This window comes from Vibrio sp. 10N.247.311.14, from assembly GCF_041467715.1.
In the GTDB taxonomy this organism is placed as follows: Bacteria; Pseudomonadota; Gammaproteobacteria; order Enterobacterales; family Vibrionaceae; genus Vibrio; species Vibrio crassostreae_C.
On record NZ_JBFSVE010000004.1, the window covers coordinates 1 to 57,671 of the forward strand.

54 protein-coding genes (1 of these 54 running past the window's edge) are annotated in these 57,671 nt (G+C 44.7%); 21 read left to right on the forward strand and 33 right to left on the reverse strand.

Going from position 1 to position 57,671, the window contains the following annotated elements; translation table 11 throughout:
- Positions 1 to 188: 188 nt before the first annotated feature.
- The 5 genes from nhaA to AB6F11_RS02390 all read right to left on the reverse strand — a co-directional run bounded on the left by nhaA (position 189) and on the right by AB6F11_RS02390 (position 7,370).
- On the reverse strand, positions 189 to 1,355 hold the full coding sequence (nhaA, locus tag AB6F11_RS02370) for a Na+/H+ antiporter NhaA (protein ID WP_010441484.1): 1,167 nt from the start codon (positions 1,353 to 1,355) through the stop codon (positions 189 to 191).
- Positions 1,356 to 1,630: 275 nt separating this feature from the next.
- On the reverse strand, positions 1,631 to 2,779 hold the full coding sequence (locus tag AB6F11_RS02375; protein WP_102393810.1) for a lipocalin-like domain-containing protein: 1,149 nt from the start codon (positions 2,777 to 2,779) through the stop codon (positions 1,631 to 1,633).
- On the reverse strand, positions 2,769 to 5,222 hold the full coding sequence (locus AB6F11_RS02380; protein ID WP_102393811.1) for an ABC transporter permease: 2,454 nt from the start codon (positions 5,220 to 5,222) through the stop codon (positions 2,769 to 2,771). Before AB6F11_RS02380 ends, AB6F11_RS02375 begins: the two co-directional genes overlap by 11 nt.
- Positions 5,203 to 5,874: an ABC transporter ATP-binding protein gene (locus AB6F11_RS02385; RefSeq protein WP_017060385.1), complete on the reverse strand. Its 672-nt coding sequence runs from the start codon at positions 5,872 to 5,874 to the stop codon at positions 5,203 to 5,205. Before AB6F11_RS02385 ends, AB6F11_RS02380 begins: the two co-directional genes overlap by 20 nt.
- A gap of 122 nt (positions 5,875 to 5,996) precedes the next feature.
- The gene (locus AB6F11_RS02390; protein WP_102393812.1) at positions 5,997 to 7,370 is read right to left on the reverse strand and encodes an MATE family efflux transporter; all 1,374 of its coding nucleotides are present in this window, start codon (positions 7,368 to 7,370) and stop codon (positions 5,997 to 5,999) included.
- Positions 7,371 to 7,468: 98 nt separating this feature from the next.
- On the opposite strand from AB6F11_RS02390, the gene AB6F11_RS02395 reads away from it, so the two are divergent.
- Complete coding sequence (locus AB6F11_RS02395) at positions 7,469 to 8,899, forward strand: DUF2867 domain-containing protein (RefSeq protein ID WP_102393813.1); 1,431 nt, start codon at positions 7,469 to 7,471, stop codon at positions 8,897 to 8,899.
- Between the two features lie 125 nt (positions 8,900 to 9,024).
- Here AB6F11_RS02395 and AB6F11_RS02400 read toward each other — a convergent pair whose 3' ends face one another.
- The 3 genes from AB6F11_RS02400 to rsuA all read right to left on the reverse strand — a co-directional run bounded on the left by AB6F11_RS02400 (position 9,025) and on the right by rsuA (position 11,797).
- On the reverse strand, positions 9,025 to 9,684 hold the full coding sequence (locus AB6F11_RS02400) for a DUF2913 family protein (RefSeq protein ID WP_017060382.1): 660 nt from the start codon (positions 9,682 to 9,684) through the stop codon (positions 9,025 to 9,027).
- Entirely contained in the window at positions 9,684 to 10,901 is a 1,218-nt protein-coding gene (locus AB6F11_RS02405; RefSeq protein WP_017060381.1) for a Bcr/CflA family multidrug efflux MFS transporter, read from the reverse strand. The genes AB6F11_RS02400 and AB6F11_RS02405 overlap by 1 nt, the downstream gene beginning before the upstream one ends.
- A 200-nt stretch (positions 10,902 to 11,101) precedes the next feature.
- Positions 11,102 to 11,797, reverse strand: coding sequence for a 16S rRNA pseudouridine(516) synthase RsuA (gene rsuA / locus AB6F11_RS02410; protein ID WP_102398597.1), 696 nt, complete (start codon positions 11,795 to 11,797; stop codon positions 11,102 to 11,104).
- A 97-nt stretch (positions 11,798 to 11,894) separates the two neighbouring features.
- On the opposite strand from rsuA, the gene AB6F11_RS02415 reads away from it, so the two are divergent.
- The 4 genes from AB6F11_RS02415 to AB6F11_RS02430 all read left to right on the forward strand — a co-directional run bounded on the left by AB6F11_RS02415 (position 11,895) and on the right by AB6F11_RS02430 (position 16,388).
- A complete protein-coding gene (locus tag AB6F11_RS02415; RefSeq protein ID WP_102320610.1) occupies positions 11,895 to 13,637 on the forward strand; it encodes a DEAD/DEAH box helicase in 1,743 nt (580 codons plus the stop codon).
- A gap of 180 nt (positions 13,638 to 13,817) precedes the next feature.
- A complete protein-coding gene (locus AB6F11_RS02420) occupies positions 13,818 to 14,216 on the forward strand; it encodes a PepSY domain-containing protein (protein ID WP_102393815.1) in 399 nt (132 codons plus the stop codon).
- 61 nt (positions 14,217 to 14,277) lie between these two features.
- A complete protein-coding gene (locus tag AB6F11_RS02425) occupies positions 14,278 to 14,937 on the forward strand; it encodes a response regulator transcription factor (RefSeq protein WP_017060377.1) in 660 nt (219 codons plus the stop codon).
- Between the two features lie 104 nt (positions 14,938 to 15,041).
- Entirely contained in the window at positions 15,042 to 16,388 is a 1,347-nt protein-coding gene (locus AB6F11_RS02430) for an ATP-binding protein (RefSeq protein ID WP_017060376.1), read from the forward strand.
- Between the two features lie 77 nt (positions 16,389 to 16,465).
- On the opposite strand, the gene AB6F11_RS02435 is transcribed toward AB6F11_RS02430, so the two are convergent.
- Together AB6F11_RS02435 and AB6F11_RS02440 are read right to left on the reverse strand one after the other, a co-directional pair.
- Positions 16,466 to 17,773 (reverse strand): LssY C-terminal domain-containing protein, encoded by a 1,308-nt coding sequence (locus AB6F11_RS02435; protein ID WP_102393816.1) that lies wholly within the window; start codon positions 17,771 to 17,773, stop codon positions 16,466 to 16,468.
- A 14-nt stretch (positions 17,774 to 17,787) separates the two neighbouring features.
- Entirely contained in the window at positions 17,788 to 18,516 is a 729-nt protein-coding gene (locus AB6F11_RS02440; protein ID WP_017067216.1) for a glycosyltransferase, read from the reverse strand.
- Positions 18,517 to 18,883: 367 nt separating this feature from the next.
- Between AB6F11_RS02440 and rplY the strand changes: the two genes are divergently transcribed.
- Positions 18,884 to 19,162, forward strand: coding sequence for a 50S ribosomal protein L25 (gene rplY / locus AB6F11_RS02445; protein WP_017060373.1), 279 nt, complete (start codon positions 18,884 to 18,886; stop codon positions 19,160 to 19,162).
- Positions 19,163 to 19,329: 167 nt separating this feature from the next.
- On the opposite strand, the gene AB6F11_RS02450 is transcribed toward rplY, so the two are convergent.
- The 5 genes from AB6F11_RS02450 to AB6F11_RS02470 form a co-directional block, all read right to left on the reverse strand.
- Entirely contained in the window at positions 19,330 to 19,722 is a 393-nt protein-coding gene (locus tag AB6F11_RS02450; RefSeq protein WP_017060354.1) for an NUDIX hydrolase, read from the reverse strand.
- Positions 19,723 to 19,783: 61 nt separating this feature from the next.
- A complete protein-coding gene (locus tag AB6F11_RS02455) occupies positions 19,784 to 20,542 on the reverse strand; it encodes a nucleotidyltransferase domain-containing protein (RefSeq protein ID WP_102393840.1) in 759 nt (252 codons plus the stop codon).
- Between the two features lie 14 nt (positions 20,543 to 20,556).
- Positions 20,557 to 21,093, reverse strand: a complete 537-nt coding sequence (locus tag AB6F11_RS02460) for a GNAT family N-acetyltransferase (protein ID WP_102393817.1) — start codon at positions 21,091 to 21,093, stop codon at positions 20,557 to 20,559.
- Positions 21,094 to 21,143: 50 nt separating this feature from the next.
- Positions 21,144 to 21,539, reverse strand: coding sequence for a DUF3465 domain-containing protein (locus AB6F11_RS02465; RefSeq protein WP_017060348.1), 396 nt, complete (start codon positions 21,537 to 21,539; stop codon positions 21,144 to 21,146).
- Between the two features lie 58 nt (positions 21,540 to 21,597).
- Entirely contained in the window at positions 21,598 to 21,849 is a 252-nt protein-coding gene (locus AB6F11_RS02470) for a TIGR03643 family protein (RefSeq protein ID WP_065583896.1), read from the reverse strand.
- 88 nt (positions 21,850 to 21,937) lie between these two features.
- On the opposite strand from AB6F11_RS02470, the gene AB6F11_RS02475 reads away from it, so the two are divergent.
- Positions 21,938 to 23,047 carry a DNA-binding transcriptional regulator gene (locus AB6F11_RS02475; RefSeq protein WP_240699227.1) on the forward strand — a complete coding sequence of 370 codons (1,110 nt, stop codon included), beginning with the start codon at positions 21,938 to 21,940 and terminating at the stop codon, positions 23,045 to 23,047.
- Positions 23,048 to 23,075: 28 nt separating this feature from the next.
- Here AB6F11_RS02475 and AB6F11_RS02480 read toward each other — a convergent pair whose 3' ends face one another.
- Complete coding sequence (locus AB6F11_RS02480; protein WP_102393818.1) at positions 23,076 to 23,942, reverse strand: LysR family transcriptional regulator; 867 nt, start codon at positions 23,940 to 23,942, stop codon at positions 23,076 to 23,078.
- A gap of 144 nt (positions 23,943 to 24,086) precedes the next feature.
- Here AB6F11_RS02480 and AB6F11_RS02485 point away from each other — a divergent pair, with 144 nt between their 5' ends.
- Positions 24,087 to 24,461, forward strand: a complete 375-nt coding sequence (locus tag AB6F11_RS02485; RefSeq protein WP_017060338.1) for a nuclear transport factor 2 family protein — start codon at positions 24,087 to 24,089, stop codon at positions 24,459 to 24,461.
- Between the two features lie 204 nt (positions 24,462 to 24,665).
- Here the strand turns inward: AB6F11_RS02485 and proX are convergent, their stop codons facing one another.
- From proX to proV, 3 genes are read right to left on the reverse strand one after another with little or no spacing between them, the layout of a single operon-like run.
- A complete protein-coding gene (gene proX, locus AB6F11_RS02490) occupies positions 24,666 to 25,673 on the reverse strand; it encodes a glycine betaine/L-proline ABC transporter substrate-binding protein ProX (RefSeq protein WP_017065372.1) in 1,008 nt (335 codons plus the stop codon).
- Positions 25,666 to 26,760: a glycine betaine/L-proline ABC transporter permease ProW gene (gene proW, locus AB6F11_RS02495; RefSeq protein ID WP_102393819.1), complete on the reverse strand. Its 1,095-nt coding sequence runs from the start codon at positions 26,758 to 26,760 to the stop codon at positions 25,666 to 25,668. The genes proX and proW overlap by 8 nt, the downstream gene beginning before the upstream one ends.
- 3 nt (positions 26,761 to 26,763) lie before the next feature.
- Positions 26,764 to 27,951, reverse strand: a complete 1,188-nt coding sequence (gene proV / locus AB6F11_RS02500) for a glycine betaine/L-proline ABC transporter ATP-binding protein ProV (RefSeq protein WP_017067805.1) — start codon at positions 27,949 to 27,951, stop codon at positions 26,764 to 26,766.
- Positions 27,952 to 28,591: 640 nt separating this feature from the next.
- On the opposite strand from proV, the gene AB6F11_RS02505 reads away from it, so the two are divergent.
- Complete coding sequence (locus AB6F11_RS02505) at positions 28,592 to 29,329, forward strand: HAD-IIB family hydrolase (protein WP_050053016.1); 738 nt, start codon at positions 28,592 to 28,594, stop codon at positions 29,327 to 29,329.
- A 29-nt stretch (positions 29,330 to 29,358) separates the two neighbouring features.
- Here AB6F11_RS02505 and AB6F11_RS02510 read toward each other — a convergent pair whose 3' ends face one another.
- From AB6F11_RS02510 to AB6F11_RS02520, 3 genes are all read right to left on the reverse strand, one after another.
- Complete coding sequence (locus AB6F11_RS02510) at positions 29,359 to 29,571, reverse strand: TIGR02450 family Trp-rich protein (protein WP_102393820.1); 213 nt, start codon at positions 29,569 to 29,571, stop codon at positions 29,359 to 29,361.
- A gap of 141 nt (positions 29,572 to 29,712) precedes the next feature.
- Positions 29,713 to 32,160 (reverse strand): molybdopterin guanine dinucleotide-containing S/N-oxide reductase, encoded by a 2,448-nt coding sequence (locus AB6F11_RS02515; protein WP_102393821.1) that lies wholly within the window; start codon positions 32,158 to 32,160, stop codon positions 29,713 to 29,715.
- 22 nt (positions 32,161 to 32,182) lie between these two features.
- Complete coding sequence (locus tag AB6F11_RS02520; RefSeq protein WP_017060332.1) at positions 32,183 to 33,277, reverse strand: NapC/NirT family cytochrome c; 1,095 nt, start codon at positions 33,275 to 33,277, stop codon at positions 32,183 to 32,185.
- A gap of 307 nt (positions 33,278 to 33,584) precedes the next feature.
- Here AB6F11_RS02520 and AB6F11_RS02525 point away from each other — a divergent pair, with 307 nt between their 5' ends.
- Complete coding sequence (locus AB6F11_RS02525) at positions 33,585 to 33,860, forward strand: nitrogenase-stabilizing/protective protein NifW (RefSeq protein WP_017060331.1); 276 nt, start codon at positions 33,585 to 33,587, stop codon at positions 33,858 to 33,860.
- Between the two features lie 135 nt (positions 33,861 to 33,995).
- Positions 33,996 to 35,120, forward strand: a complete 1,125-nt coding sequence (locus AB6F11_RS02530; RefSeq protein ID WP_102393822.1) for a M14-type cytosolic carboxypeptidase — start codon at positions 33,996 to 33,998, stop codon at positions 35,118 to 35,120.
- A gap of 143 nt (positions 35,121 to 35,263) precedes the next feature.
- Here AB6F11_RS02530 and AB6F11_RS02535 read toward each other — a convergent pair whose 3' ends face one another.
- Together AB6F11_RS02535 and AB6F11_RS02540 are read right to left on the reverse strand one after the other, a co-directional pair.
- Positions 35,264 to 35,620 (reverse strand): hypothetical protein, encoded by a 357-nt coding sequence (locus tag AB6F11_RS02535; protein WP_017060329.1) that lies wholly within the window; start codon positions 35,618 to 35,620, stop codon positions 35,264 to 35,266.
- A gap of 267 nt (positions 35,621 to 35,887) precedes the next feature.
- Positions 35,888 to 36,514: a LysE family translocator gene (locus AB6F11_RS02540; protein WP_017060328.1), complete on the reverse strand. Its 627-nt coding sequence runs from the start codon at positions 36,512 to 36,514 to the stop codon at positions 35,888 to 35,890.
- Between the two features lie 209 nt (positions 36,515 to 36,723).
- Here AB6F11_RS02540 and AB6F11_RS02545 point away from each other — a divergent pair, with 209 nt between their 5' ends.
- The 3 genes from AB6F11_RS02545 to AB6F11_RS02555 all read left to right on the forward strand — a co-directional run bounded on the left by AB6F11_RS02545 (position 36,724) and on the right by AB6F11_RS02555 (position 38,867).
- Positions 36,724 to 37,962 (forward strand): DEAD/DEAH box helicase, encoded by a 1,239-nt coding sequence (locus tag AB6F11_RS02545; RefSeq protein WP_102393823.1) that lies wholly within the window; start codon positions 36,724 to 36,726, stop codon positions 37,960 to 37,962.
- 253 nt (positions 37,963 to 38,215) lie between these two features.
- Complete coding sequence (locus AB6F11_RS02550) at positions 38,216 to 38,437, forward strand: hypothetical protein (protein WP_017057116.1); 222 nt, start codon at positions 38,216 to 38,218, stop codon at positions 38,435 to 38,437.
- A gap of 127 nt (positions 38,438 to 38,564) precedes the next feature.
- A complete protein-coding gene (locus tag AB6F11_RS02555) occupies positions 38,565 to 38,867 on the forward strand; it encodes a thiamine-binding protein (RefSeq protein WP_029222623.1) in 303 nt (100 codons plus the stop codon).
- 57 nt (positions 38,868 to 38,924) lie between these two features.
- On the opposite strand, the gene AB6F11_RS02560 is transcribed toward AB6F11_RS02555, so the two are convergent.
- Together AB6F11_RS02560 and AB6F11_RS02565 are read right to left on the reverse strand one after the other, a co-directional pair.
- Positions 38,925 to 39,092, reverse strand: coding sequence for a hypothetical protein (locus AB6F11_RS02560; RefSeq protein ID WP_017060325.1), 168 nt, complete (start codon positions 39,090 to 39,092; stop codon positions 38,925 to 38,927).
- A 109-nt stretch (positions 39,093 to 39,201) separates the two neighbouring features.
- Entirely contained in the window at positions 39,202 to 39,465 is a 264-nt protein-coding gene (locus AB6F11_RS02565) for a DUF1289 domain-containing protein (protein ID WP_017060324.1), read from the reverse strand.
- Positions 39,466 to 39,653: 188 nt separating this feature from the next.
- Here AB6F11_RS02565 and AB6F11_RS02570 point away from each other — a divergent pair, with 188 nt between their 5' ends.
- The 5 genes from AB6F11_RS02570 (at position 39,654) to AB6F11_RS02590 (ending at position 44,624) form a co-directional block, all read left to right on the forward strand.
- Complete coding sequence (locus AB6F11_RS02570) at positions 39,654 to 40,100, forward strand: META domain-containing protein (protein WP_004734625.1); 447 nt, start codon at positions 39,654 to 39,656, stop codon at positions 40,098 to 40,100.
- A gap of 428 nt (positions 40,101 to 40,528) precedes the next feature.
- Positions 40,529 to 41,695, forward strand: a complete 1,167-nt coding sequence (locus tag AB6F11_RS02575) for an ABC transporter substrate-binding protein (protein WP_017060323.1) — start codon at positions 40,529 to 40,531, stop codon at positions 41,693 to 41,695.
- A 5-nt stretch (positions 41,696 to 41,700) separates the two neighbouring features.
- A complete protein-coding gene (locus tag AB6F11_RS02580) occupies positions 41,701 to 43,401 on the forward strand; it encodes an ABC transporter permease (RefSeq protein ID WP_102393824.1) in 1,701 nt (566 codons plus the stop codon).
- Positions 43,367 to 44,017: an ATP-binding cassette domain-containing protein gene (locus AB6F11_RS02585; RefSeq protein WP_017068056.1), complete on the forward strand. Its 651-nt coding sequence runs from the start codon at positions 43,367 to 43,369 to the stop codon at positions 44,015 to 44,017. Before AB6F11_RS02580 ends, AB6F11_RS02585 begins: the two co-directional genes overlap by 35 nt.
- Positions 44,007 to 44,624 (forward strand): CDP-alcohol phosphatidyltransferase family protein, encoded by a 618-nt coding sequence (locus AB6F11_RS02590; protein WP_102321515.1) that lies wholly within the window; start codon positions 44,007 to 44,009, stop codon positions 44,622 to 44,624. Before AB6F11_RS02585 ends, AB6F11_RS02590 begins: the two co-directional genes overlap by 11 nt.
- A gap of 93 nt (positions 44,625 to 44,717) precedes the next feature.
- Here the strand turns inward: AB6F11_RS02590 and AB6F11_RS02595 are convergent, their stop codons facing one another.
- The 4 genes from AB6F11_RS02595 to AB6F11_RS02610 all read right to left on the reverse strand — a co-directional run bounded on the left by AB6F11_RS02595 (position 44,718) and on the right by AB6F11_RS02610 (position 49,772).
- Complete coding sequence (locus AB6F11_RS02595) at positions 44,718 to 45,671, reverse strand: class I SAM-dependent methyltransferase (RefSeq protein ID WP_017071833.1); 954 nt, start codon at positions 45,669 to 45,671, stop codon at positions 44,718 to 44,720.
- 8 nt (positions 45,672 to 45,679) lie between these two features.
- Complete coding sequence (locus AB6F11_RS02600; RefSeq protein WP_017060318.1) at positions 45,680 to 46,378, reverse strand: TIGR01621 family pseudouridine synthase; 699 nt, start codon at positions 46,376 to 46,378, stop codon at positions 45,680 to 45,682.
- Positions 46,379 to 46,555: 177 nt separating this feature from the next.
- Positions 46,556 to 48,172, reverse strand: a complete 1,617-nt coding sequence (locus AB6F11_RS02605; RefSeq protein ID WP_102393825.1) for a methyl-accepting chemotaxis protein — start codon at positions 48,170 to 48,172, stop codon at positions 46,556 to 46,558.
- Between the two features lie 166 nt (positions 48,173 to 48,338).
- Positions 48,339 to 49,772: a sodium-dependent transporter gene (locus AB6F11_RS02610; RefSeq protein WP_050543975.1), complete on the reverse strand. Its 1,434-nt coding sequence runs from the start codon at positions 49,770 to 49,772 to the stop codon at positions 48,339 to 48,341.
- Between the two features lie 366 nt (positions 49,773 to 50,138).
- Between AB6F11_RS02610 and cls the strand changes: the two genes are divergently transcribed.
- Together cls and AB6F11_RS02620 are read left to right on the forward strand one after the other, a co-directional pair.
- Complete coding sequence (gene cls, locus AB6F11_RS02615; protein ID WP_017065339.1) at positions 50,139 to 51,593, forward strand: cardiolipin synthase; 1,455 nt, start codon at positions 50,139 to 50,141, stop codon at positions 51,591 to 51,593.
- A gap of 188 nt (positions 51,594 to 51,781) precedes the next feature.
- Positions 51,782 to 52,966 (forward strand): cystathionine beta-lyase, encoded by a 1,185-nt coding sequence (locus AB6F11_RS02620; protein ID WP_017065338.1) that lies wholly within the window; start codon positions 51,782 to 51,784, stop codon positions 52,964 to 52,966.
- Positions 52,967 to 53,210: 244 nt separating this feature from the next.
- Here AB6F11_RS02620 and AB6F11_RS02625 read toward each other — a convergent pair whose 3' ends face one another.
- From AB6F11_RS02625 to AB6F11_RS02635, 3 genes are all read right to left on the reverse strand, one after another.
- Entirely contained in the window at positions 53,211 to 53,777 is a 567-nt protein-coding gene (locus AB6F11_RS02625) for a DNA-3-methyladenine glycosylase I (RefSeq protein ID WP_017065337.1), read from the reverse strand.
- Between the two features lie 76 nt (positions 53,778 to 53,853).
- On the reverse strand, positions 53,854 to 56,964 hold the full coding sequence (locus AB6F11_RS02630; RefSeq protein WP_102393826.1) for an efflux RND transporter permease subunit: 3,111 nt from the start codon (positions 56,962 to 56,964) through the stop codon (positions 53,854 to 53,856).
- On the reverse strand, positions 56,957 to 57,671 hold the 3' portion of the coding sequence (locus AB6F11_RS02635) for an efflux RND transporter periplasmic adaptor subunit (protein WP_102393827.1). 371 nt of this gene lie beyond the right edge of the window; the window shows 715 of its 1,086 coding nt (coding positions 372-1,086); its start codon lies beyond the right edge, outside the window; the stop codon is at positions 56,957 to 56,959. The genes AB6F11_RS02630 and AB6F11_RS02635 overlap by 8 nt, the downstream gene beginning before the upstream one ends.

Sequence of the window (57,671 nt, forward strand, 5' to 3'; positions counted from 1 at the left end):
ACTCAGGCCTTGAAAGCCGCTTAACAGAAATGTCCAACTTTACGGGGTCACTTCAGTTGCCCATCACGGCTTTTTTGTTCTTTGCTGTCACATGAATCGGGGAGGATGATTCTGTGACTCGTCTTGCTACTCAGAAGTTAGCTTGTTAATCAGTGAATAGGCTCGCCGTTAAACGAGCCTACCGCTGATTATAGTTTTACTTCTTGTTGCTTTGCTGTTTTCGGTAAAGAAACGCTTAGCAGGAAGTAACCTAGAATTGCAGCTGTTGTAGATCCCATCAGGATGCCTAGTCGAGCTAGTGTGTCAAACTCTACATTCGTTGGGCCAAATGCTAGTGATGAAATAAAGATAGACATTGTAAAACCAATACCACACAGGACAGATACTGCGAAGATGTTCATAAAGTTCACACCTTCAGGGAGCTTAGCAACACCCAATTTCACCGCACCCCAGCTGAATGCAAAGATACCAAGAGGCTTACCAATCAATAGACCCATAGCGATACCAAGCGGTAGCATACCTGTTAGGCTTGAGATTGAGATACCTTCCAATGAAATACCTGCGTTTGCAAAAGCAAAGACTGGCAAGATTGCAAAAGCGACGTATGGGTGCAGAGCATGTTCTAGATGCTTCAGCGGAGAATGTTCACCTTTATTGCCTTTCAGTGGGATAGCAAAACCAATCACTACACCAGCCAGCGTTGCATGAACACCAGACTTCAATACTGCAAACCACAGAATTGCACCAACAATGAGATACACACTCAGCTTAGTTACATGCTTGTTGTTTAGCATGAACAGCACACCAGTTGCGATGAAACCAACCGTTAACGCAAGCGTTGATAGGTCGCCTGAGTAGAACAGTGCAATGATAACAACAACGCCAAGGTCATCGATAATTGCTAAAGCCAATAGGAACACCTTCAAGCTAACCGGTACACGGTTACCAAGAAGAGCCATAATACCCAATGCGAATGCGATATCAGTCGCTGCTGGGATAGCCCAACCTTGAAGCGCTTCAGGGTTACTTGAATTAAATAGCACGTAAATAAGTGCAGGAGCTAGCATACCACCCACAGCTGCGATAGCTGGGAAGATTGCTGTCTCTTTAGACTTTAATGCGCCTTCTAAAAGTTCGCGCTTAACTTCTAAGCCGATTAGAAGGAAGAAGACAGCCATTAAGCCATCGTTAATCCAGTGAGACACAGACATACCAAGAACGTAACTATGTAGTACACCTTGGTACATTTCGTTCAGTGGTGAGTTTGCTACAAACATTGCGATCGCCGCAGCGATGACTAGTATGATGCCGCCAGCAGATTCCATTTTAAAGAAGTCACGGATGACGTCGGTCATGATTTCGCCCTTATATTTATTATTTAAATAAACGAATAACAAAGAATAACCACGAGTTTATATCCAAGTTTAATTGATAGATAATCACTTCTTCGGATGTTTAACTTCGGTTTTTCCTACAAATACTAAACAATACGTCGTATATTCCATAATGTTGTTATGCACCATGAATTAAGTATAGATGAGATCATCGAACCTGTATGCACAATTCATTGGGGGACGCTAAAAGGCGCAGGCATAAAAAAAGGCTATCAAATTATAGCCTTAGGTGTTTTTTAGTAGCCAGTTAACTGCATAAAGCCTGTCGCTTCATGGCTCCCGCTCGCCTTAATCGGCCCTTCCCAATATGGTATGACAAATGGAAGCCACATATCCCTGCGTATAATACGCGTTGTGAGGTTGATATCGTGCTTAGGGACGTTAATGATCCACTGCAAAGGCATCCGTCTTCCATTCATCAACGTTGTATTTTGCAATGGTTGAATGGAAATGTCGGATTCCGTTAATTGGTAAACTTTGCCTGAGCGCGTTGCTAATGTCCCGAATATGTAAGGCAACTGTTGGTTATGACGATAGCGGTTAATGCTCAGCGCTGTGCCGTCATCGAGGTTAAATACAAACCAATCCCAACCTTGTTGGCCCACTCCAAGTAAGCCACTGCCCCACTCTTTATGTACCCACGCAGTTCCTTCCACTTCCTTGGTAACGCCGTCTAGGTTCAACACACCGCTCAACGATAAAAATGGAGCGCTGAAGTTATAAGACGCGACAGGTAATAAGTCGTGCTTTTTCTGATAACCGTTATCGCCGTTGAGCACATAGGGCCCTTTTGCAATGGTGTCGAGTTCTAGTCCAAACGTATCAGTTTGCACTTGAAGGCGCCCGGGGAATGGGGTGTTGCCGAGTGCACGCCAGTTCCAGTTATCAATCCAAAGTCTGAATGGACGATTAGTCATTCCCGCTTGGCCAATACCGCCACGAGCCATGCGCTGTTCTTTCCATACTTTGGACTTAGAAGAGGCCACCACATTTGAGATATAGACTTGAGGGCTTTGCCACCCCGGTGTTTCACGTTCGTCCGTTGCGATACGAAAAAAACTCCACTGAACCGAATAGTCTTTACCATCATCACCTTTCAAAGATGCAAAGTAATGCCACCACTCGTGCTGAAACTCTGGGTGGAACTTAAAATCTTGTGGTAGCGAAACATTACGGTCTGGCAAAACAGGTTCGAACACATTGAAGTGTTCATTAACCAATATTGAGTTAACTTCATTCACGCCCTTTTCACCAGGATCGATGAAATAGGAGTAATAACCCCAAACACTTAAAAAGATGCCGAAGAAACTGATTAATAGCAGAGAAGACAGAATTCGTTGTCTTAACTTAGTTGAAGTATTCCGTAAAAACATACTAAAGCGCATCCCTCAGTGACTTCATCGGAGTGTTCCGAATCATTCTCATCACTGGTAAAGCACCAGCTAGCATCAATGCTGCCATGGCCCATGCAAATGTCTGCAAATAGTCCCAAGGAATCACTTGTAACTCAAGTGACCACCCAAAAGACTGCTTTATCACGATATCAACAATTAGGCTCGCTAGCGCTAATCCGAGCGGAATCGCAATTAAGGAGGAAATAAGCCCAAACACAAACAACTGCAAACTACCTGTCAGGATCAGTTCTTTCGCCGAGACACCCAAACAGCGCTGCAAGGAAATATGCCTTTGGCGAGACACTTCTCCCGCAACCGTCGCAAAGAAAATACCGAAGACGGCGATAACCAAGGTGATGTTACCTAATGTATCTGCAATCGCGAACGTCCTATCGAACACCCGCATCGCTTGACTGTGGATGTTGTTGTTATCGAAAACGCGCTCGGAGCCAAGCCTGAATACGCTTTCTAATCGGCTGCGAAGCCCTAATGAATTCACATCGTCTTTGAGTATTACCCCAAGGCCGACATTACCCCGCCCTGCAAAGCCATACAGCCAGTTTCGATGCGACATCATGACTTGATGGTAAGGATTACCGTAATCGTAATAAACACCGACAACCTGCCAACCAGAGCCGAGACTATCATAGAGGTCAATGTAGTCGCCAGGGCGAATCCCCAGCTTGAGAGACATCGATTCACTGATCAACACGCCTTTAGAGTGATGTAAGTGATACCAGTAATTCGGAATACCTAATTTGATCGTCAGCGCTTCTAGCTCACCTTCAGAAGGCCCCGTACTGACCACCTGAATACTACCGACTGGAGACGCCACATCTTTCTCCCAACGCCACCAAACCGAATCCACTTCAGGTTGGTCGGATAACCAATTACTCATACGAGCAGCGGCATTGTTGGTTGGGTAGATATACAGATCGGCAGCCAAACGCTGTGTTAGCCATTTATCAGTGGTATCTCTAAAGCTACCGACCATGGTTTCTACACCAATATTGGCTGTTAAGGCTAACATAAACGCCATCGTCGCCACGCCACGGTAGCTCATACTGGAAGCTGCATCAGCAAAGAACCAGCGAGCACGAACCCAGCGCAACGAATAAGAGAGGCTGTTAAATAACTTCCACATCAAAAACGGGGTAAATAGCGCCACACTGATCAGCATTAGCGCGATAATCGCAAAACCCGTTTCTTGAGTCTGAGGGGCTTGATACACAGCAACAGCAGCAACCAAGAAGCCACAGCCAATCAACGCTTGCCAAGTGAACTCGGTACCCGCAAAACGCATCAAAGACAAACGAGAAGACAGACGAATCGGTTGAGACTTAAGTAAACGAACCAGTGGCCACGCACACGCTAAGAAAGCACCAATCAATGCCATCAGTAAGCTGTAACCACTCCAACGCCAATTCCAGTCGATCGTTAAGCCGACGTTAGCGTCGTATAAATCGCCCAAGCTTGAAGATACGGCAGGTAACAATTGGTTTGCTAGCATCACGCCAAATACATTGCCGCAGATCCAGCTCAGTAAAACCAATAGCAGTAACTCTAAACAGAGCGCTTTAGTCAGTTGCCAACCAGACACACCCGTTTGTCTTAAAATCCCGACTAACGGTTGACGCTGAATAAAAGAAAGCGACATTGCTTGATAGAAAATGAACAAGCCAACCACAAACGACAGCATACCCATCGCTTTTAGGTTTAAGTGGAACGCACTGGTCAGCGACTCAAGCTCTGCCTTAGAGCTACGAGAGATCGTCAAACCATTAGGTAACATATTTTTAAGACGTTCAAACTTCTCAGTGGGCATGTCTGAACAAGCAATCACTGAAAGCCCAGCACTTCGTTTAAGCATTCGGAGCAAGGAGATATCCGCAATCAACCTTGTACCATTAATCATATTATTTTGATCAACAACCACAGGACCAAGTTCAGAACCATCCATCAAAGGGATGTAATCACCGTTGTGCCATTCCATGCGTTCAGCAAGATCATCACTGACAAGGATTGGATATGGTGGCTTCATGAGGTTCAAAGCGGTGAGATCTTTTAACGCTATACCAGGTTGTAGCTGAAGCATAGAAACAGGATCTATACCGACAACCATGAAGTTTGCGCCATTTTCATCAGTGATACGATGGTGATCAAGAGGAGAACACTGTTGAAAACCTTCACGGCGAAGTTGGATATAAAAGCCTTGCGGGATTTTATTGGCGTTGTGTTTTGGTCGAATACGGTAAGGAAGAGGATTCGAAAAGAGTTTTTCGCCATGCGCATAGCTTTGCTTGGCGTGTTGGTTGATAGCAGTAACACCAACCAAAAGTGATACGCCGAGGGTTAAACCAAGCCATACCAAAATAATCTGCAGTGGGTAACGTCGATAGTGACCGAGTAGTGCCTTAACTACGGGCCATAACATGCAGTTGCCCTCCTTGCAGACGGATCCTACCATCCATATGCAGAGCTACTTTTTCACTGTGTGTTACCAACAGCAACGTACATTCTAATTGACGAGCCAAAGAGGTCAGCAAACGCATTACCGCTTCTGCATTACGCTCATCTAAACTACCGGTCGGCTCATCGGCCAGCAATATTTTTGGTTCCATATACAGCGCACGCGCAATGGCCGCACGTTGTTGTTGGCCACCAGACGCTTCTTCAGGGTAACGGCCAAGTAAAGGCATAAGATCTAAAGCAGAGAGAATCTGTCTCCAGAGACCTTTGTCTTCAGGTAAGCCTTTTAACTGGCGGCAAAAACGGATGTTATCGGCAATATTTAACGTTGGCAGTAAGTTGAATTGCTGAAAAATATGGCCAATGTTGTTTCTGCGATAAGCGGTGCGGTCACGCTCGGTTGAGTCGTGCATATTGAAGTGAGGAAAAGCGATTTCACCTGAGTCCGCTAGGTCTAAGCCCGCGATAAGATTCAGTAAAGTACTTTTACCTGAACCGCTTTCTCCCATTAATGCCAGCTGGTCACCTTGGTTTAATGTTAATTCAGCACCTTGCAAAACAGGGTGAAACTCCCCCCCATCGACATAGCCTTTACATAGGTCTGACAGCTTTAACATTAAACAGCTCGCATTAGTTAGAATTTGGAAGGAGAATCTACACTAATTCCCTGTTAGGAGGAAGTATTTTGAAAGATAGATCACACGCCAACGATAAAGTGATGCGATTGGTGCGCCCTACTTCAACTTCCTATCAAGTTTTTAATCCATTTTCTTGTTTTCATGCGATAGAGCGACCCGCCCCACTTGAGGACTTCTTCCGTTAGGAAAAGCAGATATACCCACTCAGGTGGAAACTTAAAATAGATAGCCGCGATGGCTGCCAATGGGATACCGATCACCCACTGAGCAATCAAATCTTGATAGAGGCAGAACTTCACATCACCACCCGCTCTCAACACCCCAACGATCACAGTCAATGGCACCGAGCGAATGACAATACCCACACAGAGGATCAGAATGAACTTCTCTGAGAGGGCTCTGGTTTCTTCCGTCAGTGCGCTAAAGGCATTAAGTATTGGCGTTTGAACGAAATAGAGAAAAACGGCTACAACAATACTAGTTAAGAAACACAAAATTGTTAAGCCAAGCGCTTGATAGTAAACCGCTTCATTGTTTTTCGCACCAAGTTGATTACCCACCAAAACAGCTGCCGCATTCGAAAGGCCAATCAATAAACTCAATGAGATAGATTCAACCGGCGTCATGACCGATAGCGCAGCCAGACCTTGAACGCCCGATTGCCCCATGATCGCGTGGTAAGCAAACAAACCACCCGCCCATGCTAAGAAGTTAAACGTGGTCGGCAGAGACAGCTTCAAGAAGCGAACCACCTTATCAATCGAAGCTGCCGCTTTAATATCGCAAAACTTAAATGCTAATAAATGCTTAGAGAAATAGAGATAACCAAACAAAGTCGCGACTTCAATCGCGCCACTCAGTACCGTCGCAATCGCCGCACCTTTGATTCCAAGCGCAGGAAAGCCTAAGTTACCGAAGATCAGCACCCAGTTTAAGAACACGTTAGACAGGATGCCGATACCGCTGAAAAATGTACTTAGCCCGGGTTTGTGCATCGCTCTCAAACCCACAGCCATACTGCTGACACACGATACCGCTAGCATGCTAAATGACGTAATTACGATGTATTCAACGCCTAAGTTGATGACCTCTTGAGAGTCGGTCGTCACGCCCATGATTTGTGCAGGAAATGAAACGAAAAACGCGATAGTCAGTAAAGCAAACAGTGTCGACACCAGCCACGTCAGCGCAGTGCTTTCTCTCACACCTTGTCTATTACCCGCGCCCCAATATTGAGCAGTAAGAAGAGCACCGCCCGTGGTAACACCCACCAGCATAATGGTCGTCACGAACATCGCTCGGCTCGCCACACCCACAGCTGCGATGTCTGCTTCGCCAAGTTGGCCCAACATCAATACATCCACCAAGGCTCGGCTTGAAAACATAATGCTCTGCAAGGTGATAGGCAGTGCAATCGCAATAAGCCTGCGAACAAAATCACCTCGTGTGTGATGAATAATTGAAGAGAGCAACATAGAGAGATACCTAAACGGAACGTATTGATGAATAAAGATAAATATCGCGCTATTATATCAATGTTCGGTTTTTAACCACAGATATAAATGGAGTAACAATGAAGAAAGTACTGGTTTTAGGCGCTTCTGGATATGTTGGTTCGCAACTCCTCCCTCTCCTGCTTGAGCAAGGCTATCAAGTCACGGCAGCGGCAAGGCATATCGACTATTTAAAGGCACGGACCGAGCCTCACGAAAGCTTATCGCTTGAGTATCTTGATCTGGCCGATCAAGCTGCGACACAAGCCTTAGTCCCCGACTTTGATCTTATCTTCTTTCTCGTCCATGGCATGGCAGAAGGCCACGACTTTATCGATTATGAGCTGAACTTAGCCCGTAACTTTGTTTCTGCTCTTGGGCCAAAGAATCAACACGTCATCTACCTGAGTTCTTTACAGCCTCAGACTGGTGATTCAGAGCACCTTCAAGCGAGAAAGAAAACCGGCGAATTGCTTCGTAAAGGGCCTGTACCCGTTACCGAACTTCAAGCTGGCGTGATCATTGGCCCAGGATCTGCGGCATTCGAGATCATGCGAGATTTCGTGTACAACTTGCCGATTATGATTGCGCCAAAATGGGTTGACTCTAAAGCCAACCCGATTGCTTTGCAGAACCTGAACCACTATTTACTAAAACTCGCACAAGACACGCCTAGCGAAAGCCAAACCTTTGAGGTTGGCGGGCCGGATATTGTCTCTTACCGAAACCAATTTGCTCATATTGCTAAAACCGCCGATCGTCCACTCAAACTATGGGCGACATCGCTACTGACACCAAAGATTGCTTCATATTGGTTAGGTGTGGTGACTTCTGTACCGTCTAACATAGGCAGAGCGCTTCTCGCGGGCTTAAAACATGACTTTATTGCCAGTTCGACCATCATTAGAGAAAAGTACCCTCAGAAGCTTATCTCGTTCGAAAATATGGTTGAGCAAGCGATTCACGCTGAAGGAAATTTCGTGAAAAGTAATGTTTGGGGCTTTGATAAGACCGCCTTCAAACGCTGGCAAGCTGGGTACGGCTATTACCCTAAGAAAACAGGCGCAAGTATCACCTCAAGCGCATCTTTAGAATCCCTTTGGCAGGTCGCTCAGCAAATAGGAAGCCCGAAGCAAGGTTACTTCTTTGCTAATGCTCTATGGCGCACACGCGAATGGTTAGATCTTCTCTTTGGCGGTGGTGTACCGGTTCGACAAATGCCAGAAGGGCCCAACCTAAAAGTCGGTGACAAAATCGATTCATGGAAGGTCATTCGCTGTGAAGAGAATCAGTTTTTATCCCTGCTTTTCGGTATGAAAGGCCCCGGTTTAGGACGACTCGAGATTACCGTCTCTGACCACGGTGACTCTCGCGAGCTGAATATCTCGGCTTGGTGGCATCCAAAGGGGTTTCTAGGGTTACTGTATTGGTTTGCTATGATGCCAGCCCACCTGTTTATTTTTAAAGGCATGGTGAAGGCAATTGAGAAGCAGGCTAAAGAACAGGATTAAAAGCAGATGCGAGATTCGGGTAACGGGATGCGAAAAGACTTAACAGCAAATTAGCGACACGCGCTATGAGAGACAAAAAAGAGCGGATAATTCCGCTCTTCGTATCTCTCATCTCGAATCCGCTATTAGCCGATAACGCTAATTGGGATCTCAGCCAGTTGGTTGCCTTGGTTAGCAGGGTAAACGATGTATTCACCGTGATACTTCACCGCAGACTTATAGTCCGTTACTTTGTGAAGCATGAAGCCCGCTTCCATCGCCGCTTGGATGAACTCAGCATGGTTGCCACGAACAAACCAGTTCATTGGCTTAACCATCAACTCCCCGTCGAAAGAGTCGTCACACTGTTTACCGCATAAAGCAAAAGAGTGCTCGCCATCGGTGAAGAATTGAATCTTGCCGCCAGTCGTTAGCTCGTCTTCACTCGATACGCTCCAACCCATCTCGTACATTTTGTCCATGAACGCTTCAACATCACTGTCTTTTAGCGTTTTAGGCTCTTCGCCTTCAGGGAAAAAACGTCCGTAAAACGCAGAAATACGTTTAAAGGTAAAAGTTAAATCAGAGTTGTTGCCTTTTGAGCGACCCTGTTTCTGCCAGCGAACTAAGTCAGGCACAATCACGCGATCATAAGCTTGAGATTTAATCGCTTTTGTTACCCAACGAACAAGATAAAGGTTGTTCGCGATAGGTGCGTCGATCGCTTTACCAGACTTATGCAGAGCATACAGCTCGCCCAGCGCATCGTTCACTAACTTCTGAATTTCAATATAGTATTTTGACATTATGCCTTCTTTCCTAATGTCCAATATAGTAATGCTGACAGTATTGCACATGCTGCCATCATCATAGCCATTGGCCCTGCAGTGTCACTTGGTAGCATAGCAACAATTGCCCCCACTACAGAACCAGTACCAAATCTTAATGTGCCTGCAAGCGAAGAAGCTGTGCCGGCCATATTCGGGTATCCGCTTAAAAGCAGTGCCATTGAGTTACTACCAATGGTAGACAGTGTGCCGATAAACAGCATCACGAATGGCACAATACCCCACAAACCGATATCTAACATCCAACCGACTAACAGACCTAAGCCCGCAAACAGTTGAATGGTTAAACCGACTCTGAGCATAGCGTGAGAGCCCACTTTCTTAACGATTCGACCGTTGATGCTCGTCATCAAGATCATAGCAACAATATTCAAGCCGAACAGGTAGCCAAACAGATCAGGGCGAACGCCATAGATATCGATGTAAACGAATGAACCTGCCGTTAAGAACGCAAACATCCCTGAAAATGAGAATGCACCAGAGAAAATCAGGCCCATCGCCGTTGGGTTCTTACACAGTCGAGCATAGTTACGAATCGTTGTTTTAAAGCGCAATGGTTGTCGGTTTTCTGCAGGAAGCGTTTCTGGGATCTTCATCGATACCGCCAGAATCACGATCACCGCAAAAATAGCCAGAACCCAGAAAATTGAACGCCAACCGAACCACAACGCTAAGTAACCGCCAATCATCGGAGCAACCAATGGCGCAACTGTCATCACCAAAGTAACGAAAGACATGGTTCTTGCGAAATCTTCACGATCGAACATATCTCTTACCACCGCTTGGATGATAACGGCCGCCGCAGCACCAGCAAAACCTTGAGCGGTACGGATGTAAGTCAGCGCTTCAATGCCATGAGTTGTCGCACTCACCATAGAAGCGATAGCAAACAAGAACACACCAATAAGCAGTACAGGCTTGCGACCATAGCTATCCGCCAACGGGCCATGCAGCAACTGCCCCAGCGCGAAACCTGCGGTATAGGCTGTTAGCGTGATTTGTACCTCACCCGCCGTCACACCAAGATCTTTAGCAATGGTCGGCATCGCTGGCAGATACATATCAATGGCTAGCGGAGTAAGTGCACCAATCGCACCTAGAATCAAAAACAGCACTAAGCCTAATTGAGGTGTTTCTAGTTGGGAGCTTTGGCTCTGTGAGGTCGATGTTTGCATGGTTCTCCGAATGTTCAACTGATAGAGCTAGGGACTAGCGTGAGTACGCGAGTCAAAGATTGGCTGAGACTTTCCTAGTACCAGTCAACATCATCAGCCGACGCTATCCATGGTCGGCTTTACAACGAAAGGGCTATTTCCAGCAAAAGTGGTCTCTTGTTAAGAACAATTTCTTGTTAAGAGCAACTTCTAGCTAAGGACTACTTCCAGATTGAATCGACTTCTTCTTGCGTTAGGTAACGGTATTCACCTAACTCTAAAGATTCGTCCATCTCAATTTCGCCAATACGTTCACGGTGTAGTGCTTCTACCTTGTTACCAAGAGCAGCAAACATACGTTTAACTTGGTGGTATTTGCCTTCGTGAATCGTTAGCAGCACTTCACGCTCAGCACGAACTTCTAGGTGTGCTGGAAGTGTTAGGCCATCTTCGCTCTTAAGCTGGATGCCCTCTTTGAATTTTTCAACGTAATCGTCTTCAACAGGTTCAACCAACCACACACGGTACGTCTTCTCGCACTTGTGCTTTGGTGATGTGATGCGGTGAGACCACTTACCATCATCGGTAATCAACACAAGACCCGTCGTATCAATATCTAGACGACCAGCAAAGTGCAGCTTGTCCATTTTGATTTCATCGAGTAATTCAAAGGCGATACGATTTGCGCCATCTTCATGCGAACAAACAAAGCCTTCTGGCTTATAAAGCATGATGTAACGTGGGCCGTGAACATTCAGTTCATTGCCTTGCCATTCCACAACGCACTCTTTAGTTACCTTGAGTGAGCCGCTTTTTTGAATGACATCATTTACTGTCACTGCCTTGGATTTTAATAAGTGTGTTGCTTCTCTTCGAGTGACGCCTAATGCATCGCACAGAAATTTATCTAAACGCATGAATACCTCAACTAATCTAAGTCGGGTATTATAGTCACCTTTGCTCAATTAGTTGAGCTATTTCACACTATTTGTTTTCCTTCTTACAAGACGCGATATGTATACACTCCGCCCGTACCAAGCTGATTCTGTAAAATCAGTGATTCATTACTTCAGAAAACACCAAACTCCGGCAGTGCTCGTGCTTCCGACAGGTGCAGGAAAAAGCCTTGTGATTGCAGAGTTAGCAAGGCTTGCGAAAGGTCGAGTGTTGGTGCTTGCTCACGTAAAAGAGTTGGTTGAACAGAACCATGAAAAGTATGAAGGTTACGGGCTGAAAGGCTCGATTTTCTCTGCGGGTTTAGGACGCAAAGAGACCGACCAACAAGTCGTGTTTGCTTCGGTGCAATCTGTGGTGCGAAATCTCGATTCATTCTCTAACCAATTTTCGCTGTTGGTTATCGACGAATGCCACCGTGTTCCCGATGAAAAGACCAGTAGTTATCAGAAAGTCATCACTCACTTACACGAGAATAATTCGGGCATCAAGGTACTTGGATTAACAGCGACCCCATATCGTCTTGGGATGGGTTGGATTTATCAATACCACACTCGCGGTCAAGTGCGTTCAGATGAGCCACGTTTCTTCCGCGACTGTATCTTTGAGCTGCCGATTCGTTACCTGCTCGATGAAGGTTTCTTAACTCCTGCACGCATGATTGATGCACCCGTGTTGAGCTATGACTTTTCGCAGTTAAAGCCCGCGAGCACTGGTCGCTACAAAGAAGCAGAACTCGACATGGTGATCGAGCAATCGAAACGAGCGACCCCACAGATTGTCGATCAGATTATTCACCTAGCCCAAGATAAACTAGGCATCATGGTATTCGCTGCGACCGTTCGACACGCGCAAGAGATCCTCGGCTTATTGCCAGAAGGTGAAGCTTCAATTGTGATTGGTGATACACCAACTCTCGAACGTGACCAAATTATCAGCGACTTCAAAGAACGTAAAATCAAGTTTTTGGTTAACGTATCGGTATTAACCACAGGTTTTGATGCGCCACACGTCGATTTAATCGCGATTTTGCGCCCGACAGAATCCATCAGTTTGTATCAACAAATCGTTGGCCGTGGCTTACGCCTATCTCCGGGTAAAAAAGAGTGTTTGGTGCTCGACTATGCGGGCAACAGTTACGACCTCTACCAACCTGAGGTTGGCGACCCTAAACCCGATTCAGACAGTGAAATCATCACCATCCCTTGCCCTGCGTGCGGCTTCAATAATAACTTTTGGGGCAAGCTAGACAGCAATGGCTTCTTGCTTGAGCACTTTGGGCGCAAATGCCAAGGCTACTTTACCGATGAAGACACGGGCGAGCGCGAGCACTGTAATTATCGCTTCCGAGCGAAATATTGCGGTGAATGTGGTGCTGATAATGACATTGCTGCGCGCATTTGTCATGAGTGCGATGCAACCTTAGTCGACCCAGACAAAAAGCTAAAAGAAGCACTGAACCTAAAAGATGCCTTGGTATTTGAATGCTTGGAAATGGACCTCAACGTGCTTAAAGACGAGAAAGGTAAATCACAACTTAAGGTCACCTATCGCGGAGAAAACCAAGCGCAAGTGCATGAGTTTTGGTCATTAACCAGCAAAAAGCAGAAGCAGAACTTCAAAGACCAGTTTGTTCGCCCTCACCTTGCAGACAGACATCGCCCTTTCGAAGAAGCCTCACCGACGAAAGTGGTTGCTCACCAACATAGATTCCGCCCACCTCAATTCGTGATTGCCCGTAAAGTCGGACGCTTTTGGAAAATGAGAGACAAGATATTCGAAGACGAACTACAGCAGCGTTAAGGTTAAGAATAAAAGTAAGTCTTACGTTCTTAACACTCGGCAATTAATCTTATGTATTAAAGCCTGCGCCATTTAAGCGTTAAGTTTTTCGGTATCAAATTCTCATTATTAATCAGGTTCACTTTCTGTTCAGAATTACTTTTTTATACTGAACGCTATCAACCTTCTCTAGGATTCGCTATGTTTAGTAAAGCTATGATTTCTTTGTTTTCTATAAGCTTAGGCTTATTTGTCGCCGCTAGTGCGTGGGCTGACTCAGATCATAACGGTCATGATCTTGTACAAGATGTCCATAAAGCGGGAACCCGTATCGAATTTGAAGAAGATCAAGACGAAGTCTACGAAGCCGTACGCGAAGGCTATATTCGCCCTTTCTCAGAAATGTATGCGGCGGTTGAAAACGATCTTCATGGCAGAATCATTAAAGTAGAACTAGAAGAAGATGACGACATTTGGGTGTATGAACTAAAAATCAATTACCAAAACAACATCATCAAAGTCGAATACAACGCTGAGACGTTAGAAATGCTTATGATCAAAGGCCGCAACTTTAAAGACGCAATTAAACACGGCGACTAGTTACGTACGACGAAGAGCTAAGCACGACGAACAGTCATTAGAAGAAATTAGAAGAACAATTATGAAAATTTTAGTCGTTGAAGATGAGCCTCGTTTGGGCCAACAAATTATTGAAACACTTGAGGGGGCCGACTGGGTTCCAGAGCTCTCTCAAGATGGTATCGACGCACTCTACCGTGCAACGTCAGAAGAATGGGACGCGATTGTCCTCGATTTAGGTTTACCTAAGCTTGACGGCCTAACGGTATTAAAAGGCATTCGAGACGAAAACATCAACACGCCAGTGATTATCTTAAGTGCTCGTGACACGCTAACTCAACGTGTTGAGGGCTTGAACGCCGGTGCTGATGACTACCTAACTAAGCCATTTGAGATGGTCGAGCTGATTGCCCGTATCCGAGCTCAACTGCGCCGAGCATCAGGCAGTGCTGCTCCGATACTTCAAATCGGTGATCTAAGCCTAGACACACGCAGTTCTAAAGTGTTGTGGCAAGGTCAAGCAGTTAGCCTCACGGCGCTGGAATATAAAGTTGTCGCGTACTTCATGCATAACCAAAACAAGGTTATCTCGCGCACTGAGTTGGTTGAGCATATCTACAAGCAAGACTTCGACCGAGACTCAAACACGGTTGAAGTGTTCATCGGTCGTATTCGTAAGAAAATCGCACCAAAGATCATCAAAACCGTTCGTGGCCTTGGCTACCAACTGAATGCTGAATAGCTCAGTCGTCAATCACGCCAAGAGCAACCATTAATTAAGTGGACAGCCTGTTCTGATCATCGCAATACGATAAGTTACGATGAGCAAAGGCAGGTTGGAAATGCATGAATCTAAAGAAACGAACACTTAAAAACATCAGTTTAAAAAGCCGCTTGCTCCTTGCTGCGGCTTTTTGGCTAGGTGCGATGATATTAGCGGCTGGTGTCGGGATTCCGAAACTGGTTAACGACTACCTCGTCGATGACATGAAGCAGCAGCTTGGCTTAACCATGGATGAGTTAACCGCCAATATCGAAACCAATGACAGTGGTAACCTGATCATGGCAGAGCGTCTGTCTGATCCTAGGTTCAACCAGCCCTACAGTGGTATTTATTGGCGCGCCGCTACCCAAGAGCAGATCATTCGATCTCGCTCGCTATGGGATAAAGACCTCACCATCAAGCGTTCACCGATTCACACATCAGTCAAAGGGCCAGAGAAAGAAAAGCTGATTTACATCGAGCAAGATATCTACCTGCCTGAACTGAGCGACCCTGTCACGATCACCATTGGTATTGATGAAGATCCATTAGAATCCACACTGACAGAGCTTACTGGTCAAGTCTGGTTGATCCTAATGTTGCTGTTTGTTGGCGTGCTGATGTTGATCGGTATTCAAGTCAGTTGGTCGTTATTACCGCTCAGCAAGATGCAACGCGAACTGGTAATGCTAAGAAACGGCGAGCAACAAGGGTTAAGCGATAACTACCCGAAAGAGGTTTCTCCATTAGTCTCTGACCTCAATGCCCTGCTCTTTCACTATCAAGAGTTATTAGAACGAGCTCGTAACCACGCGGGTAACTTATCTCATGCGTTGAAAACACCGCTTTCAGTTCTAAAAAATGAGATAGAGCGACTTCCAGAGGATGACAAGGCACTGCTGCAACAGCCCATTCATCAGATTCAAAGCCAAATTGATTATCACCTTGGCCGCGCTCGTATGGCAGGTGCAATGAACATTCTTTCGGTGAAGTCTTCACCTTGTGAGCGTGTTGAAGCTATCTCAATGGCGTTTGATAAAGTCTACGCAGCCAATGAAGTCACCATAATTAACGAGCTAGACTCTGAGATTGAAGTGGCGGTAGAAAAAACCGACCTTGATGAAATGGTCGGCAACCTACTCGAGAACAGTTACAAGTGGGCTGGCAGCATTATTCGCGTCCATGCAAATGAACTCGACGATGGCAACATAGAGTTGGTGATTGAAGATGATGGCCAAGGCATTCCTGAAGAGAAGCTTGAGCAAGTGACCAAACGTGGCGTCCGACTTGATGAAACCACACCAGGAACAGGCTTAGGGCTTAATATCGTAAATGAAATGGCACACAGTTACCGAGGCAGCCTAACGCTCAGCAAGAGCTCAATGGGCGGCTTAAAAGCTTCTCTGGTGCTTAAAGTAAGTAAAGGCTGAACAAGCTAAGTAAAAGTTAAACACAATAAGCCCTAACGTAATGCTAGGGCTTAATTCTATCGACCTTATATACAACTCTATATATCGTTCACAGCAACATCCAAAGTTTGTGAATTATCACTAAGGGTCGTTGCTCCAATCGTTAATACCCGGCCATCAGTGTAATAGTCATGATCGTCATTGATCACTTCCACCGTTGCTAATGGGTACTTGTCTAACTCGATGTCTGGTAGTAACGTTCGTATCTGATTAGCAAGCCGATCTCGCTCTTCATCAACATTAGGGTCAATGTTATGAAGCACGGTCACAATGCCTGAGTAAGGCGTGACTTTAAGGCCATCATCATAGCTAATTGCGCCTAACCACTGAGGCTGGTTAGTTTTAATATCAACACCTGCACGCCACCAACGAATATGGCTGCGCTTCATCAGGTTACCCGGCAATTGAAAAGCCATATCTTGCGGCTTGTCTCGCCAATATAAATCAGACACTGGCGGCGTTTTTTCTCTAAGCAATGCGAGATAACCAACCCATTCAATCTCATTTCGAGAGAAGGTTTGATTCTCTATCCAGCCTAATTGCTTCATTAAGTCTCTTGGGGTTGCTCCAACATAAATTACGTTGATCGCTTGCGCCGAGTAGAACGAAGATTTACCGGGGAACGCTTTATAGGTAACCGAGTTCCAGTCGACTTTGTTTATTTGAGCCGTCTCTGGTTGATTCTGAAAGTCATCCGCTTTCCAGAAAAAGTGAGCGTAGTTCGCAAACAATACCCACGCCAACAACAGCGAACTAGACTTAAGTACTAAGCATCGCCACTTCATTCGGTAACCGATAATGGTGAAGACTAATACCGCGAACACACCAACGATCAAGCTATTATGCTCCGAGATAAATATCTTAAGGCTATTAAGCCACGGGAAGTTTTCAACGCCGTGCGCCAGTAACATGCCCCAAGCAATGAACTGCCCTCCACCAAGGGCCAAACCGATAAACGCCAACACACTAAAATTACGCCACGGTACACGATGCGAGCCAGCTATAAATGGCACAACCCAAGCGATAGGCCCTAATAAACGAGCAAAAAGAATGATGTATGTGCCTTTGCGAGCAACCAGATAGCGGCAGCGCGCAATTAATCTTTTGGTTTTAGGGCGAAACTTAATGAGCCTTCGTTGCACCTTAACACCGTATTTATAACCAATGAAATAACTGAGTTGATCACCAAGCAAACCACCTAGCATCACCAAAACCAACGCCATCCATGCACCTGAATACAGTTGAAAGCCCGCTGCGATAAAGAACGGCTCTCCCGGTACAAATAGGTTTGGGCCAATGAGAGCATCACCCAATGCTCCCAGAAACAACCCTAGTCCATCAAACATAACAACCTCAATGCTTACTGTTCTTTGTAGTGACCAAACTTGTAGTTCATTTCGTTGTTACGCATTTCGCCTTTAAAGAAGCGTCTTACATTGGCTTTAAGGTAAGTTGAACCCGTCTTCACAACACCATCTTGATCTAATCGACGTGGGTCAAAGCCAAAGGTCATATTTAGGAATCTAAATCGCCATGTTTTGCTCGCACGTTTTACATAATCACAGTCCTCACAAAGGACAATCTCTTCATCGAAACCACCGATCTCTTCATGTGCTCTTTTGGTTGAGAAAATACACGCGCCAATCGCGGTCGGGAAAAAGAACTGCGTCGCAAATAAGCCCGCATTAAACAGCCCATAACCGAGTTTATGAACCAGTGGCAGCCCTTTTGAACTCATGTATACGCCAGCAACTTCAAGCTTGTTCTCTTCTAACTCATAAAGCGCCTTCGCAAGGAAGTTACGAGGCAGGCTTACGTCGGCATCCAAGAAAAGGATTCTGTTGTATTGCGCCAAAGCAGCCCCGGTGTTTCGACCAAGGCTAACACCGCGTTCTTGCATATGGTGGACTGTCAGTTTTGGCAATGCACTTTCATAGGCTTGTGCGACTTCTCGGGTGTTATCTTCACTGTTCGAGTCGACAACAATCACTTCAAACTCTTGGTGGGTTTGCACGCTCAACTCTTCCATTAAGCGGCTAATGCGTTTCTCTTCGTTTAGCGTAATTACGACAATGCTTACCGGTTCCATATTTTCACCTATTCATTCTGCTGTTTAATTAACACTAAGATTAACGAACTAAGACTTAACCAAGTCTTAGGCAAACATTCATTTTCCGTTCATTAACTTGATGATTTAGCAGTGATATAAATAGATAAGGATTGCGATGTAAAAGGGAGTAAAATGCGCTAAACAAGCGTTAGCGAGCGTTTTATCTCCAAACGAACCCATTATCGAAGGAAATTCACTTTGAAATGGGCTTCTGACTTGCTCATATTGGAATGTGATGTTAGTATCCGCGCTCGCTTAAGCATGAACTTTTATGTTTAAGCATTACCACACACTCAAGGTCGCATTGAGGTGTGAAGTTAATTTTTACTAATTTGAGAGTAAAACTATGAAATTTGAAGCAGTAGTACGTACTGAACTAGGTAAAGGTGCGAGCCGCCGCCTACGTCACGCTGGTAAATTCCCAGCTGTAATCTACGGTGGCGAAGCTGAAGCTGTAGCTATCGAACTTGTTCACGCTGACGTGATCAACCAAATGGACAAGCCTGAATTCTACGAAGCAATCACTCTACTGATTGACGGCGCAGAAGTTAAGGTTAAGCCACAAGACGTTCAACGTCACGCGTTCAAGCCAAAAGTTGAGCACATGGACTTCATCCGCATCTAATTCCCTACCAAGGAATAAGATTGGATTAATCCAGCCTTCTGCATAGAAAAGATAATCGATCTTACCAGTCGAGAAATCTAGAAATTCGAAACCCCGATGCTACCAACATCGGGGTTTCACCGTTTTTGAGCCCTCAAAAACGTCCAAAACATCTTATCGAATCCAAACTAAAGATACCTACCCACGCGCTCTACTTCTTTCAAAGCAATACCATCGGCTGCTATACCAACAGGAGCTGAACCTAGTGAATACCACTTAACATCATCAGTCTCTTGAGCGGTGATATCTCCTTTCCAGTCACTCACGATAAAATAATGAATCAACTGAAGTTCCTTCGTAGGATGGTAAAGCGAACACAAGTATTGGTAATCAATCGGAACAACATTAAGCTCTTCATCAAGTTCACGAAACAGCGCCTGAACCTGGTTTTCACCGTGTTCAATATGGCCGCCAGGTATAGTGATTAAACCGGGATCGGTCTCCCTAGACTCACTACGCTTTTCTAGTAATACCTGCGATTCCTTCAGCATGATAAAAGAAACACACTCGTGGACATCCATCTAATTTTCCTAAAGCCGTTACAAAGGTAGTTAAGTTTGTTGTTCTAGCTTGTGTTAATGCTTAATTTACAACAAGCTTTTTACTCAGCCTTTCATACAATTCAAAAGCTTCTGTTTTAGATATCAAATTTCCGAGAGCGTATTGATGAGCTAGCTCAATATCGTCGCTTTGATTGGAGTAATAGCGCTTGGCGACTGCAGCGCACTGGCTCAGATTGGTGTACCAACTGCCGTCTTGCTCAGCCACAAAATAATACGCCGCTCGCACTAACTTTTTACCAATTACCTTAACGATATCCGCATCAGTCATTGTTTTGAAACTCGAGGGCATTTGCTCAAGAAAAGTAGACAAGTCACCATTGAGAGCTTGAGCGATTTCAATGCTTGGTTTGTATAGTGGGAACTCATTAGATAAATCATTCCCCCAAACACAACAGCAATGCTTGATCCAAAAGTGCCAGTGGTACTTTTCCGTGGGTTGCAGAACATCCCGCAGGAAGCCAGGATCGATATCAAGCTTGGTCACTTGCGGATAGGTTTGGGGTATGGTGCCGGAAAGTAGGTTAAATACTTCCTTTTCTCTCTGACCAACAGGCGTAGCGAGTACGATAGAAACATCCAAATCAGAGCGACCAACAATGGCCGTTCCTCTAGGCACGCTTCCATACAAGTAGATACCATCAACTTGACTTGGAAGTTCTCTTAGCAACGAATCAACGACTGCTGACACCACTTCTTGAAATTCAGGCGCAATGTTCTTTGGCGAATAAAGATTTTGAATGAACCCTTCTCGATCGAGCCCTCTATCTAGCTTCTGCATACCACTTTCCATCACTAAGCCTTTTTCCAATCAGAACGTAGAACCGCCAACACAACTGTATCCCACCATTGACCTTTGAAGAATCGATGAGCTTTAAAACACGCTTCTTGTTTCATTCCCATTGACTTACATAATTTAATCGCAGCCAAGTTCTTGCTGATGGTTTCGGCGTAGATACGGTGTATGCCTAACTCTGAGAAACCAAAATCAGCGAGGGCTTCAGATGCTTCTATAGAAAGCCCTTTTCCCTGAGTTTGCCTCGATAAAGCACAGCCCATTGAAGCTTGTTTATCGCGTTCAAGACGTAAACAAACGGTTCCAATAAACTTCCCCGAATCTTTGCTTTCAACCGCTAGCTGATAGGACTGGCGTGGTACTTCCAAAGCCTGTGCAACAAACAACTGAGTTAGCTCTCGATATTTGTTAGGTTCGCAATCACTTTCATCATAGAAACGCTGATACTTTGCGTCTTGAGAGATCGCAACAAAGGCACACTCGTCTTCGATACTCATATCTCGAAGAATCAACCTGTCAGTTTCCAGCTTAAACATCAAAATTCCTTTTTATCTTATAGCCTTGAAGGGAAAAGTCTCGGAGGTGTTTACTCGTATACTTTCCCGTTATGCTTCAACCAACCATGAGTGTGATGATTACGAGGGTCTTTGTGCGTCCAGTGCATTACGCCACCTTTATTGTTCCATTCATATTCACCATAAAATTCAACTCGATCGCCCTTTGCCAGTCCCTGAACACGAGGCGCTAAGTCAATATTATGTGCGACTAACAAGGTTTGTCCGCTATCGAGTCGCAAAATGAATTTCTGATGTCGAGAGCCTTTATTATCATCAGGAAGTACTCGATACACCGTACCCGATCCGCGCACCTGAACGTCGCTTTGGTGATTTTCGTAAGCTTGTTTAAGTCGCGTATCATTCGCTTGAACATGACTGATGCCGAAGCTAAGCAGCACCAAAAGTAGAGCGCAAAATTGTTTCATTCCTTTCATTTCCCATATCTGTGTGTTGATTTGGGATACTTGCTGGGCATCCCCTCTTTTAACGATGCTTGTACTGAGTCGGACAATAACCTCTCGAAACGTCCGAACTGCGCAGTTTTACATGCTTGGTCGAGCGCCCAGAAACACGTGAGCGCCACAGCTTAAAACTGCCAAGCTTGAGATGGCTACGCATAAAACGAATCACTTGCGATTCATTCAAACCAAATTGCTGTTCTATTGCTTCAAACGGCGTTCTGTCTTCCCACGCCATTTCAATAATTCTTGATTCATTCTCTTTGGATAACATCATACATATTCTTCCTTAATAAACTGGGAGAAATACGCTCGTTCCAAATTTAAAGATCACAGGACAAACACTTTGAATTGAACGCGTATATATGATGAGACTCTTGAAGAGTGTGGGGTTTGAAGTATTTAGATTTTCAGAACCTTCTGCTAAAAAATGTAATATTACATTCAAAAATAAATATTATAGCTACTGTATATTAACGATTGATAAAATAGACTATCTGACTAATCGGAACGTAATGTCACTAATCAAAGATGAATATTCTACCATGATGAAATTTCCGCAATTACTGCGCGAAGCGCGCAAGAAATTGAAGTTAACGCAAAAGGATTTTGCGGCATACATTAATCACTTAGATGATGAATTCAGCTCTGTAGATGTCGTAACGATAAATCGATGGGAAAATAGCAAAGTAAAACCAAGTAATTACAAAGCCCTAAAGTTATTGGACTGCCTTGGTCTGGACTTGTATACAACGTTGAAATCCTTTGATTCAGAAGATAACGAAGACAGTGCATTACTTGAAGACTTCCTTCGTGAGAGGTTCTTTTCGTTTCAAAGCCGAATATCGTCTATCTCTAAAGGGGAAATAGAAGAAGGCTGCGACTGTCAGATCATGCCACTAATGACAGATCAGAATGACAAAGCAGTAATAGATAGAATAAAGCTGATTTCACAATATACAAAGATGGATCCTTCAGCCCTTGATACCATCGACCTGTTTCTCTATTGCAGTGAAAAAAAGGCGCATGGCAGAAAAATGGTCGATGTTAGTGGCGATATTGTTAGTCATAGCCTAGGTTTTTTCTTCAACGAAGAGGTGTTCGAGCAATACCAAAATAAGCATCTACATATTAAGCAAGCTTGCTCTTTAGAGTCTAATCATAACTTAAATTACATTGTGGTTAGCGGTCACTCTGAGAAGCGCGAACAATCTATTGCGAACCTGATTTCCGATATGAAGCTTCTTGCAAGCAATACTAAGATCAAGAAATTCTCTATGATGATCAAAAACCCAAATGCATTGGAGCTGATGAAAAACCTTGGATTTGAAATATGGAAGTTTTCAGAACCAACAGAACAAAAGTCGAACATCACCTTCAAAAACAAAAACTACCGCTATTGCGTACTGACTATCGACAAGATCGAATTACTGAGTAATAAACATGTTATTTCTTTTATTAGTAAATATGGTTAAGCACCGGATTTTACCAACGATAGAAAGCTTATACTAAATTCTGCTTAAGCTTTTCTTCCAACGCTTGGATACACAGCTTGATGGCGATAGGCGTATTTGAAGCAAATGGATTTAGCGCATAAACCGTATTGGTGGGTAATTCAAAGCTTGGCAGCACGTCGACAACTTCACCAGATAACTGAGGAACACAGAAGTCTGGAATCACACCAATGCCAACACCCGATTTAATCAGCGCAAGACAACTGTGAAATGAATTGGTAACGCAGCTAGCTTGTTGTTGATAGACAAAGCCTTCTTCAGTTAAAGAACTGAAATGGTGAGTCACCTGCTTCCCCTGCCAAGAGTTTGCAATGTAAGGAATCGATTCAAGCTCACGTTCACGCATGCTTGTGACGCCACACAACACATCTTTAAACTCACCTAACCGTTTCTGTTTGAGGTTACTGTCACGAGAACTGCCCACTCGTACCGCGAGATCAATATCGTGCTCCATGAAGTCTAAATGCTGATCGTCGCTTATCAGTTCTGGCTTTAACTTCGGATATTGTTTCATCAGATCGGCAATAACAGGCGCTACCAATAAATCCATCAAGGCATTCGGAGCTGTGATACGAATCCGGCCTTGTGGCTCTTCTAGCTCGGCTTTTGCCATATCCCAAGCCGATTCAGCGATCACATTGATGTCTTTGCAACTCAAATAAAAGCGCTCACCCATGCTTGTCAAAGTTTGTCTTCGTGTTGTGCGTTTAAGGAGAGAGGCGCCTAACTCTTGTTCTAGAATTTTGAGATGTTGACTGACGACGGACTTAGATAACTCTAACTTTTCAGCCGCAGCCGAGACTGAACCCTGCTCTACGATATGAGCGAAAATCGACATCTGCTTTAGCTTACTCATCTTATTGTTCTCTTTTTACAAACAGTATTTTCTATTATCTCTGTTTTTCAAATCAATTTCCAAGACTAAACTCAATTCAACTTATCGAAATACCAAATAAAAAAGACAGTGCTCGAAACAACAAGACTGTTATGGAGAAAGACAATGTTAGACAACCAAATTTTAGAAGCATGTAAGCAAGGCATTAACGCGTGGCAAAAGGCTTTCAACAACCAAGATGCGAAAGGTTGTGCCGATCAATATACTAAAAGCTGTGTAATGGAAGCGCGTCCATTTGGTACTTTTGAAGGTCATGAAGCGATTCAAGCATTTTGGCAAAACATCATCGACCAAGGTTTCAAAGACGTTGATTACACCGATGTAAAATGGGAAGAGCACCCAGACGGCGGTTACATTCTTACCGCGAGTTGGACAATGAACAAAGCGTTTGGCGTTGTACATCATGAACACTGGGCACTTGAAGCCGATGGCTGCGCTCGCTTAGTCAGCGACAACTTCGAAGTTCAAGGCGAACGCTAGAGCTGTAATTAACAGCTAGAAGCTCAAAAATAGAAACAGAAAACAAAAAGCCAGCAATCCAAATGGACTGCTGGCTTTATAATGTTCACTCTTGTCGCCCTTTCACTTGGTTTGAAGGTGATTGAGTGACTCTACACAATCACTCAACACGCTCATCATTTCAAATCAAAGTGTCTGGTAAGACAGAACAAATACAAGTCAAAGTTACAGTGCTGCTTTCTTCGCTTCTGTAATCCAACCATCGAACGTGCTTTGGTTCGCTTTGATCCAACCGTTTACGTGCGCTTCGATATCAGCAGAGCTGTTCTTACCTTTACTCATCATCATGTTCTGAGCGCTTACATCATTGATGTTAAGTTTGATGATTTCAAAAAGCTTCGCTGCTGATGGGTTGTTCTTAGCAAACTCTTTATTCGCAATAATGCGCATTGAGTTCATTTCGAAGCCGTAGTTTTTGCCGTTAGATAGCGTCGTATCCACGTTCGAACGCTCGCCAGGAAGTGCTGAGAAAGGAACTTCTAACCAAACTACATCTTCGTTAGGCACCAATACGCCACTTACCCAGTAAGGTGTCCACGTGTAGTAAAGGATTGATTCACCCTTTTGGTAACGAGAAATTGTATCTGCAATGATTGCAGCGTAGTTACCTTGGTTGTGAGTTACCGTATCGTCCAGTTTGAACGCTGAAAGTTGGTGTTCAATCACCATCTCACAACCCCAACCTGGGTTACAGCCTGTTAGGTCTGCTTTGCCATCACCGTCCGCATCAAACAGCTTCGCGATTTTTGGATCAGTTAATTGACCAATGTTGGTGATGTTGTACTTTTCAGCCGTTTTCTTATCAATTAGGTAACCTTGAGCAGCGCCGCTTACATATTGGCCTTCACGGTAGAATTTCTCATCACCACCTGCCATTGTGTATTTATCAGCATGAAGCGGGAACCAACCTACCGTTAGGAACGTTGCGTCACCCTTTGCAATCGAGGTGTAGCCTACGTTGTAGTCCACTTCTTGAGTTGATTTCACGTCATAACCCAATTCTTCTAGAGCACGGTTAACGATCAATGTTTGGAACGTCTCTTCCGCTACAGACGATTGAACAGGCTGAACTGATACGCCCTCACCCGGTAGGCTTGCTGCCCACACGTTAGTCGATACCGCTAATGTAGAAACGATGCTTACTGCGAGTTTACTCTTCCATGAATTATTCATTGGTGTTTTTCCTTAATTGAAGTTCTGATTTGTTACCGCGATTAAGTACATTCAGTACAAGGGAAACAGGTCCCATGCGATACCAGCGTAATTTTGTATTACCAGCGTTGACACCAAGTACTTGGGTGATGCGGTCTAATAAGATGGCTAAGATAACGATACCTAAGCCACCAACAGCGGCCAGTCCCATATCTAAACGGCCAATACCTCTCAGTACCATTTGACCTAAACCGCCTACCGCAATCATTGATGCGATAACCACCATAGATAGCGACAACATCAGTGTTTGGTTCACGCCCGCCATGATAGTTGGCAATGCAAGTGGCAGTTGAATTCGGTAAAGCATCTGCTTTTTGCTTGCACCGAATGAGTGACCCGCTTCGATCAATTCTTCCGGAACTTGCTGAATACCCAAAATGGTCAAACGAACAACAGGAGGAAGTGCGAATATGATGGTCACCACGACACCCGGAACGTTACCGATACCAAACAACATGACGATCGGTACTAAATAAACGAAGGCTGGTGTGGTTTGCATAGCATCCAAAATTGGGCGCACGAATTTAGCCGCCGTGTTACTTCGAGCGAGCCATATCCCCATGGGTAAGCCAATCAATAGGCAGAAGAATACGGATGTCATGACCAGTGACAATGTGGTCATTGCTTCAGACCAAGCGCCAATCAAGCCAATGAAAGTCAAAGATACGGCCGTTGCAACGCCAAGCTTCAAGTTTGAAAACTGCCATGCCACTAGAAACAAGATGATCAACATGAATGGTGCTGGCGTAGACACCAACGCCGTTTCAAATGAACTTAGGATAAAATCGATAGGCACACGGATTGCCTGGAATAATGGGCGTCCGTGCTCAACTAACCAATTCAGTCCAGACTCAACCCAAGTGTCAACAGGCAGCACAGCCTCTGCAAAAGGGTTAAGTGGATCAAAAGGTGTCGTTTCAACGGTTTCGCTGCTTAACCAATCCGCTGACGGTGAGGTATCAGCGGATTGACCCCAAGGATCACTTGCAGGTTGAGCTGGAGGAGCCGATTGAGACCATGGGTCATTATTTGTTTGTTCAGACGACATGATCTACCCCTTATCCAATGTTTGTAACAGTCGTGACTTAGTCACCACGCCAAAGTAATTACCTTGCTCATCCACAACAGGCACTGAGTAAGGCACACCACCAACTAGGCCAAGCACATCATTGATTGGTAAATCAGGGTTCAGCGTTAGTCCATCATCGAGCTGTGCGCTGATGAGTGATTTGTTCTCTTTGTGGGCTTTACGAAGCGAGTCGATAGAGACAATGCCGGAGTAACGGCTGCTCTTCTCAACTACGATGCCGTACTCGCGGTCGTTATCCATCAAAATTTGTAGAGCGGACGCTGGGCCATCGTGTTCTGATTTTTTAAATACCGCAGCTGGCTTCTTACGCGCAATGTCTTTCACAGTAAGTACGCTTGCTACGTTCACACCACGGAAGAAAGCTTCGACATAATCATTCGCTGGGTTACTAAGAATATCGTCTGGAGTACCGACTTGAACCACTTCGCCATTTTGCATAATCGCAATTCGGTCACCGATACGCATCGCTTCATCCAAATCATGCGAGATAAAAACAATGGTTCGTTTATCGTCATTTTGAAGGCGAATAAGCTCATCTTGCATTTCAGTACGAATCAAAGGATCGAGCGCCGAGAACGCTTCATCCATCAACAAGATATCTGGGTCACATGCTAGTGCACGAGCCAAACCAACACGCTGCTTCATACCACCAGACAACTCATCTGGGTAAGATTCTGAATATGCGCCAAGGCCAACACGTTCAAGTGCTTCAAGTGCTGACTGCTTTCGTTGCTCAACTTCAACACCCGCAAGCTCTAGACCAAATGCGGCATTCTCGATGACCGTCATATGCGGCATCAAAGCGAAATTTTGGAAAACCATCGAGATGTTGTTGCGGCGAACTTCGCGGAGTTCATCTTCTGAGATGTGGGCAATGTCTTTGCCTCGAAGAAGCACATTGCCTTTGGTTGGTTCGATCAAGCGGTTAAGAAGGCGTACTAGGGTTGATTTGCCAGATCCTGACAGTCCCATAATGACGAAAATCTCGCCTTCTTGGATACTAAGAGAAACATCGTTAACGCCGATCGTTAGCCCTGTTTCTTCGAAAACTTTATCTTTATTTGCGCCTTCATTAATCATTGTAAAAGCACGGTCGGTGTCTTCACCAAACACCTTGTACAGTCCCTTAACTTCCAGTATGGGATCCATGTAATCTAATCCTTTCTCAGTTATTTAAACTTAAATTGGTTATTTAAACCCGAAAAACAATTAGCACTCTAAGTAATTGACACGTGTAAATCAAGGTTCTTCGCTCGGTAAAACAAGGCAACAGACTGAAACCAGACCAGCAACAACAAGACCAAAAAATAAGCAAAAACAAAGCAAGCTACTGATAATAAAAGGGATAAATTAGATAAGCGTACGGCCAATATTATGTATTACGTAGTCGTAGATTATTGAATATTAATTTTACATTAGAGTAATTAATAGGCTGAATGAACCAACAAAAGCCATAATTAGTTCGTGCACAAACAATTCGAATACGAACTATTTATTAAGCTTTCATGATGTTTCCGAGGCGAAAGTTCGCTCGATAAAAAATATAAGATCAACTCTCAATCTCTACCTAAAAACCAAAGGTCAACCGGCTAAAGTCAGCGAGTTGAAATCAACCTTTTCAACCAAGAATCTTAATACGTCACACCAACTGTGATACTTGCTGCAAACTGTCAATTGGTGATTATCTAAGCTGAACTTCAACTTGTAGAGTGCTCATTGCTGAGCCATTCTTTATAAAAGAAATAAGCATTTTCCCGTGACGAAATAGAGAAAAAGACAAGGAATTCGAATGATAAAAATGCTGGTGTGTGACTTTGACGGAACGCTGGATGGAGGCTCATCTCACGGTGTTAACCAGCTATTTGATTACCTCACAGAACAACCTGATATTCGCTTTATCATCGCGACAGGAAGAACATTACCTTCGATTCGAATGGGTTTAGAATCGGATAACTACCCGAAACCACACAGTATTATTAGCGATGTGGGCACCAAAATTCATCATGTTCATTCCCAAAAACCAGACCATGTTTGGCATAACCAACTGGAAGCTTCTTGGAACAAATCAAAGGTAGAGACGGCTCTCGCCCCCCTTGATTTTATGGGTGAGCGGATAGAGAACCATCAAGGCGATTACAAGATCACCTTTGAAGGAAAGCTTTCAGAGCCTCAACACGAACTGATTGAATCTAGCTTGGAGATGCACGGATTAGATGTTCACCTTACTTACTCTCATGATTGGTACTTAGATATCACACCAAAAGGCGTTAACAAGGCGACTGCGATTCACCACCTACTCGAACAACACGATTTGAGCGTTGCAGAAGTGTGCGTCGCAGGTGACTCAGCTAACGACACCTCAATGCTCACCATTGAAGGCGTAAACTCGATACTGGTTGCTAACCATTACCCAGAGGTTGCTCACCTATCGGATAGAGACAACGTATACACGAGTAGAGCAACACATGCTGAGGGTGTCTTAGAAGGCCTTAAATACTGGCAAGGACGTGCAGCAGCGGGTAATTAGAAATAAGGACTGCTCCCTACTTGCTATCCTTATTTCCAACCGGGAAGCCAATGATCCTTGTCGGTGAGATCCCGCCAGTTGATGTCTTCCTCACGTTTGGTCATCACCGCTTCTATTAAACAACGAATGACCTCCCCTTCTTCAAACTCGACCTCTGTGACCATAAAGTGTTTTTCTCTCTTTATTGGGCTAACGGCCGTCCATTTACTGCGAAGTAGTTTCTTTGGATTGATTCGATTCATGAGCTTATTTCTCGCTTAGATGTCATTGATTATTATGGGATGTCTAGCCGACATTGAGTAATAGTCTTCATCGCAAGAAAAGGATCAAAAAAAGCCAGCGATTAGGCTGGCTTCATTCAGTTAGCTATTACTTGTTAAAGATTAGCCGTTTTTAGGTGGATCAAATGCCGTGAGTTCTAATACTGGACCTGTGTATTTTTCAATCTTCACAAGCGCAGAGTTTGCAGCACAGCCATTCGCCAAACGAGAAGTCGGGATATCTAACGTAAGCACGTTACAGCCACCGTTTTTACATAGGCCTGTCTCTTTATCTAAATCAGGCCAACCGCCTTCATGGATACATACAGAGCCTTGTTTGATGCCATCCGTCACTAATGCACCCACCAATACTTGTCCACGACCATTATGTGCACGAACCAAGTCACCCGTTTTAATGCCTCGAGCTTTCGCATCTTCAGGGTGAATTGAAATCGGCTCACGGTCTGCAATCGCATACTCTTCGCGGATCTTCGCGTAGTTGAACTGGCTATGCAGACGGTGCGCGGCGTGCGCTGTCATCAGTTGCAGTTCGCCATCTTTAGCGTTGCCTGTGTACTCTGTTGGTTCTAACCAAGTTGGGTGTGCAGGGCAATCATCTAGTTGGTAACCTTCAATGGTTCTTGAGAATATCTCGAACTTGCCACTTGGTGTGCCTAGTGGGTTCATGATTGGGTTCTCACGAAAATCAGCGTAACGAACAAACTGTGCGTTCTTCTCGTTCCACTTCATCTCGATCAACTGATTATCTTCCCAGAACTTGCTGAAGTTAGGCATTACGATACGCTGACCACGACCACCTTGCTGTGCGGTTTTGTAGAAACCATACAGCCATTCCATCTCGGTCTTGCCTTCGGTGTACACATCACGACCACCCGGAGCAAGTAACTCAGACATGTCCGCAAATACATCGAAATCGTTACGAGCTTCACCTTGTGGCTCAACCACTTTCTTCATTGGCACTAAGTGTTGGTTACTGTAGTCACCCGTCATCGTCATATCATTACGTTCAAACGATGTAGTAATTGGCAGAACAATATCCGCGTGCTTAGCTGCTGCTGTCCAGTAAGGTTCTGAGATAACAATCAGCTCAGGCTTTTGCCAAGCTTTGATCAAGCGGTTGGTATCTTGGTGGTGAGTAAAGTTCGCACCGCCTGCCCACCAGATCATTTTGATCTCTGGGAACGTTAGGTTGTGACCATTGTGATGGTAGCTTGAACCCGGGTTTTCTAGCGCTTCAACAATACGCGCTACAGGGAATGCGTTCACAGATCCTGAAACAGCCCAATCGTTACCCGCCGAAGAACCACCGCCAAGTGACGCTGAAATCGCAGGAAGTACGCCTGCATCACGAGCAGGGTTACCACCGTTTGAGTAGTGGTAAGAAAGACCGAAACCACCACCAGGCAAGCCAACTTGACCTAGCATTGTCGCTAGCGTAACCAACATCCAGTGACGTTGTTCACCGTATTGTTGACGCTGCATACCCCAGCCAGACATCAGCATAGTACGGTTCTTACTGAAGATATCCGCAAGTAGCTCAAGCTGCTTCACTGGCACACCACAGATCTCAGACGCCCACTCAGCAGATTTTTCTACGCCGTCTTCCTTACCCATCAAGTAAGCTTCGAATACGTCGTAACCTGTTGTGTATTTACCCAAGAAATCTTTATCGTGCTTACCCTGTTTCACTAACGTGTGTGCGATACCCATCATCATGGCTACGTCAGTCATTGGGTGAGGAGCAATCCACTCTGCGTTGTCACCAAAAAACTCGATAGTCTCAGAGCGCATTGGGTCAATCGCAATCACTGTCTTGCCCGACTTCTTCAACTGGTGGAAGAACTCAAGACCTGCACAGTCGGTTGAGCTCCAAGCGATCTTCAAGGTGTTAATTGGGTTTAGGCCCCAAAGTACCACCACATCACTGTGCTCAAGGATAACTGGGTAAGTCGTCTGCTGTTCATACACCTCAATCGAACCCACAACGTGCGGCATGATAACTTGCGCAGCACCTGTTGAGTAATCACCTAAGTGACCAGAGTAACCACCAGCCATGCTCATGTAACGTTGTAGAAGCGTTTGCGCTTTGTGCAGAACACCACTTGAACGCCAGCCATAAGAGCCTGCGAATACAGATTCCGCACCGTGCTCTTGACGAATACGTGAGTGTTGTTGGTGAATCAATTTGTACACTTCATCCCAAGAGATACGAACAAATTCATCACTCCCACGTACACCTTCAGGTGCAGATGGGTTAGCCAAGTAGCCTTTACGAACCATAGGGTACTTAACACGCGCTTTGGTGTGTACTTGATCAGGGCCTGTGGTCTGCAGGCTATTTGGAACCGTTTGTGCCAGTGCATTCGTCGTCGACACTAACTTGCCATCTTTCACTTCACACAGCATTGGTCCCATACGACCTGATGTTAGAACACCAGAACCACGTTTGTCCGAAGCAATTGCGCTCATCGGCGTCAAAGATGTGAATGCCAACGCACCAGCTGTAATACCTGTGCCTTTCATAAATCCACGACGTGTCATATTAGTCATAATTTTATCCTTCTAATTCTCTTTAGTGACCAACAACGTCTTTCGCGTGGTTTTGGAAGTACTTAGTCAGCAGCTCAAGGTTTTGCTCAGAAATGTCTGTACGGTCGCCCATACTTTTCGCAACAGGTCCCCAAGCATTCACAGTGAAGTGGTTTGAAGGAATTTTCGCGTGACACGTTGCACAGTAAACGTTGTCCAACTCTTCTGCGTAAGACCAGATTGGGTCTAGTTTATCGACAACTGGAGAAGTGATATCACCCGTTAGCGCAACTGAACGCCACTCGTTACCGTAAGCATCGGCTTTATAGTCACCAGTAGTCAGTGCTTCTTGACCTTTGTCTGTCAATGTCGCAACGATTGCACGTTGGCCTTCACCGAAGTAAAGCACTTGCTCTGCACCTTTCATTTGGAATGCATTCAAAGTCACAGTACGGTTGTCGCCTTCAGCCTTGACCACTTGCAGTTCTGCTGTTGGGTTTACACTGCCGAAGTCACCCATTGCGATATCGGTTACTGGGTAAACCACTTTCGCATCTGCTGGCGTGTTTTTCGTAAATGCGATCAGGGTATCGAACGCTTTGCTATCTAGCTGAGCTTCAGGAGCAAAATGTGCAACGCCTTTGTGACAATCGATACACGTTTGGTTATTTTCACGACCATAAGCATGCATTTTTGCTGCATCACGAGATTGCTCGAACTCTTCCATTGCATCGAATTCGTGACAAGAGCGACAAGTCGCTGAGTCATTCTCGCGGAATTGAGCCCAAACTGTCTCAGCCATCTCTTCACGGTGTGCTTCATATTTCTCAGGCGTGTCTATCTTACCTGAAATAAATTCGTGGTAGATGTCTTTGGACGCTCTTACTTTGGTGATCACGTAGTCAATCGGATCAGTTGGAATGTGGCAATCGGCACATTCAGCTCGAATGCCTTTTGCGTTACTGAAGTGTACAGAACCTTGGTATTCTTTGTGGGGTGCTTCCATTGTGTGGCAAGAAACACAAAACTCAGTGCTCGATGTATAGTGCATAACGGCTGCAGTTCCCCCTAAGGTTAACCAGCCAATACCTATACCAACCGCCGCTATTAGTGCGATATAACGTTTTTTTATTGTCATAATTCTTAATCATCTTCAACAATTGGTTACAATTAAGATCAGAATAGTACTTTAGGGGTAGATCAGTTTGATTTGGATCATAAATCGCATTCTGAGGAACAAAAATTGAACCTTTATGAGAACCCAAGGTCACTTCACGAAATTATTCCCCACCAGATACAATCACCCACCAAATAAGAAGCAGCGGTTAAATATTCATTATTGATTAATCCAACATCAACGAGACAAAACGGCTTTCTAAGTCAAAGAAGTAAATTGTAAATCTATTACAATATTGGCTATCTATTTTTCATAAACTCCTCACTCAATGAACCAAACAGAATTCCAACAAAAAATGGCGAGTTTCACCTCGATTGAACAAGCGCTTGATTACTTCGAAATTGGGTTTGATAGCAAGTTCATCAACCAAAATAGAGTCGAGCTTATGAAACGCTTTAATGGTTATCTGATCCTGTCAAAACCCGATGATTGGTTCTCTGGACGAAGAGCGCTGAAAAACGCTTATTGTAAGGTTCAACGCAGCAAGTTAGATCGCCACACACGTTCAGCCTGTCGTGGGTGTACAACTTGTCAGCGTCGATAGATAGGAAGTACTGCTCAAAGTAGAGAACTAAAAAGTAGATAGTTGAAATAACATCTCATTACGATTTAGTTAGTGGTTTGCTCGAAAAAAAGTGTGCTAGTCTTACGGCAACTCAACTACGAGATAAAAACTACAATGAAAATTTTCAGCAATTTCGAAAGCGGCAACATTCACGTCGTTTCTGCAGATTCACCACAAAACATTCAACTGACTATCCCAGCAGACTACCAAACTGAAATCTCTCAGTGGTTCCACTTCCGCTTAGAAAGCGATGCTCAACAAGCACACCACTTCGAAATCGGTCAACTGGCAACATCGGCGTATCCTGAAGGCTGGAAAGATTATGATGTGGTTGCATCGTACGACCGTGAAGAGTGGTTCCGTATCCCATCTCAATTCGATGGCGACACACTAAGCTTCGACATCATTCCAGAGCACGATTCAATGTACTTCGCGTACTTCGCGCCTTACTCATACGATCGTCACCAAGATCTTCTGCACAGTACTCAAACGCACCCGGCTTGTAAGCTTGAAACTCTGGGCCACACGCTAGACAACAATGACATCACTTTGCTAACCATTGGTGAGCCAAGTGAAGAGAAGAAAAACATTTGGGTTATAGGTCGCCAACACCCTGGCGAGACTATGGCTGAATGGTTGATCGAAGGTCTACTTCAACGTCTGCTTGATGAAACAGATACAGTAGGTCGTTCTCTGCTAGACAGCGTTGTTTTCCGCGTGGTTCCTAACATGAACCCAGATGGCAGCATCCGCGGTCACCTGCGTACTAATGCGATTGGCGTTAACCTGAACCGTGAATGGCAATCGCCTTCTATGGAACGTAGCCCAGAAGTATTCCTTGTTCGTGAGCGTATGCTAGAAACGGGCGTTGATCTGTGTCTAGACATTCACGGCGACGAAGCGATCCCATATAACTTTGTAGCAGGTAGCGAAGGCACGCCTTCATACAACGAGCGCATTGCTAAACTAGAAAATCACTTCAAGCAAGCACTGCTGACTATCACGCCAGAGTTCCAAGATGAGTTTGGTTACGATAAAGACGAACCGGGCAAAGCGAATATGACGGTTGGCACAAACTGGATTGGTGAGCAATTCAAGTGTTTGGCTTACACCGTCGAGATGCCATTTAAAGATCACATCAGTCACGCTGACGAACTTTACGGCTGGTCTCCAGAACGAAGTGTCGCGTTTGGTCACGATATGCTAGCCGCAGTTTGGGCTACAGTAGACGAGCTATAAGGCGAACTAAGCTCATTAGCTTTACCTGTATCGCCTTTGGTTTATAAGAATCTGGGCTATAGATAGAACAAAGCCCAGCACTTGTGAAAGTGCTGGGCTTTTTAATATCGGCTTGGATGAGTGAATCTAACTTTAAAAGCTTTCTATGCCACTCTGAGGCTAGCAAAAAACACTGGGTATCTTTGCCTAATGTGGCGTTGTTCAGACACCATATCTTTGAAGCTCGGACCTTGTGATAACTGAACGATCACTTCGTCACCTTCTTGTCGCAATACAGCACCGCTAATATCGATACTGTTGTTGTCATGCAACCTCAAGGTGCCGGCCATTGAAAAGCCACGATAAACCGGAATGATGTTACGCATCATCAGGCGTACACCCTTTTCAGAAACTTCGCTGACATGAAAAAGCTCATCCTTAATTCGCATCACCGGACGAGCCTTTTGAGGGTACTTTAAGCGGTAATATTTGCGTTTCTGGGTGAATGAATCTTCACGCATTGGTGACTCCCTGTCTCTGTTATTTCGGTCAAGCAATAGGCTGTAGCTTCAATTGGTCTCAAATAAACACATTCACCAAATTGATAGCTAATAATTATATCGACTTCCCGAGCTAATGCTTTAGAGATTTATACAGAGAAACACTGATTGCTTAGCATTCAGTAAAAAATGAGAACTGAATCGGAAATGAAAACTAAGATGGAAACGAGAACTAAGCCGGAAATGAACTGAACCAATAGCTAAAAACCCAATTCTTCGCATCGCACCCTAAAGCTGAAACAATGCCAACTGAATGCTGAAGCCCACGAATAGAATCCCACACACAATGTTCATCATTTGCGAGGTGCGCTTTTGAACTAACAAGCGCTTAAAGGTATCCGCCATTAAGATCACAACTAAGAACCACATCGACACCACTGACGCTTGAATTGCACCAAGTATCAAACTGTCTGTCACAATCGCATCTGTTGAAACAAATTGAGGGAATATAGAAAGATAAAACAGGACAATTTTAGGATTCAGTAGATTAGTGAGAAGCCCTTTGAAAAATTGCTTATAAAGCTTACTTCCCGATGCACTGACCACAGAGAGCACGCCCTCTTGAGCGCGCAGCGCCGCACGAAAATGGTTATACCCAAGCCAGACAAGATACAAAACCCCAGCCCACTTTAGCCCTTCAAAGGCCATGGGAGTGTTCGACAGTAATAAGCTTATGCCGTTAGCCGAGATAAAGGCATGAAAAAAGAAACCACATGACACGCCCAACACGTTCACAAATGCGAACAGCTTCCTTTGAGTTAAGGCTGTGCTTAATACCAACAGCGCATTTGGGCCCGGGATAATGGCAATAAAAAACACGATAACGATAAACAGCCAGATACTGTCCCAACTCATTTCGATCTCATTTCATGAACATTTTTAGGGCGGACATTGTACGTCCATTCAGTGCCATTACAATATGATAAACGCTTAATTATCGCGTATAGCTAACAGACATAATTCGCGCGTATAATGAATGTGTTTATCGTCTAACATACAAAACTGATTCTCTAACATTTATAGCCCTGTTAGACTCCACCTCCATTTTGATACTTGGTTCATTTATGTCATTTGATAACCTCACCCTTAACGCAAAAACCGTCACAGCGATCCCTTCTCAATTCGACAAACCGACTGAGATACAACAAGCGGTAATTCCATCAATTATTGCGGGTAAAGACGTACTTGCGTTGGCTCAAACGGGTAGCGGAAAAACGTTGGCGTTCGGCTTACCTTTACTGAATAACATCAACCAAAATGTGAATGAACTGCAAGCACTGATCATTGTTCCAACCCGTGAACTTGCATCTCAAGTGACCAAATCTTTAGAACCGATCGCGACAACGCTCAATATCAAATTGGTAACGCTAACGGGCGGCGTAAATACTGATGATCAACAGCAACAATTATCGACTAAACCACAATTAGCCATCGCCACACCGGGCCGCCTACTTGCTTTAATCAAAAGTGATGAACTGGATATAGCTCGGTGTTCATCATTGGTTCTTGATGAAGCCGACCGCCTGATCGACATGGGATTTTGGCCAGATATTCAAGCGATTACTGCAGCACTACCAAGTAAACGTCAGTCACTGTTGTTCTCTGCGACACTTCTGCCCGAATTAGTAGGGCAAGCTGAAGAGCTTCTTTTAAATCCAGTTAAAGTCACGACACATCAAGAAAACAGCGTGGTCGCGACTATTGAAGAAACCCTGTATTTAGTGAACAAAGGCAGTAAAGCTCAAGCGCTCATCGCACTACTCAATCAACACACATGGCCGCAAGTATTGGTATTTATTGGCGCAAAAGACAATGCCGATGCATTAACCAAACGATTGAATAAAGCCAAAATCAGTGTGAGTGCGTTACATGGAAATAAGAGCCAAGAAGAACGAGAGCAAGCATTAGAAAGTTTCAAAAATGGCGAGACTCGTGTGCTTATCGCGACAGACGTGATGGCTAGAGGCATTCATATTGATCAGTTACCTGTCGTAATTAACTTCGAATTACCTTCTCAATCAGCAACTTACGTACACCGCGTTGGTCGTACAGCAAGAGCAGGAAGTACTGGCTGCGCGGTCTCTCTGGTTAGCCACAGCGAAACTGACTACCTCAATGCGATTCGCACCTTGACCAATAAGCCGTTAGTGCTGCAACCATTAGAGGGTTTCCCGGTTACCGACAAACCTGCATCTGAAACGACCGCTCGCAAGCGTCCACCTAAAGATAAAATGGCCAATCGAAGAACAGCTAAAAAGAAAAGCATTAAGCAATTTAAAAGCAAACCAAATAGCTCTAAGTAACCAGAAATAACTCTAAGTAACCAGAAATAGAATGGTCAGCTCAGTTTGTACTGGGCTTTTTTATATGCAACAAAATACAAATTCACACCCAAAAACTTCCCTAAAGTTGCCAACTTAAATGACACTTTTGTGAATTATGATGCCAACGTATTGATTCTTGGTTGCTCAAAAAAAATACTCTTAAATCACGTTGACGCCCCTATATCTAGCAACTAGATTTTTCTATTAGTGTCTACAACAGGAGGTCATTGAAATGAAACGTGCTAGCTCTACATATCGATTACAACTGATTAAGGAAGTGGCAACTCGCCGAGATCGTCAACGTTCCAATGACCCGATGGCAAACTACATACAAACCCTAATAGATAATAAAGATGATTGTGATACTTCAGTTGAACGCAACCAGAGGTTCAGTGGCAGTCATTTTGATGAGCACATAGGTGGTTGGGTAAGTGACCACTGGGGTAACAAGTAGGACAAAGAGAGTAATCCAACCAGCATAATCGCTGTAGAATTCGTCTCCGCATTAACCTATAATCTGCAACAATTCCCTACCCTAGAGTAAGCAGAAAGTGTCTGAGTTAAAAAGAGAAAAAGAAGTGATGGTTGCCTTCCAAGTGATACCTCGCGTTAAAGAAGGCAACAACTTCGAAGTGGTTGATAAAGCCATTGAAGTTGTGAAAGCTGCCGATGTGCCTTTCCAAGTCGGTGCGATGGAAACTACGATGAAAGGTGAACTCAACCAATTACTCGATATCGTTAAAAAAGCAGAACAAGCTTGCTACGATACAGGGGCGGTAGAAGTGATCACAAACATTAAGATTCACAGTAAAACCACCGAGGCCGATGATACATTTTGCACGTACCATCGTGGTGTAACGAAAGCGAATCACATGTTTGTTTAATCACATTTTTGTTTCTGAAAACTGAGCTTTAAGAAAGGCTCTGAAGAACCAGTGGTGTTATTGGAAAGGCATGTCTGAGAGGTGAGAAAGGATTTCCATTCGTTCTTCTTCTGACATCGAATGCCAATCACGCGGAGTCTCTTCAGGGTCATCTTTTGCCCCGATCGGTTTTCGGTCAAGTGCTTTGACTGGCTCTTTTTTGATTTTTACGTTCTTTTTATTCATACCGACACCACTCCTTCAGGTACAAAGGTACCTACTTTAATATTACACCCCAACCATTATGTAAAGTAATAGTTACTTCGGAGTTAAATAAAATCTAAATACTTCCTCTTTAGCCAAAAAGATCTCTTTGGGGACTGGTATTTCCCTCTTCATCGACCTGCTTACCAATCAAGTTTTTTTGATTCATTATTTTTCTTCTATAGCGCTGACGACACAGCTTTATCACGTGCAATTGTTCTGACGGTGTCATCGACATCCAATTAAAGCGCTCTTCTCTCTTGCGCATACAACCGTTGCAATAGCCTTTGTCATCGCTTGAACAAACCCCAACGCAAGGGCTTGGAACTTGGAAAAACTCTAACTGCTCCACCATGCCTCCTTACACATTCAAAATTACGCTTACTCTCTCAAAAATAAGCGATTAATTTGTCGCCTGGCTCGTGAAATCCATACTAAACTATGACCTTATACTGACACATATAGTGTTTTGTAAACTATACTTTGAACCCATCAAGTTACACTTATCCGGTAACTTCGTTCTTTCCTTTGGAGCCTTATAATATGAAGTTTAGTTCAAAAAAATTACTAGCAGTAGCCGCTTTACCTATGATGCTAGCAGCATGCACAACAACAGGTGACAACGCGATGCAAGTAACACCAACCGATCTACAGCACCATAATTGGGAACTTGCGCAAATTGATGGCAAGGACATTGTGAAAAGCGAAGACCAAGCAGCTCCTCGTCTAGAGATCGGCGAAAAGATGACTGCAAACGGCATGGCTGGTTGTAACAACTTCTTCGGTCAAGGCGAGCTGAAAGACGGTCAATTCCGTATCAAGCAAATGGGCATGACAATGAAAATGTGTCACGGCTCTGCGATGGAAATCGAACAATCGGTTTCTGCTACTCTAAGCGAGTGGAGCGACGTAACGCTAACAAACGATACGCTAGTACTGAAAAACGATGTACACACGCTAACGTACACAATTCGTGACTGGGTAAACTAATCCGTCATCGAAACCAAATACTGATTAAAGGAGCCTGATGGCTCCTTTTTTATTGTCAGCTTGCCCTCACTACTTCTTCAAAATTGACGCTCATCGCCGACTTTTCGTACCAACCTCCAATAAACCTCAAAAATCTCTCATTTAGATGCAATAAATTCAACGGTTCAGCGGTCTGTTGCTAGGATGGCAAAAGCCTAGAGTCTGTCGAGTTTTCGAGATGATTACGTATCGAACAAAACTCGACCGCGAACTCCCTGCTTGTTCTCAAGTAATTGATTGAATTTACTGTTGAATTAGAATTTATTTCAGAAACAGATAGAATAACTATTAGGGCATGTTGATCTTTCGTTAACCACGAAGGGTCAATACGCACTAGGGAGTTCGAAAATACAATGCTCTTGCCCGTTCACTACCAAATGGAAAAGTTTATGAACAAGATAGTAAGTACGTTAGGAATCATGGCAACCGTTGCATACAGCGCAACCATTTATGCTGATGAAGCAACATCCACCGACAGCTGGAACCAAATAGAACAGCAGGCAGAGGGAGAAACTGTCTACTTTCACGCTTGGGGCGGAAGCCAAGAGATCAATCGTTACCTACAGTGGGCAGGCAAGAAATTACAAAGTGACTACGGTGTCACGTTAAAGCATGTGAAAGTGACCGATATTGCGGAAACCACCACTCGACTGCTTGCTGAAAAAGCAGCAGGAAAGAACAGTGAAGGCAGCGTCGATATCGTCTGGATTAATGGCGAGAACTTCCGCTCGATGAAAGACAACGCGCTATTGTTTGGGCCATTTACAGAGTCACTTCCAAATTGGCAGTATGTCGATAAGTCTCTGCCGATTGATGTTGATTTCTCAGAGCCGACAGAAGGCTTGGAAGCACCGTGGGGCGTGGGACAACTTGTGTTCATTCACGATCAAGAGACACTACACAACCCGCCACAATCGTTTTCAGAGATGTTGAGCTACGCTCAAGCTTTCCCAAATCGCTTAAGCTACCCTCGCCCACCAGAATTTCATGGCACGAGCTTCATTAAGTCTCTATTGATTGAACTAACAAACAATAACCCTGCACTGGCTCAGCCGGTTTCAGAAGACAACTTCCAAGAAGTGACGGCACCACTGTGGGCTTACTTAGATAAATTCCATAAAGTGGCTTGGCGCGGTGGCAAACAATTCCCAGCAGGCACATCGGAAAGCATCCAACTTCTGGATGACGGACAGATCGATCTCGCGATTACGTTTAATCCAAACTCTGTTTATTCAGCACAAGCCAGTGGTCGCTTAGCCGAAACCACTAAGGCTTATGCTCTAGAAAGCGGCGCTCTATCTAACATTCACTTCCTGGCGATTCCTTGGAATGCCAATGCAACCGCAGGTGCTCAAGTGACCATTAACTTCTTATTGAGCCCGGAAGCACAGTCTCGCAAGGGTGACCTCAATGTTTGGGGCGATCCTTCGGTTCTGAGCAGCAAATACCTGACTGGCAGCGCTAAAAACACCCAGCAATTTAAATCGGTTGATGAACCACACCCTAGCTGGCAAAACGCGCTCGAGAAAGAGTGGCTTAAGCGATACGGTAACTAGTCTTCATGCTACGCGCTCTATATTTTGTTGTTATAGCTGTATGCATTATCCCGACCATTCCTGGGGTAGCGGGAGTCGTGGCTTCGTCACTGAGTTTCATCCCGCCCCTTGGTTTAGATGAGCCGACACTCAACGGTTTTAGCCAAGTCTTTCAATGGGAAGGGGCTTGGCACTCTATTGGCTTAAGCCTAGGTTCAGCAATTGCAAGCAGCTATATAGCCTGCTTCCTGACCTTTTGTATTCTTCAAGCCTCTTGGGGAAACAAGTTTTGGAGAAAGATTGAGTTTACGCTATCGCCAATGCTTGCCATTCCACATGTAGCTTTCGCTATCGGCTTTGCTTTTCTGTTTAGTCCAACGGGGCTTGGCGCAAGAGCGGTACATCACTTGCTCGGCGAATCGGCTACCAGCTCTGAATTGGCGTTATTGGTGAAAGACCCATACGCGTTCGGCTTAATTATTATGCTCGCACTCAAAGAAGTCCCCTTCTTATTGCTGATGAGCATTTCGATACTTCAGCAAATTGATGTAGAGCGTATCACCAAGGTCAGTGCATCGCTCGGTTACAGCCGCGCTCAGATCTGGTGGAAATGTATTTTCCCACAATGGTTTACCAAGCTTCGTTTCCCAATGCTGGCGGTACTCGCTTACAGTGTCTCGGTTGTCGATATTGCTTTGATCATAGGCCCAACCAACCCGCCGACCTTTGCCGTTTTGGTATGGCAATGGTTCAACGATCCGGATCTTAACCTACTTCCGCGAGCTGCTGCTGGTGCCATCGTTTTGTTTGGTTTAGCTTCGTTGATCATCGCCTTGGCGCGTTTAGTTGAATGGGCGGTTCTTAAGTACTTTCGAACTTGGCAGTATTCCGGAAGAACAGGGGCAAACCTTCCGGGGAAAACGGTATTCACTGTCCTTGCTAGCCTTTCACTGCTGATCATTCCTTTAATGGTAATTTGGAGCGTTGCTCAGCGTTGGCGCTTCCCTGATTTACTGCCGAGCCGCTACAGCACGCGCTTCTGGGAGTTCGAGTGGGAAGGCATCATGAGCACCGTTGGTCAAAGCTTATGGATTGGTCTGATTGCTGCTTCAATCGCTTTGTTGCTTGCGCTGGTTGCTCACGAATACAGAATCAAATACAAGTGGCAAGTTCCGGGCTTCATTATCGCTATTCCAATGCTAATACCACAGCTTTCAGTGTTGTTTGGTATGCAAGTCACGACCCTCTACATCGGCAGTAGTGCCTATGAGTTCTGGGTGATTTGGGCGCATGTTTTCTTTGCTTTCCCGTTTGTGTACCTGTCTTTGGATGGCCCGTGGAAAAGCTTCAATGATGGGTTGATTAAAGCCTCGCTGAGCCTAGGTAAATCGCCATTTCAGAGTTGGTATTCGATCAAACTACCAATCTTGCTTCCTGCGATTGCCTTTGCTTGGGCGGTCGGGATCAGCGTGAGTTTGGCCCAATACCTTCCAACATTAATGCTCGGCGCAGGCCGTATTAGCACGATCACCACAGAAGCCGTTGCACTTACCAGTGGTTTCGACCGTAGGGTGACAGCAATCTATGCCATTTGGCAGGCCCTATTGCCTCTGTTCTTTTTCTCTTTAGCGATATTAGTCAGCCGACTTCAACTGAGATATCGCCGTCTTACTTTTAAAGGTTTCCTAAGTAATGAGTCTGTACCTCAACGACCTCGCCATCCGTAAAACCGATGGAGATTCGCTGTTCTCAGCGCTAAACGTCACATTAGAATCTGGCCAAATACTGGCTTTGATGGGGCCGAGTGGCTGCGGAAAGTCGACCTTACTGGATGCGATTGCTGGTCACTTAAGTGAAGATTTTTCGTACTCTGGCACCGTTGTGTTGAACAATATTCAGCTCGACGAGCTTCCATCACATCAGCGTGAAGTCGGTATTTTGTTTCAAGATGACTTGTTGTTTCCGCACCTCAAAGTATGGGAAAACTTGGCCTTTTCGTTACCGAACTCTGTTAAAGGTTCCGCTCGCCAAAAACAAGCAATGGCTGCACTAAAAGACATAGAGCTAACTCACTTAGCTGAATCTTTCCCGGATCAAATATCCGGCGGTCAACGCGCAAGAATAAGCTTGACTCGTATGTTGTTAGCCAAGCCTAAACTCGCCCTGCTTGACGAACCGTTCAGTAAGTTAGACCAAGAGCTCAGAGCACAATTTCGCGATTGGGTCTTCGAACAGCTGACCAAAGCGAATATCCCTACATTAATGGTCACGCACGACGAAGCCGATGTACCTCAAGGGGCAGAAGTACTGTCTTGGCCATGGAGAAGTAACCATGCTGGATAAGTACTCCATTAAGGTCATTAAGTGGCCATTAAATCAGTCTGCTAAGTTAGTAAACCAATTGGGTATCACGGCCAATCAAACCACGTTATTCGGATTTCTGATTGGGTGTTTAGCGTTTCCAGCGTTGGCATTTCAACAATATGAGTGGGCGTTAGGCTTCATTGTGTTTAATAGAGTATGTGATGGGCTTGATGGAGCCTTGGCTCGAATCCAAGGCATTAGTGATGCGGGCGGTTTCCTCGATATCAGCCTAGATTTCCTATTCTACTCGCTGATCCCTTTTGGATTTGTCATTGCCAACCCAGAACACAACGCCATTGCCGGTGCATTTTTGATCTTCTCTTTTATCGGCACAGGCAGCAGCTTTTTAGCGTTTGCGGTTATGGCAGGCAAGCGAGGCATTGAAAACCCAGTCTATAAGCATAAGTCTCTGTACTACATGTCAGGGCTAACCGAAGGCACTGAAACCATCGCTTGTTTCATCGCGTTTTGTATTTGGCCTCAACACTTTGCGGTTATCGCTTACACCTTTGGTGCAGCTTGTTGGCTAACCACGTTCATGCGTATTTATTTTGGTTTTCAGACACTAAAAAACCAAGCTAGTTAATAAATGAGTTAGTTTCTTGCACCTATAAAAACGCCGCTCATTGTGAGCGGCGTTTTCTATATTAGTATGGATAATGCCCGCTAAATCATGACATCAAGCTTCAGCTGAAGCCGTGATTTTAAACCTCAATACCTTCAGGCTTGAATCAAGGTCGACATCGACAAACTCAGGCGGGTTGTCCAGACGCTCAATGAACTCAACGCTTGGTGCTTCTTCTGCCATCGTCTCAATCAGGAAGTTTGGTGATACTGCTGGTGAGTTCACACACGCAATCACTTCACCGCCTTCAGTTAGAAGTTCAGGCAAACGACGTAAGATTTTTTTGTAATCTTTGGTTAGAGCAAAGCTGCCTTTTTGGAACGAAGGTGGATCGATGATAACGAGCTCGTAAGGACCGCCCTTCTTGATTTTCCCCCACGACTTAAAGATATCGTAGCCAAGGAAGTTAACCGAGCGCATATCGTGTTCATTCAGACGGTGGTTATCGCGACCTTTGTTTAGCGAGCCACGTGACATGTCCACGTTCATGCATTGACGAGCGCCACCAGCGATAGCCGCGACAGAGAAACCACAAGTGTATGCAAACAGGTTAAGAACGTTCTTATCCTTGGCATTATCTTGTACCCACTGGCGACCATTACGCATGTCTAGGAACAAACCGAAGTTCTGATTACGGCCAATGTCTAATTGGTACTTAAGACCATGTTCAACCACAACCGGAGAATCATTCAACTCTCCCCATAGAACCTCTGAAGGCGCGCCATCGGCATAACGGTGTTGCAGAACAATGCTTGTGCCCTGCTTTGATTGCCAGATATCTTTGTTGGTGAGTTGAACCAATCCAGCTTTTAGAGATGACAAGAATTCGTCGTCTACTTCTTTAAACACGTTAACCAGTAGCTGTCCATCAACCCAGTCACATGTCAGTTGCTCTAGACCAGGCCAAAACTTACCGCGCCCGTGGAAAATACGGCGTAGTTCGTTTGGTACTTCATTAAGTTGCTGTTCAATATGACTAAAAAACAGAGGTAAAGCTGATGCTTCCATTATTTCACTCACTTAGTGTTTAGCTTTGGCCAAGTTAATGACCAAGGTTCAAGCCAACTGTCCAAACCGTTCGACACGGTTTCCTGATGCCACTTCTCACCCAAAGAGTTTAAGCTCCTTGGGTCGCAGACATATTCGTAGGCTTGTGATTGATAGGCAAATCGAATCGCGAAGGCATGTAGATAACCTCTGTCAGCCTCACTCGATGGATTATAAATAGGGTCACCAACAATGGCTGAGCCGATCGACTTCATCGCGACACGGATCTGGTGAGTTCGCCCTGTATAGGGTTTGCATAACAGCAGACGCTCACCGGGTTCAGCCGTTGCTGATAAAAACTGAGTAATCGCAGGGTTCTCTTTGGATGTCAGAAGTTTCCAACTTGAGCGTCGTGAACGCTCCATGTCTCCTGAGATCAAACCTTGCTTTTTCTTTGGCTTCTTAGAACCGATCGCAAGGTAGTATTTCTCTACTTCACGCTTTGCAAATAGCTGTGAAAGCTCGCTCGCCGCCGACGCATTTTTTGCCAGCAGCAGAATGCCCGAAGTCATTTTATCTAGTCGATGAACGAGATACAGCTTAGGCTCATTAATTGCCTTAGCAACTTCTTGAAGCAACATGGTATCGCCATCGTCTTTGTGGACGCTGACTCCAGGGTGCTTATTGATAAGTAAAAAATCAGAGTGGTTCAGAAGAATATCGAACATTAAAGGCTAGCTCCATTGTAGAACGTGGAGTATACCGCGTCTGAACCCAGATTCCAGCTACGAAAAAGCCCAACTCACTCAATAAATATTGAATCGTTGGGCTTCTTTTCAGCAACTAGCGATCAGTGCGTGGTCTTTACTCGATTACCAATAGGTAAATAGAACCAAGCTACCGCTTTACCCCAGTTTAAACTTACCAACTAATGCTTCTAGCTCAGCAACCTTAGCGTTCAAGCCTGATGTATTTTCGGAGCTACGAGTTGCTAGCTGCAGAGATTGCTCAGAGATATCGCTAATCGCGGTAATGTCCGCTGCAATTTCTTTGGTCACAGCCGTCTGTTCTTCTGCCGCAGTCGCAATAGAGTTAACCATGCTTTGTACATTGCCCGCACCGCTCACAATCGCTTCTAGAGCCGAAACAGCACCTGAGCTTTGCTCAACACCAATCTCAACTAAACGACAGTTATCTTGAGTGTAAGTCACCGCTTCTTGAGTGCCCGATTGAATCGATTGAATGATGCCCGAGACTTCTCGTGTCGCTTTGGTTGTTCTTTCTGCTAGCGCTCGCACTTCATCGGCTACCACAGCAAAACCACGACCAAACTCGCCTGCACGTGCCGCTTCAATTGCAGCGTTAAGAGCTAACAGGTTAGTTTGCTCAGCAATGTCTTCGATTACCTTGATAACGCTACCAATCTGCTCACCGTGAGAACCTAGAGTATTCATTTGCAACGACATATCGCTCATTTGAGTCGACACTTGTTGAATACTCGCCACCATCTCAACAATCACGTTGCGGCCATCTTCTGCAGAGGTTTCTGAGCGACGTGCTTCTTCATAAGTAGACGTGCCCTGCTGCGCCACTTCTGAAATGGTCAAGCTTAACTCTTCAGCAGCCGTTGCAATTAAGTTGGCCTTATCAGCTTGAGCAGAAGCGCCCGTTACGATGTCTTGACTAATAGAAGATAGTTCGCCCGTAACAGATTGAACTTCATAGGTCACAGAAGAGATAGAACCTAATAAGTCCACTAACGACTTCTGCATCTGGTTAATCGAACTAGCAAGATCAGCCAGTTCATCACCAGACTCATCGGTAATGTCACCTGCGGTTAAATCACCATTTGCCACGCGGCGTGCTACTTGTTCAACACGAGTCAGGCGATTAGTAATAGAACTCGACAACATATATGCAATCACACAACCGAAGACGATAGCAATCGCAGACAACACCATGATAGTGCGCTCGATGGTAGTAAACGTGTCGGTTAGTGTCAGTAGTGACTGTTCTGTATCTGCGCGCTCACTTGCTGACGCTTGATCCAGTAAGTTCTCAATAGGGATAAGATTGCTCTCATACAAAGATCGTAGCTGTTGAATATTGGCTAGTAGCGCAGCTTCATCATTGATCTTCGGCACAAGCTTTGATTCAAACTCTTGAGTGAAACGCCCCATCAGGTCTTCAATTCGCTGAATACGGCGGTGGTCTTCCGAACCTCTACTCTCCAAACGCTTAGCCTGCTCGATAGCTTGAGCAAATTCGTTCTTGTTGGTTCGATAATCATTGAGTGCATTATCGACCAGAGTGATTGCACCCAGAGCATCTCGATAGACATCTCCAGCTTCATCTATCAGAACAAGATAGGTAACAGTGCCCGGTACATCGTCCATTCTGATCTCATCAGCACTTCTATGAGCGCCAATAACTTCTATCCATACAATACTGACTAACGTGACAAGCACCGCCAATATAGAGCCAAAACCGGCATACAGTTTCTTTCTCACTGACAATTTCACACAACACCTACCTAAATCAAAATATAGCTCTAACAGCTATTCGTTCCATTTATATCGGCTATCAGACGGATACCTTTAATAATTATTTTTCTTAGATAATTAAGTTCCAGACATAAAAAAACGGGAGCTAATGAGCTCCCGTTTATCAAATTACTTTATCTTGCGATTAGAACTTCTTAGAAATCAGCGCAAAACCAGCAATGATACCAATACCTAGTAGCATGATTGCACCTTTACCGCTATCGAAGCCAGAAGAGATACCCATGAACGCAACGATTGCGATAGCTACAGGGATGATGTACTTAACTAGTGTGTACCATAGACCAAATAGTGGGAAAGAGACTTCACCGTCGTTAGTGATTTCTTTCTCTAGGTCTGCACGGTTTAGTCTCCAACCAGCGAAGATACATACCAACATACCGCCAACCGCTAGGAAAATCTTATCCGTTAGTAGGTCGAAAATATCGAACGCGCCAGTATCAAACAGTGTTGGACCGAAGCCGCCAAGTGATAGAGAAGCGAAGATACATAGAATCGCCATTACAACACTTGCAGACAGTACCGCTGTTACACGCTTCATGCCTTTCTCATCGATTAGGTAAGAAACCACAACTTCAAGTAGAGATACTGAAGATGTTAGTGCCGCAACACTCAAACCAACGAAGAACATAAGAGCAAATAGAAGACCGATTACGCCGCCCATTTCAGCGAATAGCTGAGGAACAACAACGAATACTAAACCAGGGCCCGCTGCAGGTTCCATACCGAACGCGAACATTGCAGGGAACATTGCAACACCAGCTAGAATAGCAACACCAGTATCCATTGCGGTTACCATTGCTGTTGTCTGAACTAGGTTCTCTTTCTTCTTAAGGTAAGAACCGTATGTCATCATACAACCCATACCAAGACTTAGAGAGAAGAATGCTTGACCTAGAGCGGCTAGGATTACATTGCTGTCTACTTTAGAGAAGTCAGGACTGAATAGGAACTCAAGACCAGCCATCGCGCCCGGAAGCATAATGCCTTTGATTGATACTACAATAAGGATAATGAAAAGAAGCGGCATCAGGATCTTACCTGCTTTCTCAATACCACCAGAGATACCTTTCATAACGATAACAACGTTAAGTAGTAGGTATAAGCCCATCCACATTAGTGGTTGAACTGGGTTTGAGATAAAGCCACCAAAGCTATCACCAATTGCTTCTGGTGCGTCTAGAAGACCACCTGCAATTTTACCGATGTATGCGATTGACCAACCGCCTACTACTGGGTAGAAACCCATGATAAGTAGACCACTGAATACGCCGATAACGCCAGCGAACGTCCAACGACGGTCAGTTGTTTTAAATGCACCTACTGCTGATTTTTGCGTATGACGGCCAATCGCAAATTCAGTCAGCATGACACTGAAACCAATAAAAATTACAAAAAACAGGTAAATGGCAACGAATGCACCACCGCCACTTTCGCCTGCTGTGTATGGGAATTTCCAAATGTTACCTAAGCCAACAGCAGAACCTGCTGCAGCCATTACGAATCCTAACTTCGAACCCCAGGTATCGCGGGGTGTTGTGGTTGTATTACTAGTAGCCACGTGTACTCCAAACTTTTGTGTTATGTGATGTTGTGTTTTGCTTTGGGTGGCGTCTTTAAAAGGAAGGTGTATAAATAAATTTACACACCTAAAAGATTTGATTGACGCTCGTTGTCTAGCAAGTAAACCAGTTTAAGAATAAAATTGGAAGAGCATACCGTACAAATTTCGTTAAAGATGTAAATTTTTATGGTTAAATGCCGACTTTTCATACAAAACAATCGTTTTCTTCTTAAGTTGACCAAAACTTAACAACTTTAACCTATTTACATCTTTTGCTCTATTTTGTAAATAGTTGAATCCTTAAATTCCCATATCCGTTAAATAGCATTACTATCTAAGTGTCTCTTTTTTCGAGTATTCAATGTGGATAAGCTTTATCATTTTTTAACTTTGGCCTCTGTTGTTTTGTACTGGGTTCTCGTAGCCGGTGTGACGTTTCGTGTTGTACTAAAACGACGCTCTGTCAGCGTTTCTCTTGCTTGGCTAATGGTTATCTACATTATCCCGATTGTTGGTGTAGCTTGTTACTTCCTTTTTGGTGAGCTAAACCTAGGCAGAAAAAGGGCTGAACGCGCTCATCGTATGTTTACCCCTTTCGGCGACTGGTTCCGTCAATTGAATGATTGCCAACTTCACCAACCAGGGAAAGTCGGCTCCCCTATCCATAAGATTGACGAGCTTTGTAACAATCGAATGGGCATCCCTGCACTCAGTGGAAACACTCTATCGCTGCAATCTTCACCAAACGAGATCCTACACGCAATTATCGAAGATATAGAAAATGCACAAACCAGTATCAAGATGGTTTTCTATATTTGGCATCCAGGTGGCCTGACCGATTCGGTTGCCTCTGCGCTGATTCGCGCTGCAAAACGTGGCGTAGATGTTAAAGTTTTGCTCGATTCAGCCGGTAGCCCTCGCTTTTTCAAAAGCCACTGGCAGTCAATGATGAAGGACGCAGGCGTTCAAGTCGTACAAGCACTAGAAGTGAGCCCATGGCGTATTTTTTTACGTCGCCTAGATTTAAGACAACACCGCAAAATCATTGTGATTGACGAGACTATCGCCTATACGGGTTCAATGAACATGGTCGATCCTGCTCACTTCAAACAAAGTTCCGGCGTTGGTCAGTGGATTGATGTAATGGTCAGAGTGACTGGGCCAACCGTTAATGTGTTATCCGCTATTCATGGCTGGGATTGGGAAGTTGAGACTGGTGAACGCATTCTCCCTGATATACCTGAATGCCCAGTTGAAGAAATCATGACACATCATCCGGTTCAAGTAGTGCCGTCTGGCCCTGGCATGCCGGAATATTTGATCTTACAAGTACTGACCATCGCCATCAATCAAGCGAATCATTCTGTACGTATTACTACACCTTATTTTGTGCCAAGTGCTGACTTACTCGAAACACTTAAGATGACAGCTCAACGCGGCGTAACTGTAGAACTGATCATTCCACACAATAACGATTCACTAATGGTTAAATGGGCTTCTCGTGCGTTTTATACCGAGTTGCTTGAAGCTGGCGTGAAGATCTATGAATTTTACGGTGGCCTTCTTCATACCAAATCGGTAGTGATCGATGAAGAGTTTTGCTTGATCGGAACCGTCAATATCGACATGCGCAGTTTGTGGCTCAACTTTGAAGTGACTCTGGCTGTGGATGATGTGCATTTCACGCAAAAACTGTCTGAGCTGCAGAAATCTTATATCGCTTCATCCCACTCTGTAGAGTTAGAACAGTGGGAGCAAAGAAACCTTAGTAATCGCTTCTTTGAGAGGCTGTTCTATTTATTCAACCCGTTGCTCTAATACTCCTCGCTCGCCGACCACCATTGGCAACGAATAGTATCTTTGCGATCGCTTTTTAACTTTTCATCACAAATCGAGGAAAAGTTAAAAAGCAAAAGAAAACGTTAAAAACTCTCTCTTCCCTCTTGCTTTGATGGCTACTCGCATGTTTTAAATAGGACATAACCGATTGATAAGGAATTCACAGCATGTCCGAGAACAAAACCACTAAACTTATCACTGCCGGTCGTGATAAGAAGTGGACCAATGGTGTTGTTAACCCACCAGTACAACGCGCTTCAACTGTCGTATTTAACTCAGTAGAAGAGAAGCGTAAAGCTACGATTAACCGCGCTAACAAGACCCTTTTTTACGGACGTCGTGGAACCAACACTCATTTTGCCTTCCAAGATGCGATGGTTGAAGTAGAAGGCGGCGCGGGTTGTGCACTGTACCCGTGTGGTACGGCCGCCATTTCTAATGCCATTCTCTCTTTTGTAGAAACAGGTGATCATATTTTAATGGTTGACACCTGCTACGAACCTACTCGTGATTTCTGTGACACCATCATGAAAAAGATGGGGGTAGAGACAACTTACTACGAGCCAACGATTGGTGAAGGTATCCAAGACCTTATCAAGCCAAACACTAAGGTGCTGTTTACTGAGTCTCCAGGCTCTGTCACCATGGAAGTGCAGGATATTCCAACACTAGCGCGTATCGCTCATGAACATGACATCATCGTTATGCTAGACAATACTTGGGCGGCTGGCGTGAACTTCTCACCGTTTGATTTTGGTGTTGATATCTCGATTCAAGCAGCGACCAAATACATCGTGGGTCACTCTGATGTGATGCTAGGTACGGCAGTCGCCAATGAGAAATGCTGGGATCAACTAAGAGAGCAAAGTTACTTGATGGGGCAATGTGTCTCACCTGATGATGCTTATTTAGGGCTTCGCGGCATTCGTACTCTTGATGTGCGTCTACGCCAACACGCAGAAAGCAGCTTGAAGGTCGCAAAATGGTTAGAGACTCGTCCTGAAGTTAACCACGTTCGTCACCCTGCTCTTGAGTCTTGCCCAGGCCATGAATTCTTCAAACGAGATTTTACTGGCGGTAATGGCTTGTTCTCTTTTGTACTAAACAACTCTAATATCAAAGCGACGACAGCGTTACTTGATGGAATGACACATTTTAGTATGGGTTACTCTTGGGGTGGATTTGAAAGTTTGATTCTAGCTAACGAACCAAGCAGTTTTGACAGCTTGAGAACTGTTGCCAATCCTAATTTCGAAGGTACCTTGATACGTGTTCATATTGGGTTAGAAGATGTTGATGACCTGATTGCTGATCTAGAGGCGGGATTAGAACGTTATAGCGCTCTGATTTAATCTGAGACGATAGGTCTAATATGCAAAAAAGGCAGGATATTCCTGCCTTTTTCTGTTTAAAGCATAACTCAAAATACTCATATTCAGATACTTCAGCTCATAATACAAACCGCTCATAGTCCAGAAGCTTTCAAAGCCAATATTGAACCTTAAAGCACATCCACTTAAAGATCTCAGAGCGATGAAAAAATGGCTATGAATTTTTCAATTTCTAAGTGATTGTTCCGCTGAAATAAATAACACTTTATTTGTGTGGGCAACCGACTAAATGATCATTGACCATACCTGTTGCTTGCATAAATGCGTAACAGATTGTTTCCCCTACAAACTTAAAGCCTCTCTTCTTCAAAAACTTACTCATCGCTTTAGATTGCTCGGTAGAAGCGGGAACTTGGGACATCTCGGTCCATTGATTCACGATCACCTCATTATCAACAAATTGCCATAAGGCATTAGAAAGAGAGCCGAACTCTTTCTGTAATTCAAGCGTTGCTCGTGCATTGTTGTATACCGAAGCAATCTTACCCCTGTGTTTAACCACATCGAAGTTTTCAATGATGTGCGGCACGTTGTCTTCATTCAGCTCAGCTAGCTTGTTTAGATCGTAATTATCGAACGCGGCACGATAGCCTTCACGCTTTTTAAGGATCGTAATCCAACTCAGACCTGCTTGAGCACCTTCTAAAGTAATGAACTCAAACAGAACTTGATCATCATAAACAGGCACGCCCCACTCTGCATCGTGGTACTCCCTTTCAAGCTCATGTTTAAGCGCCCATGCACACGTTCTATCCACTGTATTAGCTTCCATTTCGATGGTCTCTTTTAGTAATCATACATAAAAATAATGCCCCAATTAGGGGCATTATTTCAAAGGTTAGTTGACGTTAAGCCACTTCAATTTTATGGAATAAACGATACAGCACAGGTACTACGATTAGCGTGAGTACAGTCGCAAAGCCTAAACCAAACATGATGGTTACTGCCATTGGTTTAAAGAAGATGTCCGGCAGTAGAGGGATCATACCAAGAATGGTGGTGATCGCAGCCATACATACCGGACGAACACGACTCAGTGCCGCATCAACAACCGCTACATATGGATCTTTACCGGACTTCATCTCAATCTCAATTTGGTCAAGCAGTACGATACCGTTCTTAAGTAGCATCCCGGATAAACTCAAGAAGCCTAGCAATGCCATGAAGCCAAATGGTGTATTCAAGGCTAATAAGCCTGTCGTTACCCCGATTAGCGCTAATGGAACCGTTAGCCAAACAATTAGCGGTTCTTTGACCGAGTTGAACAAGAACACGGTAATCAAGAACATGAACAGGTAACCCATCGGCATAGTGGTAAACAGAGACGCTTGTGCATCAGCAGATGACTCATATTCACCACCCCACTCCAACGAATAACCCGGTGGCATCTCAATCGCTTCAATTTGTGGCTGTAAGCGTTTCTGTAACGTCGAAGCCGTTTCTTCACCCAATAGGTCGTTGTCGGCCATTACCGTCAGCATACGCTTACGGTTCTTACGGATGATAAGTGGATCTTCCCATTCCAATTCGTAGCCAAGCGTCACTTGCTGCAACGGAATATATTCGCTTAATGCCGGGCTCCAAATCTTCATACCTTCGATGTTGCGAATATCAACTCGCTCATCTTCAGGTAAACGAGCCACAATAGGCATCAACGTAGTACCATCACGATACACACCAATCGACTTACCAGAGAAAGACATCGCTAGGAAATCATCAACGTCAGACTTGGTAATACCATAACGACGCGCTTGGCTTTCATTGAACTGAGGCTCTAATACCTTAGTTCTTTCACGCCAATCATGACGAACGTTAAATGCTCCGTCATCAGCACGCATGATGTCCATAACTTGAGCTGCGATTGAACGTAGCACGGTTGGGTCTGAACCGACGATTCGAGCCTCAATTTTCGCACCGCCACTAGGGCCTAATTCAATTTGCTTAAGTTTGTAATCAATTTCAGGGAACTGACTGTCAACGTGTTCACGGAAGCGACGCATCAGCCCTTCAAGTACCTGATAATCTGTCACACGAACCGTGATTTCGCCATACGCGCTATAACTCTTCTCGGGTGAGTAGGTCAACATGAAACGTTGCAGGCCTTTACCCGCGGTTGTCGTGATATGTTCAACTTCGTCCTGCTCAGCTAGCCAACTCTCAAGCACTTTAAGCTTGGTATTGGTCGCTCGAATATCGGTACCTTCTGGCATCCACACATCCACTTGGAACATAGGTGTGGTTGAAGACGGGAAGAAGGCTTGCTTAACGAAACCAAAACCGTACACACTCGCGCCTAAACCAATAATCAGAACAAACATGGTTAACCAAGCACGCTTCATACAGAACTCAAGGAAGTTTTTGTAGATAACAAAAACCATCCCGTTGTATGGGTCCTTACCTTCGTTATCTGGATCGACCTTCTGACCTTTAAAGAACATGTCGGCAAAGAACGGCGTGAGCGAGATGGCAGTAAACCAACTCAGCATCAAGGAGATCAGTAGCACCGTGAACAAGGTGCCACAGTATTCGCCTGTTGAGTCTTCAGATAAACCAATTGGAGCAAACGCAGTCACCGCAATAACCGTCGCACCAAGCAGCGGCCATTTGGTTTGAGTTACGATATCGGTGGCGGCCTGCATCCGGGTTCGCCCCTTCTGCGTGCCGATCAATATCCCTTCCACCACCACAATGGCATTATCCACCAGCATCCCCAAGGCGATAACCAACGCGCCCAGTGAAATACGTTGTAGGTCGATCTTGAAGTACTGCATGAAAATGAATGTACCGAATACGGTCAATAGCAGTATCAAACCAATCAATAGGCCCGATCTTAGTCCCATGAAGAACAGTAACACCACGATTACGATCGCAACCGCCTGCCCTAAACTCACCACAAATCCGCTTACCGACTTGTCTACCTCTTTAGGTTGGTTATAAACCTCGGAGATGTCGATGCCGACGGGTTGTTGATACTTTAGCTCGGCCAATCTTCGATCAAACGCTTCACCAACCGCTACTACGTTCACGCCTTGCGCAAAAGAGACACCAAGGTTAAGTGCGAGCTTGCCGTTATAGCCAATGATGTTACTTGGCACTTCAACATAACCACGAGTTACATTCGCCACATCTTTTAAATAGATGAGACCTTGAGCACCACCTTCTGTCAGAATTAAATCGCCAAGCTGCTCAACGTTTTGGAACTCACCCGTTGGATGGATTCGAATATATTCATCACCAATCCTTACCGCTCCTGCACTTGATACAATATTTTGAGTCGATAAAAGGTTAAATACCGTGCTTGGAGACAGACCCAGAGAGCTTATCCGTTTCATCGATATCTCAATGAACACTTGCTCTTGTTGTTGGCCGGAAACGGAGACTTTACTGACCCCATCAACCAACTCTAGCTCTCGCCTTAGGTAATCAATGTAATCCAGCAGCTCTTTGTAGCTATAGCCATCCCCCGTCACCGCCAGCAAAATACCGTAAACGTCACCGAAATCATCGATGACTTGAGGATCATTGACGCCGGGTGGCAGTTCAACCTTGAGATCATTCACTTTTCGGCGAAGTTCATCCCATATTTGCGGAAGATCATCTGGGCCGTAGTTATTCTTCATCGTTACCGTTACCTGAGACAGGCCACGGCTTGAAATAGAGTTCACTTCGTCGACATAGGTAAGTTGTTGAATCGCTTTTTCTAGTGGGTAAGTAACTTCTTCTTCCACCTGCTGAGGCGTTGCCCCCGGGTATGAAGTCACGACCATTGCATCTTTGATGGTAAAGGCAGGATCTTCTAAACGACCCAAGCCGAAAAAGGCAGAGACACCACCAATAAGAAAGATCAGAGATAGCATCCAGCTAATGACTTTGTTACGTATAAAGTAAGAAGCAACACCTGTGATCTGATCATCACCCTGTTGATCGTCATTTTGGGGCTTGTTATTTACTTCACTCATTGTTCGTCTCCTGAGACAATACTTCCACTGTCATCCCATCTCGCAATCGCGATACGCCTGCAACAACGACATGCTGCCCCATTTCCAATCCTTTCACTACCTGCAATGTTTCCTGGTTTGCTTTTCCTAACACGACTTGTTGTTTCGAGACTGTCTTGTCGTCGTTAAGAACCCACACATAAGAGTTTTTACGATCCAGTTCATCACCGTCTGCATTGAATACCGCTTCGATCGGAATAAGTACACCAGCTTTTAGCTCCAAACCGATATCTCGCCCATTTGACGTCACCTCAACGGCCATACCATCCAGAATCAAATCATCTTCCGGCATAGGTAGAGCAAGCGTCACCGTGAACGTGCCCGTGCTTGGGTCAGGTTCAGTGGTAAACTCCTTAATAGCCGCCGTGTATTCATTGCCACTGGGTACTCTTACCACAGCCTCAACATTCGATAACAGCTGTTCGCTAGGCTGATTCACGTAAATCTGGTCAGGCAGTTGGATAACAACCTCAACATCCTCGACACTGTGAATGTTCACGACCTGCTGGCCTACCTGAATATTTTCATATTGATCGACACTGACACGAGAAATGATCCCATCAACAGGAGCACGAAGCTTAGTGAACGACAAGCGCAGTTTTGCGAGTTCCAGCTCGGCATAAGCGATCTGGCGTTGAGCAGCAATTTCATCAAACTGTGACTTCGCC

Coding starts and splice junctions, on each gene's coding strand:
- nhaA (WP_010441484.1), bottom strand. CDS start 1,355: ATGACCGACGTCATCCGTGACTTCTTTAAAATGGAATCTGCTGGCGGC.
- AB6F11_RS02375 (WP_102393810.1), bottom strand. CDS start 2,779: ATGCGCTTTAGTATGTTTTTACGGAATACTTCAACTAAGTTAAGACAA.
- AB6F11_RS02380 (WP_102393811.1), bottom strand. CDS start 5,222: ATGTTATGGCCCGTAGTTAAGGCACTACTCGGTCACTATCGACGTTAC.
- AB6F11_RS02385 (WP_017060385.1), bottom strand. CDS start 5,874: ATGTTAAAGCTGTCAGACCTATGTAAAGGCTATGTCGATGGGGGGGAG.
- AB6F11_RS02390 (WP_102393812.1), bottom strand. CDS start 7,370: ATGTTGCTCTCTTCAATTATTCATCACACACGAGGTGATTTTGTTCGC.
- AB6F11_RS02395 (WP_102393813.1), top strand. CDS start 7,469: ATGAAGAAAGTACTGGTTTTAGGCGCTTCTGGATATGTTGGTTCGCAA.
- AB6F11_RS02400 (WP_017060382.1), bottom strand. CDS start 9,684: ATGTCAAAATACTATATTGAAATTCAGAAGTTAGTGAACGATGCGCTG.
- AB6F11_RS02405 (WP_017060381.1), bottom strand. CDS start 10,901: ATGCAAACATCGACCTCACAGAGCCAAAGCTCCCAACTAGAAACACCT.
- rsuA (WP_102398597.1), bottom strand. CDS start 11,797: ATGCGTTTAGATAAATTTCTGTGCGATGCATTAGGCGTCACTCGAAGA.
- AB6F11_RS02415 (WP_102320610.1), top strand. CDS start 11,895: ATGTATACACTCCGCCCGTACCAAGCTGATTCTGTAAAATCAGTGATT.
- AB6F11_RS02420 (WP_102393815.1), top strand. CDS start 13,818: ATGTTTAGTAAAGCTATGATTTCTTTGTTTTCTATAAGCTTAGGCTTA.
- AB6F11_RS02425 (WP_017060377.1), top strand. CDS start 14,278: ATGAAAATTTTAGTCGTTGAAGATGAGCCTCGTTTGGGCCAACAAATT.
- AB6F11_RS02430 (WP_017060376.1), top strand. CDS start 15,042: ATGAATCTAAAGAAACGAACACTTAAAAACATCAGTTTAAAAAGCCGC.
- AB6F11_RS02435 (WP_102393816.1), bottom strand. CDS start 17,773: ATGTTTGATGGACTAGGGTTGTTTCTGGGAGCATTGGGTGATGCTCTC.
- AB6F11_RS02440 (WP_017067216.1), bottom strand. CDS start 18,516: ATGGAACCGGTAAGCATTGTCGTAATTACGCTAAACGAAGAGAAACGC.
- rplY (WP_017060373.1), top strand. CDS start 18,884: ATGAAATTTGAAGCAGTAGTACGTACTGAACTAGGTAAAGGTGCGAGC.
- AB6F11_RS02450 (WP_017060354.1), bottom strand. CDS start 19,722: ATGGATGTCCACGAGTGTGTTTCTTTTATCATGCTGAAGGAATCGCAG.
- AB6F11_RS02455 (WP_102393840.1), bottom strand. CDS start 20,542: ATGCAGAAGCTAGATAGAGGGCTCGATCGAGAAGGGTTCATTCAAAAT.
- AB6F11_RS02460 (WP_102393817.1), bottom strand. CDS start 21,093: ATGTTTAAGCTGGAAACTGACAGGTTGATTCTTCGAGATATGAGTATC.
- AB6F11_RS02465 (WP_017060348.1), bottom strand. CDS start 21,539: ATGAAACAATTTTGCGCTCTACTTTTGGTGCTGCTTAGCTTCGGCATC.
- AB6F11_RS02470 (WP_065583896.1), bottom strand. CDS start 21,849: ATGATGTTATCCAAAGAGAATGAATCAAGAATTATTGAAATGGCGTGG.
- AB6F11_RS02475 (WP_240699227.1), top strand. CDS start 21,938: ATGATGAGACTCTTGAAGAGTGTGGGGTTTGAAGTATTTAGATTTTCA.
- AB6F11_RS02480 (WP_102393818.1), bottom strand. CDS start 23,942: ATGAGTAAGCTAAAGCAGATGTCGATTTTCGCTCATATCGTAGAGCAG.
- AB6F11_RS02485 (WP_017060338.1), top strand. CDS start 24,087: ATGTTAGACAACCAAATTTTAGAAGCATGTAAGCAAGGCATTAACGCG.
- proX (WP_017065372.1), bottom strand. CDS start 25,673: ATGAATAATTCATGGAAGAGTAAACTCGCAGTAAGCATCGTTTCTACA.
- proW (WP_102393819.1), bottom strand. CDS start 26,760: ATGTCGTCTGAACAAACAAATAATGACCCATGGTCTCAATCGGCTCCT.
- proV (WP_017067805.1), bottom strand. CDS start 27,951: ATGGATCCCATACTGGAAGTTAAGGGACTGTACAAGGTGTTTGGTGAA.
- AB6F11_RS02505 (WP_050053016.1), top strand. CDS start 28,592: ATGATAAAAATGCTGGTGTGTGACTTTGACGGAACGCTGGATGGAGGC.
- AB6F11_RS02510 (WP_102393820.1), bottom strand. CDS start 29,571: ATGAATCGAATCAATCCAAAGAAACTACTTCGCAGTAAATGGACGGCC.
- AB6F11_RS02515 (WP_102393821.1), bottom strand. CDS start 32,160: ATGACTAATATGACACGTCGTGGATTTATGAAAGGCACAGGTATTACA.
- AB6F11_RS02520 (WP_017060332.1), bottom strand. CDS start 33,277: ATGACAATAAAAAAACGTTATATCGCACTAATAGCGGCGGTTGGTATA.
- AB6F11_RS02525 (WP_017060331.1), top strand. CDS start 33,585: ATGAACCAAACAGAATTCCAACAAAAAATGGCGAGTTTCACCTCGATT.
- AB6F11_RS02530 (WP_102393822.1), top strand. CDS start 33,996: ATGAAAATTTTCAGCAATTTCGAAAGCGGCAACATTCACGTCGTTTCT.
- AB6F11_RS02535 (WP_017060329.1), bottom strand. CDS start 35,620: ATGCGTGAAGATTCATTCACCCAGAAACGCAAATATTACCGCTTAAAG.
- AB6F11_RS02540 (WP_017060328.1), bottom strand. CDS start 36,514: ATGAGTTGGGACAGTATCTGGCTGTTTATCGTTATCGTGTTTTTTATT.
- AB6F11_RS02545 (WP_102393823.1), top strand. CDS start 36,724: ATGTCATTTGATAACCTCACCCTTAACGCAAAAACCGTCACAGCGATC.
- AB6F11_RS02550 (WP_017057116.1), top strand. CDS start 38,216: ATGAAACGTGCTAGCTCTACATATCGATTACAACTGATTAAGGAAGTG.
- AB6F11_RS02555 (WP_029222623.1), top strand. CDS start 38,565: ATGGTTGCCTTCCAAGTGATACCTCGCGTTAAAGAAGGCAACAACTTC.
- AB6F11_RS02560 (WP_017060325.1), bottom strand. CDS start 39,092: ATGAATAAAAAGAACGTAAAAATCAAAAAAGAGCCAGTCAAAGCACTT.
- AB6F11_RS02565 (WP_017060324.1), bottom strand. CDS start 39,465: ATGGTGGAGCAGTTAGAGTTTTTCCAAGTTCCAAGCCCTTGCGTTGGG.
- AB6F11_RS02570 (WP_004734625.1), top strand. CDS start 39,654: ATGAAGTTTAGTTCAAAAAAATTACTAGCAGTAGCCGCTTTACCTATG.
- AB6F11_RS02575 (WP_017060323.1), top strand. CDS start 40,529: ATGAACAAGATAGTAAGTACGTTAGGAATCATGGCAACCGTTGCATAC.
- AB6F11_RS02580 (WP_102393824.1), top strand. CDS start 41,701: ATGCTACGCGCTCTATATTTTGTTGTTATAGCTGTATGCATTATCCCG.
- AB6F11_RS02585 (WP_017068056.1), top strand. CDS start 43,367: ATGAGTCTGTACCTCAACGACCTCGCCATCCGTAAAACCGATGGAGAT.
- AB6F11_RS02590 (WP_102321515.1), top strand. CDS start 44,007: ATGCTGGATAAGTACTCCATTAAGGTCATTAAGTGGCCATTAAATCAG.
- AB6F11_RS02595 (WP_017071833.1), bottom strand. CDS start 45,671: ATGGAAGCATCAGCTTTACCTCTGTTTTTTAGTCATATTGAACAGCAA.
- AB6F11_RS02600 (WP_017060318.1), bottom strand. CDS start 46,378: ATGTTCGATATTCTTCTGAACCACTCTGATTTTTTACTTATCAATAAG.
- AB6F11_RS02620 (WP_017065338.1), top strand. CDS start 51,782: ATGTCCGAGAACAAAACCACTAAACTTATCACTGCCGGTCGTGATAAG.
- AB6F11_RS02625 (WP_017065337.1), bottom strand. CDS start 53,777: ATGGAAGCTAATACAGTGGATAGAACGTGTGCATGGGCGCTTAAACAT.
- AB6F11_RS02630 (WP_102393826.1), bottom strand. CDS start 56,964: ATGAGTGAAGTAAATAACAAGCCCCAAAATGACGATCAACAGGGTGAT.